This is a genomic window from Micromonospora sp. LZ34, from assembly GCF_052981855.1.
The window spans coordinates 1-43,099 of the sequence record NZ_JBRIQN010000050.1; the positions used below are offsets into that span (position 1 = coordinate 1).

The window sequence follows — 43,099 nt, forward strand, 5'->3', positions numbered from 1 at the left end:
GTCACCGACGTCGGCGGGCGACCATCCCGGATTTTCCCGCATCCGCGGCGCCCCGAAGGGACCCAGGAACAGCTTGGAAGATGCCTTGAACTCCGTCCTCGGCACCGCTGCGAGGCCGGAGGACCTGGTCTCTTCATGACGTCCTGCGGGTGGGCGACCGGTCGGTGCATGCCGTTGTTGACCCCTCTTGACCAACCGAACGGGCACGCGTCGGGCACGCAGCCCAATTCAACCGCATCCCGGCCTGGGCCGGCCTGGCCGATGCCGGCGCCAGCGCCGCCAGCAGGCCAGGGCCGGCCGCATCAGCATGGGCCCGGCCCTCGCCCGACTGCCTTACCCGAAAGAAGGATTGTGGCTCGACGGGCTGCCACGATGCCCGCGTGAGCTATGGAGTAGTCCACCGGCGTCGCCCCAAAACTCGGGATGGCGCGGCCGTCGTCACTCAGTTCGTCACCCATCCTCGGCTGCGGAGTTTCAACGGCCTTTGGGCCCGGTTCCGGCGCGCGCAGGACCCGGCTATGGTTGTGGCATGGGTTGGTTCGGGGTGCTCTGGCATCTGGCCGGTGTGCTGACCGATGCCGGCCCGGCCGGCTTGCTCGTCGGTACGGCTGCCGTGACCGGCGTACTGCTGACTGCCGTACTCGCCGCCTCGATCCTGCTCCGGCGTGTAGGTGCGGGTCCGGGCCTGCGGGTCACCCGCCGGATCCTGCGAGAACGTACCCGGCGGGCGGGAATTCCCCGCCATCGCGATCCTGACGCTGCTGGCCAATCGCGTCCCAGAGCTCCCACTGCGGCCTTCGCGGTCGCCTGAGCGCTTTTCTTTTCCACCGCTCGACGGCGGCCGCTTGTGACTGCTTTCTGTTCAGATCAGTCGTAGGTCGTACCCCGAGGGGTTCCGCATGTCTGCTTCATTGTTGGACGGCGTAGCTGCCGTCGTGCATCCACTCGTCGCTGGTGGCGTGCAATGACCACGCCCTTCAGCCCTCTGATGGCAATCATTTACCGGGCAATTTCCGAAATCTTGCTGTTGTGGCAGGCTGCCTGGCACAAAATGCTTGGCGATGCTTCCTGGTTGAGTACCACCTGGTCATGGGTTCTCGGCATCGTCTTCCTCGTGCTTACCGTTCGGGTGATCCTGTTCCCGATCTTCGTTAAGCAGATTAAGTCCCAACGCGCCATGCAGGCACTCCAACCGAAGATCAAGGCACTTCAGGACAAACATAAGAGTGACCGAGAAACGATGCAGAAGGAGCTCGTGGAGCTCTACCGGTCGGAAAAGGCCAACCCGCTAATGGGCTGCCTGCCGATGTTCGTGCAGATCCCGGTGTTCCTGGGTCTGTTTCAGGTCCTGCGTCACCTCAAGCCAACGATGCCGGAACACATGAAGACGCTGTACGGCTGGACGGTCGTCCAGTTCGACAGCGCATCGTCCGCAACGTTGTTCGGTGCTCCCATCGCTGCCAGCTTCAACAGCTCCACACCGCACGGCAGCGACACCACAATTAAAGTCGTCGCCGCCGTCCTGATCGCCATCATGATAGGTACGACGTACTTGACTAGCCGTCAAATGATCCTCAAGACCGGATGGGCCGAGGACCCGCAACAGAAGATGGTGCAACGACTGATGCTTTACGGCATCCCGTTCTCACTGCTCATTTCCGGCTTGATCTTCCCGATCGGGGTGATCATCTACTGGGTGACTACGAACCTCTTCACCTTCGGTCAGCAGATGTGGGTGCTTCGCAAGTACCCGCCGTTGCACGCGACTCATCAGGCAAGCGTGGGCAAGCAGGCAGGCATCAAGGTCAAGGCAGACGACAAAAGCGGCCAAGGGGCCGCACCGGTCGCGCGCAGGGCGGTCAGCCCCAAGGTGGGCGCGAAGCCGATCAACCGCAAGAAGGGTGGCACGTATAAGCATTAGTCGGTCTAATATGACGGGCTCGCCCTCGTTTCAGATCCGGCTGATGTTCGTGCTTTAGCACGGGCGACAAGCCAGCGCCTGCCCGCCTACCATCCCGTTCGCCGTCGACCCGCCCCCAGGGGAGCGGGCCGCCGCCCGATCCGCCACGTCAAACGGACCTTGCCGGCTCGTACGAGCGCTGGCGGGTCGGGCGGTGGTCTGCTCGGCTTGCCCGGGTCGACGGCGGGCGGGATGGCCTACCGCAACCACCCCCACAGACCCGGCGGCGGCCGACGATCTTCGACCATCCTGGAGCCGGAGCGCCCCCGCCGGAGGCGCACTGACCGCAACCCCGCGATGGCCGCCAGGTCGCCGACGCGGCCGGCGTCCCCTCCCCTACGCCGGGCGGGCTCTTGGCCGCGCGCCCCGGCCGGCTGCCGGCCATCACCTCACCGCTCAGCGGCCTGTCGTTGTTCGGCGGCCCTCCGGGCTTCCCCGCGTTCCGCGCCAGCCGCCGGGCATCCGGCGTGACGGCCGCAGAGCGCCAGCGGCAGCGGCCGGCGCGCGCCCAGGCGGCGGCGCGTGCGGCCCGTCAAGGGCCGCCTTGAGACTGTGTAGAAAGTCCTCACCACTTCGCCGGCAGCCGGCCGGCTGACACGGCAAAACGGCTGCTCAGGCTGCGTAGACGGCAGTCGCGTCGTCGCTGCGCTTGTTGCGTGCCCACCTCATGCAGGAGGGGTCGGCAGCCTCGATGGCGCGTACTCGGCGGATCAGCTCCGTCGGGCCGCTCTGCTCTAGGACGTCGAGCACGTCCGGCCAGTCGAGCAGGCCGAACAGCGCCACCAGGCGGGCAGCACCGTCGGTCAGCACGGCGACCCGCCGGACACTGTCGAGCGGGACTTCCCCGGTGATCGCGTGTTGTGCGGCGAACGGATCCGCGGCTGCCACCCAGTAGCCGCCGGGCTGGTTGCGGGCGGCCAACTCGGCGTGCTTCATCCGCAGCAACGCTGCCTGCTTCTCCGCCGATCCGAACGGGTGCCGGTCGGCCTCTTCGCGTTCAGCGCGGGCGGTCTTGTCCACCCGGTCATCGGTGATGACCTGGATGCCATCGATGGTGTCGATGAGCACCGTGACGTCACCGAGCACCAGGTACTCCAACGCGGTGTCCTTGAGCCTCACCATGGCTGCCCCTGCCGAGGGTGTGCCAGGGTGGCTGAGGTCGCAGGTGTCCCGGTGCTGGTCGGCGGTGAATCGGATGCCGTACATCAGCGCGTTGGCCAACGCAGAGTCGCGGTCGGCGGCCAGTCCGGCGAGGGCTGAGCCGAGCTTTGCGGCGTACCAGGCAATGCCGTGAACGCAGCCGGTGCCAGTGCGGGCGGTGGCACCGTCGAGAACCACGATCAGGTTCTCGCTGGCCATGGCCCAGTCCTCGTTGGGTGACTTCGGGTTGCCGGCCTCGGATGCGGTTGCCACGCGCATCAGGCCACGCCCTCGCTGCGGTAGATCGGCGTGAGGGCGTCGACCGTTTTCACGGTGCGCTTCTTCGGGTCGTAGGTACAGGCCACCAGGAGCGAGAAACGGCGGTTCTTGACCTCGCGGTACATCTCGTCCAGGTGGTCTTCGAGGTATTGGGCGACGCCGAGGGTGCCCATGGCGTGGATGCCGGCGAGGTACAGGAAGCTGCCGCGTCCGTCGGGGCGGGGCAGGCGGCCGATGTAGCCGTAGTCGACCGGTTCGCCCTTGTCCGATGGTGAGTGGAACTCCTCGCCAGTCTGGTGGTTGACCAGATACAGGCCGCCGTCGTCCTTGCCGAAGCCCAGCTTGGGATCGGAGGCGAGCACCTGCCCGACGAAGGGCAGGATGCGCGGGCTGCCGACGACGATCAGGTTCGTGCGGTTCAGGTCCACCATGCCCGGTGGTGGCACCACCTCGTACTCGGTCTTCAAGCCGAGCCCTCGCGCAAGGTTGGACAGCTTCTCGTACGCGGCCAACATCTCGGCGGAGACAACCGCGTACGGATCCTTCTTGTCCGCCTCGAACTTGCCGCCAACGGCGACGGTGAGTGGTCCGGTGCCGAGCAACGCTCGCTCAGGCCGGGGTCCGGACGACAGGAGCTGACCGACGCGAGCACGGGTCATGCCGACCACCTGAGCAATCTGCGCGTGAGTCATGCCCTGCGACACCATCTCGTCGAGGGCTTCGCGGCGCAGCCGGGACAGCTCGTTGACCGCCGCCTGATGCTCGTCAATCAGGTCGCTGGCCTTCCGCGCCCGCTCCCCCGGGTCCCGGATATCGGCGAAGACCTGCGCGTTCATCTCCACGGTCCCTCCCGGCTGGCTGCGTTGAACGCTCAACGCACCCTAACTCACGACGGGGGTTGACCCAAGCAAGGGGGCTTGCGTACTCTCGGCAGACATCGATGTGCAACCCCCCTTTACAAGGGATACGGGGAGCGCAAAGAGAAGGCCCCGACGGGATTGCGGCCCGTCGAGGCCCGGTGCATCGGCCCTCAGCGAAAGGAACAACGATGCATGTCCAGCGTACCGTTCACCCTGCTCTGTGCGCCTCGGGCCACTCCTCGGCGCTGTCTGATGCTCGCCTGTTGTCTGCTCTGGCGACGCTTCGGGACGCGCTGGCTCCTGGGAAGGCGCTGAACCTGCCTGCGGTGCTCGACCGCACCGCGCTGCTGGATGTCCTGTCCGTGCTCACCACGGATGCCACCACCCCTGCACCGGTCCGCGAATCGTTCGTGTGGCCCTGGAAGAAGCTGCGTCAGTCTCGTGGCTGGTCGCAGTTGGAGGTGTTCCGCCGGCTCTCCACCGTCGCCGCCAGCGAGGGCGTGCGGCTGCCGGAGTGGTCCACCTTCAAGCGGAACCTGTGCCGCTGGGAGAGCGGCACTGTCACCGTGTCCCCGTTCTACGAGGGGCTGTTGGGCCGGCTGTTCGGCCTGCCCGGCTTCACCGCTGACGACACGATCGAGCTGTGCTACTGGTGCGGCCGTCCGGGCTGCCAGTGGTGCGCAGCGAACCGCTGCCAGGATCCGCGCGACCCGCAGTGCACCTGCCCTGCTTGCGCTGCTGAGCCCACCGAGGCTCCCCTGGTGGTGACGGCATGACCACCCGAACCAGCGCCCTGCCGCTCAAGGAGCTGCGCGCCGCGCGTGGCTGGACTCAAGCCAAGGTGCTTGTCCTCCTAGAGGCCACCGCTGCTCGGCGGAAGGTGAGCCTGCCGGCTCGTGCGTCGCTGAAGGCGATGTTGTCGCGGTGGGAGAACGGCGCTCCGACCTCCGCCTTTTACACCGACCTGTTCTGTCAGGTGTTCGACCTGCCGGCACCGCCGCCGGCAACCCCGGCCACCGACATCGCGGTCTACCGCTCGACTCGCTGCCGTAACTCGCGCATCTACGGCCGGGTCTTCGCCGACAACCACGGCTGGTGGAAGACCACCCGAACGGCGGTGGCCCGATGACCACTGCCACCCTCACCCGACGAGCAACCGTCACCCCTGCTGCGACCTTCGGGCAGACCGTTGCCCGGCTGCGCCGTCGTCGCGGCTTGTCGCAGGTCGTCTGCGCTCAGTTGGTCGGCCGGTCGGAAACCTGGCTGGCCAAGGTCGAACACGACCGCATCCCCGTCGACCGGCTGTCGGTCCTGCGGGACCTCGCCCGCGTCCTGGGCGTCGACCTGACGGCGCTGATCGAGGTGGCCCCATGACCACCACCACCGCACCCGCCTACCGCTGGCGTCAACCCCGGCTGGCCCGGGGCTGGGAACCCGTCCAGCTCATCGGCCGCATGAAGATCCTCGCCGCCCGCGACGGGATCGAGCTGCCGAAGACCTACCAACTCATCCGCGACATCTACCTGTGGGAACACCACCGGGCCGACCTGCCCGCCCACGTGGCGTCCCTGCTCGGCCGGATCTTCGAGCACCCGAACCCGTTCGGCACCGGCCCCATCACCCACCTACCCACCAAGGCGGTCCGCACCCGTGGCCGCTGACTACACGACCGTTGCCCCGGGCCAGGCTTACCCGTCTGGTCCGGGCCACCGGCCCACCCGCACCCCCGCCGGCTCGCCGGGCGCGTTCGTCGGCCGCGACGAATCCGCCTTCCACCGCGCCACCACGGGCGACTACTTCGGCTGGCTGGAGCACGTGAGATCGGCCGCGGGCTGCTCCCACCCGATCCGCCTCGCCGGCGAGGTCGCCACGATCGACCGGGCCACCGGCCGCCTCCTCGCCTCCGTCGCCACCGCTGACCTGCCGGACGGGGAGATCTACAAGCCCTGCGGCAACCGCCGCCACACGGTCTGCCCCTCCTGCGCGCGCACCTACCAGCGCGACGCCTACCAGCTGCTGCGCGCCGGCCTCGCCGGCGGCAAAGGCATCCCCGCCACGGTCGCGCAGCACCCGGCCGTGTTCCCCACTTTCACCGCCCCGTCGTTCGGCACCGTGCACACGCGGGTGGTGAAGCGGCACACCTGCGGCAACCGCCGCCGCTGCGACTGCCGCGCCGAACCCTGCCACCCCCGCCGCTCCACCGACCCCACCGCCCGACCCTGCGAGCACGGACAGGCCACGGTGTGTTGGGCGCGGCACGAAGACAACGATCCCCGGCTGGGCCAGCCGCTGTGCCTGGACTGCTACGACTACGACGCCCAGGTCGTGTGGAACCACGCCGCGCCGGAGTTGTGGCGCCGCACCACCATCGCCATCACCCGCCACCTCAACGCCCGCGCCCGACAGCTCGGCCTGCCCAGGGTGGAGCAGGTCACCGCGAGCGGGAAGCTGCGTCGGGTGTCGCCGGTCAAGCCGTCGTTCGGCAAGGTCGCCGAGATGCAACGCCGCGCCGTCGTGCACTACCACGCCGTCATCCGCCTCGACGGCATCCACCCGCACGACCCGGACGCCATCGTGCCGCCGCCGGCCGCCCTGGGCGTTGACGACCTGATCGCCGCCGTCCGGCACGCCGCCGCCACCGTCGCCTTCACCACCCGCCCCCACCCCACCAACCCGGCCGGCTGGCACATCACCTGGGGCGACCCCGACAAGGGCCTCGACGTCCGGCCGATCAACGCCGACGGTGAGGTCACCGACAGCCGCGTCGCCGGCTACCTCGCCAAGTACGCCACCAAGTCCACGGAAGCCACCGGGCATGTCTCCCGCCGCCTCGACGGCGAGGTCATCGACCTCTACGCCAACGAGCACGGCACCCACCCCGAGAGGCTTGTCGACGCCTGCTGGACCCTCGGCGGCCACCGCGACTGGCAACAGCTCCGACGCTGGGCGCACATGCTCGGCTTCGGCGGCCACTTCCTCACCAAAAGCCGCCGCTACTCCACCACCTTCCGCATCCTCCGCGACGCCCGCATCATCTGGCGACGCACCGAGACCGGCCACGAGTACGCCGACCAGCCCGACGACGGCACCACCCTGATCGTCGGCCTGCTGTCCTACGTCGGCTCGGGCTGGCGCACCACCGGAGACGCCCTCCTGGCCAACACCGCCGCCGCGATGGCCCGCGAGAGGCACGAGATCGCACGAGAGGAGATGACTGCTGCCGCCTGACCCGCACGACTCATCCACCGTCAAGACAGCCTTGACGGTCAACCTATCCCCGCACGGAAGGAGCACCGTTTGACCGCACCCGCCCTCGACGCCCCGCCCAGGGCGCTCTACCGCATCCCGGAGGCGATGCGGCTGCTCAGCCTGTCCCGGTCCGTGATCTACGAACAGATCCGCGCCGGCCGGCTGCGAACTGTCCGGCAGGGCCGCACCCGCCTCGTCCCCGCCGCCGCCATCGCCGCCTACGTCGACCTGCTTAAAGAGGAAGCCGAGGAAGGAGGAACCGCATGACGAAACGCCGCGCCCGAGGAGAAGGCGGCCTGCACTGGGACGAGTCCCGGCAACGCTGGATCGCCACCGTCACCGTCGGCTACACCCCGGCCGGCAAGCGCATCGTGCGCAAAGGCAGCGGCAAGACCAAGACCGAAGCCCGCGCCAAACTGCGGGAGAAGATCCGCGATTACGAGGACGGCCTCGCCCTGGTCCAAGATGGGCACACTGTGGCCGACGCTCTTACCGACTGGCTCACCTACGGCCTGAGCAACCAGTCCGAGAGCACCAAGTCGAACTACGCCATCCTCGTGCGCTCGCACATCATCGGCGAGCTGGGCGCGAGGAAGCTGCGGGACCTGACCGCCAGCGACGTTGACCGGTGGTTGCTGAGCAAATCTCGGCACCTGAGCACTCGCACCCTGCGACTCCTGCACTCCTTGCTGAACCGCGCGGTCAATCGGGCCATGGCGCGGGACAAGGTCAAGCGCAACGTCGTGGCACTCTGCGCCGTGCCCACCGGTCGCGGCGGCCGTCCTTCCAAGTCACTCAGGCTCGACGACGCCAAGGCGCTCCTGACAGCCGCCGAGGGCAGCTCCCTGCGCGCCTACATCGTGCTCTCGCTGTTGACCGGCGCGCGCACCGAGGAGCTGCGCGCGCTCACCTGGGCACACGTTGACCTCACCGGCAAGCCCAACGATGATCCGCCGGCGCCACCGTCCATCCAGGTCTGGCGCTCGGTACGCGCCGACGGGGACACCAAGACCAAGAAGTCGCGTCGCACCCTGGCCCTGCCCACCCGGTGCGTCACCGCGCTCACCACCCATCGCGAGGGTCAGGGCGAGCCTCCCGCCGACCGCCTCGTCTTCACCTCCGCCGCCGGCACGGCCCTGGACCGGCACAACGTGCTTCGGGCCTTCCGCCTGGTCGTCGCGAAAGCGGGCCTTGACCCGCGCGACTGGACTCCCCGCGAGCTGCGGCACAGCTTCGTGTCCCTGCTGTCGGACAGCGGCGTGAGCATCGAGCAGATCGCCGACCTCTGCGGCCACTCCGGCACGACCGTCACAGAGAGCGTCTACCGGCACCAACTGCGGCCGGTGCTCCTGAGCGGTGCTGTCGCCATGGACCGGCTCTTCGACGCTGAGGCATAGTCACTCAGTTAGTCACCCAGCTACGACGAGAGGGCACATCCAATCAATGGATGTGCCCTCTGAGCTGCGTCGGGACGGCCGGATTTGAACCGACGACCCCTTGACCCCCAGTCAAGTGCGCTACCAAGCTGCGCCACGTCCCGATGCCCCCGCGCGGTTTCCCCCGCGACAGCCGGTACAGCTTAGCGCAGATCTTCCCGGAGCCCGCACAGGCCCCTCCCGGCCCACGCGTGCGTCGCCCACCTCACCACCTCTAAAGCATCCTAGGAGGATAGGTGGCGGGGGCGGGGTGGTCACCCCGCCCCCGCGGCGTAGATCGTCAGCCGTGCGCTTTGCCGCGGCCGCCGGGGCCGAGCTTCTTGCGTGGGCGTACCGAAATCTCGATCGGGCTGCCCTCGAAGCCGAACTCCTCGCGCAGCTTGCGCTCGACGAAGCGCTGGTAGCCGGCGTCCAGCGGGCCGGTGGTGAAGAGCACGAAGCGTGGCGGGGCCACTCCGGCCTGGGTGGCGAAGAGGATCTTCGGCGCCCGCCCGCCGCGCACCGGGTGCGGGGTGGCCTGCACCAGGGCGGTCAGCCACGAGTTGAGCTGCGCGGTCGGGATCCGGGTCTCCCAGCTGGCCAGGGCCGTGCGCAGCGCCGGGGCGAGCTTGTCGACCGCCCGGCCGGTCTTCGCCGACAGGTTGAGCCGGATCGCCCACGGGATCCGACGCAGCTCGCGCTCGATCTCCTTGTCCAGGTAGTACCGGCGGTCGGCGTCGACCATGTCCCACTTGTTGAAGGCGATGACCAGCGCCCGGCCGGCCTCGGTGACCATGGTCAGGATCCGCTGGTCCTGCTCGCTGATGACCTCGCTGGCGTCGAGCAGCACCACCGCCACCTCGGCGGCCTCGATCGCCGACGCGGTGCGCAGGCTGGCGTAGTACTCGGTGCCGCTGGCCTTGCCGACCCGCTTGCGCAGCCCGGCGGTGTCCACCAACTGCCAGGTCTCCCCGCCGATCTCGACCAGGCTGTCCACCGGGTCCACCGTCGTCCCGGCGACCGCGTCGACCACCGCCCGCTCCTCACCGGAGAAGCGGTTGAGCAGGCTGGACTTGCCCACGTTCGGCCGGCCGACCAGCGCCACCCGGCGCGGGCCGCGGGGCCGGTACTCCACGATCTTCGGGGCCTCGGGCAGCGCGTCCATGATCGCGTCCAGCAGCTCGCCGGAGCCGCGGCCGTGCAGGGCCGACACCGCGTACGGCTCGCCCAGGCCGAGCGACCACAGCGAGGTAGCCTCCATCTCGATGGCGGTGTTGTCGGCCTTGTTCGCCACCAGGATCACCGGCTTGGCGCTGCGCCGCAGCATCCGCACCGCCGCCTCGTCGACGTCGGTGGAGCCCACCACGGCGTCGACCACGAAGAGCACCACGTCGGCGGTGGCCACGGCGGCCTCGGCCTGCGCCGCGATGGCGGCGGCCCGATCCCGGGCGTCCGGCTCCCAGCCGCCGGTGTCCACCACGGTGAACTGCCGGCCGGCCCACTGCGCGTCGTACGGGACCCGGTCACGGGTCACCCCGGGCACGTCCTCGACGACCGCCTGCCGGCGGCCGATGATCCGGTTCACCAGGGTCGACTTGCCCACGTTGGGGCGACCGACCACCGCCACCACCGGCTGCGGGCCGGGCTGTTCCTCGGCGTCGAGATCCGGTTCCCGCAGCTCGACCCAACCTTCGCTCTCGGTCATGCCACTCCCCGCTCGGTGAGCAGGTCGCGCAGGCGCGCCACGACCTCGTCGATGCCCAGTTCGGTGGTGTCCAGCACGACCGCGTCCGGGGCCTGCTGCAACGGGTTCACCTTCCGGGTGGAGTCGAGCCGGTCCCGGCGGGCCAGGTCGGCGGCCGTCGCGGCCACGTCGGCGGCGTCCTCGGCGCTGCGCCGGGCCGCCCGGGCCAACTCGGAGGCGGTCAGGTAGACCTTCAGGTCGGCGTCCGGCGCCACCACCGAGCCGATGTCCCGGCCCTCGACCACGATCCGGCCGTGGTTAACGATCATCTCCCGCTGCCGGGCGACGAGCAGCGCCCGCACCGCCGGCACGGCGGCGACGGCGGAGACCGCGGCGGTCACCTCGGGGCCGCGGATCTCGGCGTCCACGTTCACTCCGTCGGCGGTCACGCCGTACCCCTCGGGGTCGGTGCCGATGCGCAGGTCCACCTCGCCGGCGACCTTGGCCACCGACTCGGCGTCGGTCAGGTCGACCCCGGAGCGCAGCACTGCCCAGGTGATCGCCCGGTACATCGCCCCGGTGTCGAGGTAGCGGGCACCGAGGCCGGCGGCGAGGCGCCGGGAGACGGTGGACTTACCCGAACCGGACGGCCCGTCCACAGCGACCACGCAGCGCCCGGTCCGTACGTTTTCCGCCACCGTTGTCCTCCTCAGCCCGTACCCCACGGGTCGCCGGTTCGGCGCCGTGAGCGGTCGTCCATCATCAATCATGCCCGCGGCCCGGCACCGGGCCGCGCGCCCCGCCGCCGGAGCGCGACCCGCGCCTCCGCGCCGGGCGCGCCGGCGGCCGTCACGGAGCCTACCGGCTGCGGTACCCCGAACGACGGGGTCAGTCACCCACCGCCTTGAACAGCGCGGCCACCTCGGCGTTGGTGAGCCGGCGGGTCCGCCCGGCGCGCAGGTCGCCCAGCCGGATCGGCCCGATCGAGGTACGCACCAGCCGGGACACCGGGTGGCCGACCTCGGCCAGCAGCCGCCGGACGATGTGCTTGCGCCCTTCGTGCAGGGTGAGCTCCACCTGGGCGGTGCGTCCCAAAGTGTCCACCACCCGGAACGAGTCGACCCGGACCGGACCGTCCTCCAGCTCCACCCCGGCCATCAGCCGCTTGCCCAGGTTGCGCGGGATCGGCCCGGCCACCTCGCAGAGGTAGGTCTTGGGCACCCCGTAGGAGGGGTGCATCAGCCGGTGCGCGAGCGTGCCGTCGTTGGTGAGCAGCAGCAGGCCCTCGCTGTCCGCGTCCAGCCGCCCGACGTGGTAGACCCGCTGCTCGACCCGGTTGCCGAGGAAGTCCGCCAGCGCGGTCCGGCCCTTCTCGTCGGCCATGGTGGAAACCACCCCGCGCGGCTTGTTCATCGCCAGGTAGACCAGCCGGGTGTCGGCGACCAGCCGCTGGCCGTCGACGTGGATCACCGCGGTCGCCGGGTCGACCTTGTCGCCGAGCTGCGCGACCTTGCCGTCCACCGTCACCCGGCCCCGGAAGATCAGGTCCTCGCAGGCGCGGCGGGACCCCACACCGGCGGCGGCGAGCACCTTCTGCAGGCGCTCGGCGCCGGTGAACGCCGGCGCGTCGGGTCGGGGGGCATGGTCATCACGTGGCATCGGCAAGCTCTTCTACGTCGTCGGGAAGGAACGGGGCCAGCGGCGGCAGCTCGTCGAGGCTGTTCAACCCGAGCTTCTCCAGGAACATCGTGGTCGTCCGGTAGAGGAAGGCCCCGCTGTCCGGTTCGGTGCCACACTCCTCGACCAGCCCGCGGGATACCAGCGTACGGATCACGCCGTCGCAGTTCACACCGCGGATGGCGGAGATCCGCGACCGGGTGACCGGCTGCTTGTAGGCGACCACGGCCAGGGTCTCCAGCGCGGCCTGGGTCAGCCGGACCGACTGCCCGTCCAGCACGAACCGCTCGACGTAGCCGGCGTATTCCGGGCGGGTGTAGAGCCGCCAGCCGCCGGCAGCCCGGCGCAGCTCGAAGCCGTACCCGGCCGCGGTGTAGCCGGCGGCGATCTCCGCCAGCATCGGGCCGACCCGCTCGGCGGGCTGCTCCAGCACGTCGGCCAGGATCAGCTCGCTGACCGGCTCGTCGACCACCAGCAGGATCGCCTCCAGCGCCCCGCGCAGCTCGGCGTCGGAGAGCTCCACCGGCGCCGGCTCGAGCGTCGCCCGCCGCCGCCCACCCGCGCCCTTCTTCGGTACGCCCCCAGCGCCGCTCTCCCCTGCCGATGCCGCCTCAGCCGGGGCCTGCCCCGCCGCCACCTCCTCGGCCGTCCCCGGCTCCGGCACCGGGACTGCCTCCGCCCCCGACACTGCCTCCCGATCCCGCGAGATCTTGGATGATTCCGGCCCCTCCAGGGGCCGTCTTTCTCCAAGATCTACAGGCGGAGTCGGGTCGAGCTGCTCGGGGACGGGTGGGGTCGGGTCGGCTTGCTCGGGGGCGGGCGGAATCGGGTCGAGCTGCTCGGCGGCGGGCGGGGTGGGGCGCTGCCAGGGCGGGACCCAGGCGGCGGCCTGGTCGGCCAGGGAGTCGCGGCGCTCCTCGTTGCTCATCGCGGTCCCTCCTCGGTACGTGCCGGCTCGTCGGCACCGGCGGCGGCCGCGTCCTCGGCCGGGGTGCCGGCATACTCGTCGATGTGCAGGTCCGGGCTACCCTCGGCGGGACCGGTCCAGCGTACGGTCAGCTCCTCCAGGGCCTGCTCCTGGACGAACGCGACCAGGCCCTCCCGGTAGAGCTCCAGCAGCGCCAGGAACCGGGCGACCACCTCCAGGGTGGCGTCGCAGTCGGCGCAGAGCACGGCGAAGCTGGCGGTGCCGGCGCGGCGCAGCCGGTCGGTGAGGATCGCCGCGTGCTCCCGGACGCTGACCCGCACCATGTGCACGTGGGCGATGGAGACCTCGGGCGCCGGCTTCGGGGTCATCGCCCTGACCGCCAGCTTGAGCAGTCGCTGCGGGCCGATGCCGAGCACCAGGTCGGGCAGCGCCTCGGCGTAGCGGGGCTCCAGGGTGACCGCCCGCGGGTAGCGCCGGCCGCCGACCTCCTCCAGCGCGGCGATGTGCGCCGCCGCCTCCTTGTACGCCTTGTACTGCAGCAGCCGGGCGAAGAGCAGGTCCCGGGCCTCCAGCAGGGCCAGGTCCTCCTCGTCCTCGACCTCGGCGGCGGGCAGCAGCCGGGCCGCCTTCAGGTCGAGCAGGGTGGCCGCGACGAGCAGGAACTCGCTGGCCTCATCCAGGTCCCACTGGTCACCCATGGCCCGGATGTACGCGATGAACTCGTCGGTGACCCGGTGCAGCGCCACCTCGGTGACGTCGAGCTTGTGCTTGCCGATCAGTTGCAGCAGCAGGTCGAATGGGCCGGTGAAGTTCGCCAGCCGGACGGTGAACCCGCCGCCCTCGGCCGGGCCCTCCGACGCCACGCCCTCCGAGGCCGCGCCCTCCGACGTCGCGCCCGACTCGCCACCGGCGGCCACCGGGTCGGCGCCGACAGTGCCTGCCGGGTCGTCGGCGGTGGGGCTGGTGGGGGCACCGGCCACGGCGGCGCCGGGGCCGGGCGGGGCCGCGGCTGGCGGCTGCTCCGGCGCGGCGGGCGGGTCGAGGGGCGGCGCGGTCACCGGACGACCGTAGTCCACGGCCGGGGCGACCCGGCGCTCTGGTGCCGCACTCCGGGCTACCGCTCCGCCTGGGCGGCGATCACCTCACGGGCCAGCTGCCGGTAGTTGCGGGCGCCGGACGAGGCCGGGTCGAGCGTGGTGATCGGGGCGCCGGCGACGGTCGACTCGGGGAACTTGACCGTCTTGGTGATGACCGTCTGGTAGACCTTGTCGCCGAACGCCTCCACCACCCGCTGGAGCACCTGCCGGCAGTGGGTGGTGCGGCTGTCGTACATGGTGGCTAGGATGCCCTCGAGCTCCAGATCGAAGTTGAGCCGCTCGCGGACCTTGTCGATGGTGTCCAGCAACAGCGCGACACCGCGCAGGCTGAAGAACTCGCACTCCAGCGGGATGAGCACGCCGTGCGCGACGGTCAGCGCGTTGATCGCCAGCAGGCCCAGCGAGGGCTGGCAGTCGATCAGGATGAAGTCGTACTCCTTGCGGACCGACCGCAGCACCCGGGCCAGGGCCATCTCCCGGGCGACCTCGTTGACCAGCTGGATCTCGGCCGCGGAGAGGTCGATGTTGGCCGGCAGCAGGTGCAGCCCGGCCACGTCCGTCTTGATCAGGACGTCCTCGGCGGTGACGTCGTCCTGCATGAGGAGGTTGTAGACGGACAGGTCGAGGTTGTGCGGGTTGACCCCCAGCCCGACCGAGAGCGCGCCCTGCGGGTCGAAGTCGACCAGCAGCACCTTGCGGCCGTACTCGGCCAGCGCGGCGCCAAGGTTGATGGTCGTGGTGGTCTTGCCGACCCCGCCCTTCTGGTTGGCCATCGCGATGATCCGGGCCGGCCCGTGCCGGTCGGTCGGCATCGGCTCGGGGATCGGCTTGCGCATCGTGTAGGCGGCCGGGTCCGCCGGGCCCAGGTCGTTGCCGAGCGCGGCCTGCTGCTCGCGGAGCTCCGACGTCCACGTCTCGGCACGGTCACCGTTGCCAGCCATGTCCTCGTTGCCCCCTCCCGACGACCACCCGGCGTCGGAGCCGACCGACGTCCTTCGCGGCGCCGCTGCGCACCCGGTCGCATCTCCCCGCCAGGTCCGCGCCGATGCCGACTGTACGCCACCGGCCAGCAGGGCGTTCGGCACCCGCTCGGCGTGTCGGCCGGCGCCCTTTGCGGCCGGCCCGGGCGGCCCGCGGCCGCCGGTCAGCCGCGGGCGCGCGGATGCGCGGTGGCGTACACCTCGCGCAGCCGCTCCACGGTCACCAGCGTGTAGACCTGGGTGGTGGTGACCGAGGCGTGGCCGAGCAGTTCCTGCACCACCCGCACGTCCGCGCCGCCGTCGAGCAGGTGGGTGGCGTACGAGTGGCGCAGCGTGTGCGGGGAGACCGCCTGCGGCCCGTCGACCGGCAGGCCGGCCCGCTGCGCCGCCCGGCGCAGGATGGTCCAGGCGCCCTGCCGGGACAGCGCGCCGCCGCGGGCGTTGAGGAAGACCGCCGGGGTGCCCCGGCCGGCGGCGGCCAGGGCGGGCCGGGCGCGCACCAGGTAGGCGCGCAGCGCCTCGACCGCGTACCCGCCGATCGGGACCAGCCGGGTGCGCCCGCCCTTGCCGCGAAGCAGGGCGGTCCCCTCGGCCGGGTCGAGGTCGTCCACCGCGGCGCCGACCGCCTCGGAGATCCGCGCCCCGGTGCCGTACAGGAATTCCAGCAGCGCCCGGTCGCGCAGCGCGAGCGGCGCGCCGTCGCCGGCGGCGGCCACCGGGCCGGCGGTCTCCAGCAGCCGCACCACGTCGGCGACCGGCAGCGCGCGGGGCAGCCGGCGCGGCGGGGTGGGCGGGCGCACGTCGCGGCTCGGGTCGGCCCCGGCCAGCCCCTCGCGCACGGCGAACCGGTGCAGGCCGCGCACCGCGCTGGCGGCCCGGGCCGCGGAGGAGGCGGCCAGCGGCGGGTGCCCGTCGTCGCCGGCGCGCAGCCGGGCCAGGTGCGACTCCACCGTCGCGGGATCGACGGCGGCGAGGTCGGCGACGCCCGCCGCGGCCAGCGTCGCGACGTAGCGGTCGAGGTCCCGGCGGTACGACGCCAGGGTGTTCGCGGACAGTCCACGCTCGACGGTGAGGTGGTCGAGGTAGCCGCGCACGGCACGGAGCAGGGCCGGCGCGGGCTGTGTGCCCGCGCCGGCCCCGTCCGGTGCCCCGGTCAGCCCGCCGCCGCTCAGGCCAGCACGTCCGCCAGCGGCAGGACGCGCATGCCGTGCGCCTCGGCGACCGGGCCGTAGGTGACCTGGCCGTCGTGGGTGTTCAGGCCCAGCGCCAGCGCCGGGTCGCGGCGCAGCGCCTCGCGCCAGCCGTGGTTGGCCAGCTCCAGGGCGTACGGCAGGGTGACGTTGGTGAGCGCGTAGGTGCTGGTGTTGGGGACCGCACCGGGCATGTTCGCCACGCAGTAGAAGATCGAGTCGTGCACCTTGTAGACCGGGTCGGCGTGTGTGGTGGGGCGCGAGTCCTCGAAGCAGCCGCCCTGGTCGATCGCGATGTCGACCAGCACGCTGCCCGGCTTCATCCGGGACACCAGCTCGTTGGAGACCAGCGTCGGGGCCTTCGCGCCGGGCACCAGCACCGCGCCGATGACCAGGTCCGCGTCGAGCACGGCCCGCTCGATCTCGTACGCGTTGGAGGCGACCGTCTGCAGGTGGCCCCGGTAGATCGCGTCGGCCTGACGCAGCCGGGCGACGTTCTTGTCGAGCAGCAGCACCTCGGACTGCAGGCCCAGGGCGATCGCCGCGGCGTTCATGCCGGAGACACCGGCGCCGATGACCACGGTCTTCGCCGCGTACACGCCGGAGACGCCACCGGGCAGCACGCCGCGGCCCCCGCCGGTGCGCATCAGGTAGAAGGCGCCCACCTGCGGGGCGAGCCGGCCGGCCACCTCGGACATCGGGGCGAGCAGCGGCAGCGACCGGTCGGGCAGCTCGACCGTCTCGTACGCGATGCCGGTGACCTTGCGGTCGATGAGCGCGTCGGTGCACTCCTTCGAGGCGGCCAGGTGCAGGTAGGTGAAGAGCACCTGCCCCTCGCGCATCCGGTGGTACTCCTCGGCGATCGGCTCCTTGACCTTGAGCACCAGCTCCGCGGTGTCCCACACCTCGTCGGCGGTGGCCAGGATCTTGGCGCCGGCCGCGGCGAACTCGTCGTCGCTGATGCTGGACCCGGCCCCGGCGCCGGACTCGACGAAGACCTGGTGACCGCTGCGGGTGAACTCGTTGACGCCCGCCGGCGTGATCGCCACGCGGTACTCGTGGTTCTTGACCTCGCGTGGGATTCCGACCTTCACGATGCAGACACCTCTCTTCGGGGCCGCTCTTCCCCGACTGCTCGGTGCCACGGCGGCCCCTTTGCCACCGCGGTCCACCGGTCCCGCCGGCGGCAGTCTAGGCGCGCCGGCGCCCGCGAGGAGCCAGCACAGTGACATCCGGTGGCCGCCGACGCTGACGAAGTGTCAGGCATCTACCCGGCCGGCGGTGGACGCCACCTCAGCCGTCAGGACAGTTTTCATCATTATCGTCCCACTCGTCGGGTGGCGCTGCGGACAGGACGAGAGTCGATCACTAAGGTGTCGCCTCATGACCACTCCTCCTTACCAGCCCGGGTATCCCCAGGGCGTTTCCGACAAGAGCAAGGTCGTCGCCGGCGTCCTGCAGATCCTGCTGGGCTTCTTCGGCGCCGGCCGGTTCTACATGGGCGACACCAAGACCGGCGTCATCCAGCTCGTGGTGAGCATCGTGACCTGCGGCCTCGGCAGCATCTGGGGCCTCGTCGACGGCATCCTGATCCTGGTCAACGGTGGCGTCGACGGGCAGGGCCGGCCGCTGCGCGACTGACCCGACCCGGAACGACGAAAGGGGCCGTGCGGTACGCCGCACGGCCCCTTTCCACGTTCCCCGCCGAATCCCCGGCCCGACTCAGCCGGACGCGCCCGGGCTCAACCCGGCACCGGCGCGTCCGCCCGGCGCAGCACCGACCAGCCGGCGTCCCGGGCCCGGGCGGCGGCGAGCAGCCCGGCCACGCAGGACGCGTTGGTGATCTCACCCGCCAGGACCATGCCGACCGCCTCGTCCAGGTCCAGCCGGACCACCTGGAGGTCGGCCTCCTCGTCGCGGCGCTCGTGCCGCCGCTCGGCCGGCACGTCGGTCAGCTCCCGGGCCAGGAAGACCCGGACCAGCTCGTTGGTGAAGCCCGGCGAGCTGTGCAGGTCGACCAGCACGTCCAGCCGACCGGCCACCAGGTCGACCTCCTCGGCCAGCTCCCGGGCCGCCGCGGCGGCCAGGTCCTCCCCGGTGACGTCGGTCAACCCGGCGGGCAGCTCCCACAGGTGCCGCCCGACCGGGTGCCGGTACTGGCGGATCAGCACCACCTGGCCGGCGGCGTCGAGCGCCACCACGGCCACCGCCCCGACGTGCCGGACGTAGTCGCGCACCGCGGTGCCGCCGCCCGGCATGGTCACCTCCTCGCTGACCACGTCGAAGATCCGGCCGCGGTAACGCTCCTCCCGGGAGCGCACCTCGTAGCGGTGCTCGACCGCGCTCACGGCGCCACCTCGGTTCGCGACTGCGGGGCTCGCAAAACCCGGCTCACTCCTCGCGCTCACGAGGCGGACGCCGCCTTCGCGGCGGCGGAGCCGCCGTTGCGGGCCGCCGCGCCCGCCGCGGCCTCCAGGTCGACCGGGAGCTGGTCGGCCTCGGAGTACGTCACCGCCGCCTTCACGAACGCGGCGAAGAGCGGGTGCGGCCGGGTGGGCCGGCTCTTCAGCTCGGGGTGCGCCTGGGTGGCCACGAAGAACGGGTGCAGGCTCCGGTCCAGCTCGACGAACTCCACCAGCCGACCGTCCGGGGAGGTGCCCGAGATCTGCAGGCCGGCCTTGGTCAGCGCGTCGCGGTAGGCGTTGTTCACCTCGTACCGGTGCCGGTGCCGCTCGCTGACCTCGGCGTTGCCGTACGCCTCGGCGACCAGCGACCCCTCGGCGAGCTTCGCCGGGTACGCCCCGAGCCGCATCGTGCCGCCCAGGTCGCCCTTGCCGGCGACGATGTCCTCCTGGTCGGCCATGGTGGCGATGACCGGGTGCTTGGCCTCCTCGTCGAACTCCAGCGAGTTGGCGCCGTCCAGCCCGGCCAGGTGCCGGGCCACCTCGATGGTCATGCACTGCAGGCCGAGGCAGAGCCCGAGCAGCGGCACGCCGTTCTCCCGGGCGAAGCGGGCCGCGCCGATCTTGCCCTCGATGCCGCGCACGCCGAATCCGCCGGGGATGACGATCCCGTCGACGCCGGCCAGGGCGGCCGCCGCGCCGGACGGGGTGACGCACTCGTCGCTGGGCACCCAGCGCAGCTGCACCCGGGCCCGGTGGCCGAAGCCGGCGGCCCGGATCGCCTCGCTGACCGACAGGTACGCGTCGGGCAGGTCGACGTACTTGCCGACCAGGGCGACGGTGATCGTGTGGCGCGGCTGGTGCACCCGGTCCAGCAGGTCGTCCCAGCTGCTCCAGTCCACGTCGCGGAAGGAGAGGCCGAGCCGGCGCACCACGTACGCGTCGAGCCCCTCCCGGTGCAGCACCTTCGGGATGTCGTAGATGCTCGGCGCGTCCGGCGCGGCGGTGACCGCCTCCCGGTCGACGTCGCAGTAGAGCGCGAGCTTCTGCTTGACCTTGTCCGGGATGTCCCGGTCGCAGCGCAGCACCAGCGCGTCCGGCTGGATGCCGATGCTGCGCAGCTGGGCCACCGAGTGCTGGGTCGGCTTGGTCTTCAGCTCGCCCGACGGCGCCAGGTAGGGCACCAGCGAGACGTGCAGGTAGAAGCAGTTGTCGCGGCCCAGGTCGTGGCGGACCTGCCGGATCGCCTCCAGGAACGGCAGCGACTCGATGTCGCCGACCGTGCCGCCGACCTCGGTGATCACCACGTCCGGCACCTGGCCGTCGTCGTCCGGGTCGGCCATCGCCAGGATCCGCGACTTGATCTCGTTGGTGATGTGCGGGATGACCTGGACGGTGTCGCCCAGGTACTCGCCGCGCCGCTCCTTGGCGATCACCGCGGAGTAGATCTGGCCGGTGGTGACGTTCGCCTTGCCGGAGAGCGCCCGGTCCAGGAACCGCTCGTAGTGGCCGACGTCGAGGTCGGTCTCGGCGCCGTCCTCGGTGACGAAGACCTCGCCGTGCTGGAACGGGTTCATGGTGCCCGGGTCGACGTTGAGGTAGGGGTCGAGCTTCTGCATCACCACGCGCAGCCCGCGCGCGGTGAGCAGGTTGCCGAGGCTGGAGGCGGTGAGGCCCTTACCCAGCGAGGAGGCGACGCCCCCGGTGACGAAAATGTGCCTGGTCGTCCGTGCTGAAGGGGCCAAGGCCTGCTCCCGTGTCGTCCGTCGCGGTCGTGCAGACCGCCGTGCCGATCAGCCAAGTGATCACGCGATCCACGGGATTCCACGGTAACACCTCACCGGCGGTGTGCCGGTGGCGCACCCGAGGTATGCGCCGGTCGGCGCCGGGTCGGCGCCCGCCCGTCAGGAGGTCGCGACCTCGGTGGACGACCGGGCGGCGCGGCCCGGCTCCCCCGCCGGCGGCCCGTCCGGCGCCGGATCGGCCGGCTTCCGGCCCTCCGCGGGCGCCGGGTCGGTCGGGTCCGAGGCGTCGGCCGGCAGGCCTTCCGAGGCGTCCGGGGCGTCCGGGGACGCGGCCCCCGGGCGCTCGTCGCGCTGCTCACCCGTCTCCGGCCGGGTCCGGTCGGTGGAGTGGTCCAGCACCCGCAGCGAGGCCAGCGCCGCCATCGGCACCACCAGCGCGCCGGCCGCCCCGGCCACGTCCAGCGCCGACCCGCCCAGCACGCCGCCCACCACCGCCGCGACGGCGGTGCCCGCCATCGCCGCCCGGATCGCCGGATAGATGCCGAACAACCGCATCAGCCCACCCCACGGCTGGAGCAGGGCGAACCACACCAGCAGCGCGCCGGCCAGGGCCAGCACGGTCAGCGGGCTGTCGACCAGGGTCTCCACGTTGGCCGTGCTGGACCGGTGCACGGTCAGCCCGCCGGTGCCGTCGCCCAGCGCGGCCAGGAAGCGGCCCAGGCTGCCCCGCTCCGGGGCGGGCCGGCGCACGTCGAGCACCGCCAGACCGACGGTCACCGCCAGGCCGGCCATCGTCGCCCAGGCCAGCCGGCTCAGCGTCAGCCAGCCGCCGGCGCTGATCACCGCGGCCACGCTCACCCCGGCGGTCAGCGCGATGGCGCCGACCGGGTCCGCGCCGAGGTAGGGGCTGCCGACGACCACCACGGCGGTGCCGCCGACCGTCGCCACCACCGCCGGCCGCCAGGAGCGGCCTACCCGCTGGGCGAGCCAGCCCGCGCTGAGCAGGGCGCCGGCGACGAACGCGCCGAGCCCGACCGTGCCCAGCCCGGCGTACCGGCCGCCCTCCAGGGCCGAGTAGCCGACCACCCCGTTGAGCTGCAACCGGGCGCCGGTGACCACGTCCAGCCCGACGGTCAGCGTGGTCAGGCCGGCCACCGCGCCGAGCGGGCCGAGCGTGTTCGGGTAGCCGGGGGTGAGCCGGACGACGGCGGTCGCCCCGACCACCAGCAGGGCGGTCACCCCGGCGAACCAGGCGCCCGCGTGCTCGCCGCGCCACCAGGGCACCACGTCGGCGAGCAGGGCCGCCGGCACGGCCAGCGCGGCGGCGATCAGCAGCACCTCCACCGCCGCCACCACCCGCCGGGACACCGGCTCCGGCCCGTACGGGCCGGCGTGCCGGCGGGCCCGGCGCAGCAGCGGCAGCACCGCGACGCCGAGCAGCACCTGGACGGCGGCGAGCAGGGTGAAGAACCAGCCGGCGACCCGCCGCTGGGCGGCGGCCTCCCGATCGGCGTCGGCCGGCTGGGCGATCGCGGTCGCCAGATCGGCCGGTCGGCCGCCCACCGACTCCGCGGGCCGGCCCAGAAACGGCCGCTCGGGCAGCGGCCGGCCCAGCGCCGCGAGCGCGGTCGGCGCGAGGTCGACCAGTTGCAGGTAGCCCTCCCGGCCGGTGCTCGCCGAGGTGAGCCAGCCGCCCTCCCAGCCCGGCCCGTCGGCGACGGCCACGTGCAGCCGGGACGGCTGTTCGGTATCGGACACCCCGGCCACCAGCACCAGGGAGCGCGGCGGGCGGGCGGCGAGCACCCGGGCCAGTTGGGCGTCGGCCGCACGGGCCGCCGCGGCCCGCGCCGCCGGGTCCTCGCCGGCCACGGTGCCGAGGTCGACGATGCTCAGCACGCAGGAGCCGAGCAGGCCGGCCGGGTCCGGCGGCAGCGCCGGGGCGTACCGGTCGACCCGGCCGAACGGCCGGGCGGCGGCCACCGCCGCGCCCGGCCCGACCGCCACCGAGCAGCGCACCGACTCGGACAGCGAGCCCGGCACGGTGCCCCACGGCAGCCGCTCCTGGTTGTGCAGGACGACGCTCTCCTGGTCGGGCAGGTTCGCGCCGATGCCGTCCGGCTGTTCCACGGTGACCGCCGCCGCCGGGCAGCCGCCGGTCGGCCGGCTGCCGTTCCAGGCGGCGTAGCTGCCGGCGCCGAGGGTCAGCCAGCCGTCCACCGGGCAGGTCGGCCGGTGCGCGGAGCGCACCGAGAGCGAGCCGATCGAGCCCCGCTGGGCCATCCGCCACAGCGTCGGGGTGGTCTGCGGGTCGACGTCCTCCCAGCGCAGCCCGGCCACCCCGGCCACCACCACGTAGTCGGCGGTGCGGCCCGGGATGTCCGCGGCCGGTCGGGCGGCCAGCGCGGTGATGCCGAGCGCCACCACGACCAGGGTGAGCAGGGCGGGTGCGAGTCTGCGCAGCATCACCGGAGTCCCGTCGAGGGGGCACCGGCGTCCGGGGCCGCCGGACCGGCGGCGTCCAGGGCCAGTTCGGCGTAGAGGACGGTGAGCTGGGCCAGGGTGTCCGCCTCGGTGGGCCAGGTCGCGGCCCGGGCGGCGCCCCGGCGGGCCAGGTCGGCGCGGCGGTCCGGATCGTCGAGCAGCGCGCGCACAGCCGCGTCGACCGCGTCCACGTCACCCGGCGGCACCAGCACCGCGGCGTCGCCGACCAGCTCGGGCAGGCCGCCGACCGCGGTGGCCACCAGTGGTACGCCGGCCCGCAGCGCCTCCTGCGCGAAGAGCTGGCGGGCCTCCCAGTCGCTGGTCACCACCGCCAGGTCGGCGCCGCCGAGCAGGTCGGCCACGTCGGTGCGGTGGCCCAGCAGGGTGACCGGGGCGCGGGCGGCGGAGATCCGGGCGGCCAGCGGCAGGTAGGCCGGGCCGCTGCCGGCGATCACCACGACCGGCGGCGGCGTCCGGGTGCGCCACCGGGCGGCGGCGTCGACGAGTACGTCGTACCGCTTCTGCGGGTGCAGCCGGCCCACCGAGACGACCAGCGGCTGGTCCGCGCCCACGCCGAACTCGGCCCGCACGGCGGCCCGGCGGCGGCGCGGGGCGGGCAGTGCCGGCGCGGCGACCGGGGCGAGGCGGGCGTCCGTGGCGCCCAGCGCGGCGGCCCGGTCCACCAGGTCGGCGGAGGCGCCGAGGGCGACCCGGGCGCCCCGGGCGACGATCCGCTCGACCAGCCGGGACAGGCTGCCGCGCAACCCGCCGGCGAGCACCGCGTTGTGCCAGGTGACCACCACCGGGGCGGCCGGCCGGGCGAGCACCGCGACCAGCCCGGCCCGCAGTCCGTGCGCGTGCAGCACATCGACCGGCTCGGCGGCGAGCGCCCGGCGCAGCGCGGTCACCGCCCGCGCGTCGGCCGGGGTGGGGCTGGCCGGAATCTCCACCGGATGGAAGCGGGCGCCGACGCCGGTGAAGTCGAACTGTTCCTGGGTCGCGGCCGGGCCGCAGACCAGTACCCCGGCCCCGGCGGCGGCCAGCCCGGCGGCCAGCGAGCGGACGTGCTGCCCGACCCCGCCGGTGCTGGAGGCGAGCAGCAGGCCGACCGTGCCGTGCCAGCCGGGCGCCCCTGCCGGTTGCGTCACCACGACCACCTCCGCTCGGCGACCGCCGCCCGCCGGTCACCCGTCCCGCGCCGCATCACCGGGCACGACTCCCGTCGCCGGCCGTGGGGCCCGCGGCCGCACGCCACGCGCTCACCGGGACACCGTCTCCTTCCCGTCTCCCCGCGCCGGGGGTACGTCGTCCTGCCGCCCCCCGCCGGCCCGACGCCCCCGGCCGAGCCGGCGCAGCACCCCCGCGAGCAGCGGCTGCACGTCCCGCCGGTCCGCCAGCCGGGCCACGGCGAGGAACACCACGCCGACCAGGACTCCGGACAGCATGCCCTGCACGAGTGCCGCGAATGTCGTCGGGGTCCCGTCCTGGGCGGCCGTCAGCCAGTGTGCCGCCGCCGCCCCGGCCACCGCGGCCAGCACACCGGCGAGCAACCCGGCCGCTCCGGCCCGGGCGGCCCCGGCCAGCGCGGGGCGCCCGGCCGAGCGGCGCACCGCGACGAGCAGCAGCCCGCCCAGGGCAAGCATCCCGACCGAGTTCGCCAGGGCGACGGCCGGCACCCGGTCCCGCAGCGGCAGCAGCGCGCCGAAAGCCAGCGCCGCCGCCGGCACCACCAGGAAGCCGACCGCGATCGCGCTCGTCGCCGCCCGGGTCTCGCCCCGGGCGTACAGCGCGCGGCTCAGCAGGGCGAAGAGCCCGTAGCCGAGCAGTCCGGGAGCGAAGCCCGCGATCGCCCCGGCGGCCGTGGACGCCGCTGGGGGGTCGAAGAAGAAATGGCCGACCGGGACGGCCGTGCCGATCAGCGCCGCGGCGCCGAGGAAACTGAACAGCAGCACCCCGCGGACCGCCGGGGCCAACGTGGAGCGGTAGCCCTCCTCGTCGCCGGCGGCCCGGGCCGCCACCAGGGTGGGGTACGCGGCGACCGCCAGCGGCACCGCGAGCACCGCCCACGGCAGCAGGTAGACGGCCTGAGCCAGGTTGTAGACACCCGGGTTCGCGGCAGCGCCGTACGTGACCTGGTTGAGGCTGACGATCAGCGCGACCTGCTGGGCGGTGACCGTCACCGCCCCGGCCACCGCCAACCCGCCCACCCGGGCACGGGCCTCGGCGGGAAAGCCGAACCCGAATCGCGGTGCGAGTCGCAGCCGGCGGACGGGGATCAGCAGTGACAGGGAGAGCACCACGACGCCCAGCGTGGTGCCCGCCGACAGCAACAGTTCCCCGCCGCGGCTCACGTCGGTGACCGTGCTCAGCCGTCCCTCGGCCGCGGTGAACCCGAGGTAGACCACGATCACGGTGATGCTGGACAGCAGCGGCGCGATCACCGGCCAGGCGAACCGGCGGTGCGCCTGGAGCACGCCGGTGAGCACGATGCCCACCCCGTAGAGCGGGAGTTGCGGAGCGAAGACCCGCAGCATCCGCTCGCCGCTGTGCTGCTGGGCGGCGGTCAGGCCCTCGCCGAGCGCCCCGACCAGCGGCCCGGCGAGCAGCACCACCAGCAGCGACAGCGGCACGAGCAGGGCCAGCGTCCAGCTGAGCAGGGCGCCGGTGGTCCGGGCCACGGTCGCGCGGTCTCCCGCCGCCACCGGCCCGGCCAGCAGCGGCACGACCAGACTGGCCAGGGCCCCGCCGGCGACGATCTCGAAGATGAAGTTCGGCACCTGGTTGGCGACGACGTACGTGCCGCCGAGATCGGTGGGGGCCAGCGTCCAGGTGAAGACGGCGGTACGGCCGAAGCCGGCCAGCCGGCTGAGCACGGTGAGGACGGCGATGAGCGCGGCTGCTCCGGCCAACCGGCCGGCGCCGGCGAGGGGTGCCGGTGTGGTCACGTCAGTCGGCGCGACGGCCCAGTGCGTCGAGTTCACGCAGCCCGGGGGTGCGCTGGATGACCTGGGTGAAGCTGACCTTCTCGCTGGCGGCGGTGAGACCGGCGAGCACGGCGAGCACGCCGGCGCGGCCGACCGGGCCGGTCCGGGCGGCCAGCGCGACGCCGAGCAGCGCGCCGAGCCCGTTCGCGCCACTGTCGCCGAGCATCACCCGTTCGCCGAGGTCGTCGGGGAGCAGCCCGGCGGCCGCGCCGACCGCGCCGGCGGCGATCCCGCCGTGCGGGCCGCGCGCCAGCGGTGCGCCGAGCAGCAGGCCGGACTTCAGCGCCCGCCCGGGGCGCAGGTCGAGCAGGTTGAGCAGGTTGGCGGTGCCGGCCACCACGCCCGCGCCGAGCAGCACGTCCACGCCGCGGCCCAGCGCGCGGTGGCGCTGCCGGCGGGGATGGGCGGCGACCCGGGGGTCGGTGGCGAGCAGGGCGGCGGCGCCGAGGCCGGCCGCGCCCACTCCGACGATCTTGATCAGCCCGGCGGTGACCCGCCCCTCGCGCAGCGCGGCGAGATGCCCGGCGAAACCCTTGGCGGTCTTCTGCTCCGGCCGCGCGCCGACCACGTCGTCGTAGAGCCCGACCGCCCCGGCACCCACCCCCGCGACCAGTGCCGCGGCGCCGGAGGAGGCGCTGGTGGCGCCGAACGCGCCCGCCCCGGCCGCGCCGAGGGCCAGCGCCGGGCCGGCGGCCAGGCTGACCGTGCGGCCGCGGAAGTTCGTCCGGTCCAGCGCCGGCCCGACCGGCGCGGTACGCACCTCGCGCAGCGCGTACCGGGCGGCGGCCGCACCGGCCCCGGCGATCAGCAGTCGACCCAGCAGGCTCACGCCGCTCCCCCGCTCCACTCGGCGGCGGGCGTCGCGCCGCCGCGCTCCCGCCCGAGCCGGAGCGCGGCCGGCAGGCCGGACACCCGGGCACGTCCTTCGTTCACTGGGGCAGTCTAGGCAGCAGCGAGGCGGCATTGTCGCCGACGCCGTACTGCCCGGCCTTCTTCTCGTTGAGCTGCTGCACCAGCGCCAGGCTGGTGACCAGTTGGCCCTGGATCGTGTTGGCGTTGTCGATGGTGGAGATGGTCTGGGTCAGCACCGGGTCGCCGCGGACGATGGCCACCAGGTTGCCGCCGGCCGAGCCGTTGCCGCCGACCACGATCGCGCCGGTGCGGTCGAACTGCTCGGCGACCTTGACCACCGACTCGTCCTTCTTGGCGGAGTCCTTGTCGACGTACGGCTGCCCGCTGACCACCACCACGGCCTCCGCCGCCCCGGTCACCCGTTCCTCCGTGGTGAGGTAGCCGGCGTTGCTGTACGCGGCGAGCACCGCCCGCCGGTCGGCCTCGCTGACCGGGGTCGCGCCGGGCGACCGGTCGAGCAGCACGCTGGCCAGCAGCGCGCTGGAGGTCTCCACGCCGTGCCCGTTGCCGGGCAGGCCGGAGGTCGGCGCGCTGGTGGGGCGGGCCGCGGTGACGGCCAGTTCCAGCAGGTTGTTGTTGTTGTCCGGGTTGATGAACTTGTCCTGCAGGTCGACCCGGCCGGTGATGTCCGCCCCGGTGAGCTGGAGCATCTTCAGCACGCCCTCGGTGTGGTCGCGCCCGGTGGGCAGGCTGAGCACCAGCACCCGCTTGCCGGTGAGCCGGCCCGGCAGGACGACCTGGGCGATCTCGGCCGCGAAGTCCTCCTCCATCTCCAGCTCCCGCTCCAGGTTGTTGTACGCCTGGCGCATCTGCTGGTTGTCCTTGCGCAGCGCGTTGACGTTCTCCTTGAGCGAGTCGGCGACCGGGCCGTTGAGGGCGGCCGTGCCGACGACCAGGCCGATCGCCAACGCCAGGAACACCGCGGTCAGGGACACCACGTGGTAGCGGAAATTGATCACGCTTGCAGCCTCTTGATCGGTCGGGGAGCTAGAAGAGCTGGCCGAGCTGGAACACGAAATTGTCCCACCACTCGGAGACCACACCCAAATACGCCTTGCCGACGGTGGAGACCGCCACGGCGGAGGCCATCGCGGCGACCGCCGAGAGGACCAGCAGCAGCAGCGAGGAGCCGGAGATGCTCTGCCGGTAGAGCCGGCTGACACCTTTGGCGTCGACCAGCTTGCCACCGACCTTGAGCCGGGTGAGGAACGTCGAGGCCATCCCACCGCGACCCTTGTCGAGGAACTCCACCAGGGTGGCGTGGGTGCCGACCGCGACCAGCAGGGAGGCGCCCTTCTCGTCGGCGAGCAGCATGGCGAGGTCCTCGCTGGTCGCGGCGGCCGGGAAGGTCACCGCCGGTACGCCCAGCCCGGTGACCCGGGCCAGCCCGGGCGCCCGACCGTCCGGGTAGGCGTGCACGATCACCTCGGCGCCGCAGCGCAGCACGTCGTCGGTGACCGAGTCCATGTCACCGATGATCATGTCGGGGGTGTAGCCGGCCTCGACGAGGGCGTCCGCCCCACCGTCGACGCCGATGAGGACCGGCTTGAACTCCCGGATGTAGGGGCGCAGCACGTCCAGGTCGGCCTTGTAGTCGTAGCCGCGGACCACGATCAGGCAGTGCCGGCCCTGGATCTGGGTCTGGATCTCCGGTACGCCGACACCGTCGAGGAGCAGGTCGCGCTCCTGCCTGAGGTAGTCCATGGTGTTGGCGGCGAACGCCTCCAACTGCACCGAGAGGCCCTCCCGGGCGTCGGCCATCGCCTTGGCGACCGTCTCGGCGTCCTGCAGGCTGCCGTGCGCCACCGGTTCGTCGCCGACGAACACCGTGTTGCCCTCGATCCGGACGGTGTCGCCCTCGCGGATCTGCTCGAAGATGCTCTCGCCCAGGTCGTCGAGGAGCGGGATGCCCGCGCCGATCAGCACCTCCGGGCCGAGGTTGGGATAGCGGCCGGAGACGGACGGCTTGGCGTTGAGCACCGCGGCGACGCCGACCGCGACCAGCGAGTCGGCGGCGACCCGGTCCAGGTCGACGTGGTCGATGACCGCGATGTCGCCGGGGCGCAGCCGCCCGACCAGCCGCTTCGTGCGGCGATCGAGGCGGGCGGTGCCGACGATCCGGCCCGGTTCCGGGTGCCGGGTCCGGCGCAACGTGGGTAGACGCATCGTGACCATCCTGGCATGTGAGGCAGGGTTTGCTGTCGCGACATGCCTGAGCAGGGCCGCCTACCCAGGGAAGCACACCGGGGCGCAACCCGGTGTGCCTGTGGTCACAATCGGCGGTGTCACGGCCGCCTTTCCCGGGCCGCCACCGCGAGCAACTCCTCGGCGTGGGCGATACCCAGATCCGAATCCGGCAAACCGGCCAGCATCCGGGCCAGCTCACGGGCGCGTTCGGTGTCCTCCACCACCCGCACGCCACTGGTGGTGACCGCGCCCCCGGTGTCCTTCGCCACCACCAGGTGCCGGTCGGCGAACGCGGCCACCTGCGGCAGATGGGTGACCACCAGCACCTGGTGGCTACGGGCCAACCGGGCCAACCGCCGGCCGATCTCCACCGCGGCCTGGCCGCCGACCCCGGCGTCGACCTCGTCGAAGACCAGCGTGGGCGGGCCGCCGGAGCCGGCGAAGACCACCTCGATGGCGAGCATCACCCGGGACAGCTCACCGCCGGAGGCGCCGCGCTGCAGCGGCAGCGCCGGCGCGCCCGGGTGGGCCAGCAGGCGCAGCTCGACCTCGTCGCCGCCGTCCGGGCCGAGGCCGACCTCGACCCCGTTGACCGGCAACGTCGGCTCGGCCCGCCCGGCCGGCCGGGGCAGCACCGCCACGTCGATCCGGGCGTGCGGCATGGCCAGCCCGGCCAGCTCGACGGTGACCTGCTCGGCGAACCGGGTGGCCGCCTCCCGGCGCGAGGTCGACACCCGGGCGGCCAGGTCGGCCACCTCGCCGGCCAGCCGCTGCGCCTCGCGGTCCAGCTCGTCGAGGAGCTCGTCGGAGGTGTCCAGATCGGACAGCCGGGTACGGGCCCGCTCGGCCCAGGCGATCACCCCGTCCACGTCGTCGGCGTACTTGCGGGTCAGCGCCCGCAGCGCCGCCCGGCGCTCGTAGACGGCCTGCAACCGGGCCGGGTCGGCATCCAGCGTGGCGAGGTAGGCGGAGAGCTCGGCGGAGACGTCGGCGACCAGGGTGGCCGCCTCCTCCAGCCGCGCCGCCAGCTCGCCCAGCGCCGGGTCGGTGCCGGCCTGCGCCTCGAGAGTGCGCCGCGCGGTGCCGAGCAGCGCGGTGGCGTCCGGCGTGTCGTCGGCGGCCTCCACGCCACCGGCGACGCACTGCTGGGCCAGCTGCGCCGCGGTGCGCAGCCCCTCGGCGTGCTCCAGCCGCTGCGCCTCGGCCTTCAGCTCGTCGTCCTCGCCGGGCTGCGGGTCGACTCGGGTGATCTCGTCGAGCCCGAGCCGGAGCAGGTCGGCCTCCTGGTTGCGCTCGCGGGCGTTGCGCCGCCGGTCGGCCAGGTCGTCGACCACCCGCCGCCAGCCGGTGTACGCCTCACGCAGCGCCTCGAGCAGCTTCTCGTGCTCCGGGCCGGCGAACCGGTCGAGCGCGGCCCGCTGCTCGGCCGGGCGCAGCAGCCGCAGCTGGTCGGACTGGCCGTGCACGGCCACCACCTGCTCGCCGACCTCGCCGAGCATGGACACCGGCATGCTGCGGCCGCCCAGGTGGGCCCGGGACCGCCCCTCCACCGTCACCGTGCGGCTGAGCAGCAGCGAGCCGTCCTCGTCCGGCTCGCCGCCGGCGTCGGTGATCCGGGCGTGCACCGTCGCGGCGACCCGGCCGGTCAGCCGCAGCCGCCCCTCCACTGCGGCGCGGCCGGGCTCGGCCCGCACCCGCCCGGCGTCGGCCCGGCCGCCGAAGAGCAGGCCGAGGCCGGTCACCACCATGGTCTTGCCCGCACCGGTCTCGCCGGTGATGACGTTCATCCCGCCGGTCAACGGCAGCGTGGTGTCCTCGATGACGCCCAGTCCGGTGATGCGCAGCTCTTCCAGCACAGCATCCGACAGTAGACGCGGCCCCCGCCAGTTGACCAGCCGGCGACGCCGGGGTGGGTCGTGCTGTGCCCGGCGGGGTCGTACAGTTCAGCCCCGTGTTGGACGTGATCGGCCTGACCCCGGGCGAGGAGGAGCTGTACCGCTGCCTCGTCCAGCTCACTGTGGCGCGGGTCGACGAGCTGGCCCGGCGGCTGCGCCGCCCGCGCGCCGAGGTCGTCGCCCAGCTCGAGACCCTGCGCGTCAAGGGGCTGGTCCTGCCGACCGGTCCCGACCCGGACGGGCCGCTGCGGCCGCTGGCACCCGACGTCGCGCTCGGCGAGGCGCTGCTGCGCCGCCAGGAGGCGCTGGAGGCCGCCCGGGTGGCGGTCACCCGGCTGACCGAGGAGTACCGGGCCGGCCTGCGCCGGCACGACGCCGACCACCTGGTCGAGGTGATCACCGGCCCCGGGGCGCTCCGGGAACGGCTGCGCGACGCGCAGAACTCGGCGCGCACCGAGGTGCTCTGGTTCTGCCGGGCCAACCCGCTGACGATGCCCGGCTCGGAGAACGTCGAGGAGTTCGACGCGCTGGCTCGCGGGGTGCGCTACCGGGCCATCTACGAGCGGGAGATGCTCCTCGAACCGGGCGCGTTGGCGGACGTGGAGCAGGGCGTACGCGCCGGCGAGCAGGCCCGGGTGCTGGACCGGCTGCCGGTCCGGCTGGCCATCGTGGACGCCCGGACGGCGATCTGCCCGCTGGTGCCGGACCGGGACATCGGCGAGCCGAGCGCCGCGGTCATCGGCCGCAGCCAACTGCTCGACGCGCTGCTCGCCCTCTTCGAGAGTTACTGGCGGATGGCGACCCCGCTGCGGTCGGCCGCCGCGCCGGCTGGCGTGGCCGACGGCTATCTGCCGGACGCCGACGAGGTCCGGCTGCTCTCGCTCTTCGTGGCCGGGGTGCCGGACAAGTCCATCGCCTCCCAGCTCGGGGTGAGCCGGCGTACCGTGCAACGCCGGCTCGCCGACCTGATGACGGCCGCCGGGGTGGACACCCGACCAGGGCTGGCCTACCAGGCCGCCCGGCGCGGCTGGCTCTGAGGGTAGCCGCCACCGGGCCCGCTGTCGCCGCCACCGGAGTCCTCCGGCGTCGCCGGCACGGGGCGGGACGGCCGAGTCGGCCGTCCCGCCCCGCCCGCCTCAGCGCAGGCCGTACGCGTCGATCACGGTCTGGTCGACGACGTTGCCGGCGCGGTCGGTGGCGTGCACCCGCAGCGACACCGGACCCCGGCCGGCCGGCACCAGCGCGGTGTACCGGGTGCCGGACCCCTCCACCGGCGCGGACCGCCAGGTCGCGCCGGAGTCGAACGACACCTCCACCCGCAGGCTGGTGCCGGTCGGAGCCGGTACGCCGGCCGGCTGGCGCAGCGTCAGGCCGAGCCGGTGTCCCCGGTTGCCGGACACCTCGCCCCGCAGGTCGGCCGGCACCCGGTAGTCCACCTGGAGCAGCGGCAGCGGCTGCGCGCCGTCACCGGCCGGACGGGCCGAGCTGAACTGCCATGCCGTCTCGGTCCGGGTGGCCCACCGCCACTCGTCCGACGACCGCTGCGTGGTCAGGTCCAGCCGGTAGCGCGCCGCGCCGGGGGTGGTGGGCACGGGCGCCCAGCCGCCGGAGAGGTCGGCGATCTGCTGGCCGTCGCGGCTGAGCCGGGCCTCGACCGTGTCCGGCTCTTCGCTGCCGCCGGCCGCGCTGTGGTGGCCGTCGGCGTCGACGAACTCGGCCACCCGCAGGTCCAGCGTGTCACCGGTGCGGCTCGGCACGGGTGCCCCGCCGGCGGCCGGCACGGCCGGCCGGACCACCGGAGCGTGCCAGGTCTCGGTCTCCCGGTCGTCGGCCGCGTACCGTCGGGACTGCTGGATGAGCCCGCCGAGCAGTCGCCCCCAGGACCAGGTGAGTCGGTGCAGCACCCGCTGCTGCCACCACGAGTCCCCGGCGCTGACGAACTCCTGCCGGGTGGTGCCGGTACGCACCAACCGCTGGTCGTCGTTCCAGGAGTACTCCTGCCAGGGACGCCAGCCGAACCGCTGCTCGGTGGCCCACTCGAAACCGCCGGTGTCGCCGTAGCGCGCGGTCACCTCGGCGGTGTTGTCGGCGGTCACCGTGTGCACGATCCGCTCCGGCACCCGCCCCTTGGACACCTGGAACACGTCGTACAGGTAGGGGCTGTCCACGGTCAGCGTCAGGTCCAGCGTCGCGCGCCCGGTCTTCGCCGCGGCGATCATGCGCTGGCCGTCGTCGTGCGCCACGACCATGGCCGGGATGGGCAGCCGGTCGCCGGCCGGGTTCCAGACCGTCCACGCGCTCCAGTCGGCCGGACGGACGATGAGCGCCACCGCCACGCCGGCCGCGGCGGCCGCGGCGACCTGCTCCTCCTCCGAGCGCTCCGGGTCGGTGACGAGCAGCGCCGCGGCGCCCCGGGCCCGGGCCAGTTCGGCGGCGGTCCCGGTGCCGGCCCAGACCAGCGGCAGCTTGCGCCGGCCGGTTGGCGCCGGGGACTGGTGCAGCAGGTTGATGTCCAGCGGGCCGGCGACCTTGCTGACCGTGGCGTCCACCATCGGCTTGACCAACTGCCAGCGGGAGGAGAACTCGAACTCGCCCCGGGTGACCGGGCGGGTCGGGGTGACGTTCACCTGCTGGATGGTGCTGAACGTCATCACGCCGTGGTCGACCTGCCGGCCGTTGCCGAAGATCCGGTGCTCGTAGAAGCTGATCGACGACCGCTGCTCCGCCGGCTTCGGCGTCTCGATCCGGACCGGGGTCCCCTTGCGCGGGTCGAGCACCACGGTGAGGTCCCGATCCACCATCAGCTCGGGGTCGGTGACCAGGGTGATCTGCTCGTCCAGCGGGGCGCCGTGCTCGATCAGCCCCTGGAGCAGGTACGGGCCCTCCTCGACCTGCACCTGCCAGTCGCCTCCGCCCAGCCAGCCGAGCGCGTCGGACTCCGGGTGCTCGCCGAAGAGGGTGACGACGGGCGCCAGGCCGGGCTGCCCGGCCAGGTCCAGCGCGCGCAGGGTGACGGTGTGCAGCGGGCCGCTGAGGGTGAGCCCGACCGCGGTGCGCACGGCGACGCCGTCCGCGCCGGTGGCCACCAGCCAGCCGCCGTGCGGGCCCCGGTCCAGCTTCGCCGGGTCGGCGCGCAGCGGCACGGCGACGCTGCCGCCGGCCGGCACGGTCACCTCGGTGGAGCCGACGGACACGCCGTCGGTCTCGGCCGCGCCGCTGTCCAGGTTGCGCAGCTCCAGGGCCAGCCGCAGGGTCTGCGCGGCCGCGGTGCCGTTGGTGTACGTGACGGTCCGCTCCGCCGCGGCACCGGCGGTCAGCCGGCCGAAGTCGGCGGTGGCCGAGCCGTACACCCGCTGGCCCAGCGCCCGGGTCACGTCGACCCGGCCGCCGCCCTGCTCGAAGACGGTCAGCTTCGGGTTGCCCTTCGCGGTGCTGACCAGCGCGTCCTTGAGCTGCCCGGCGGTCCAGTCCGGGTGCTCCTGGGCGAGGATGGCGGCCGCGCCGGCCACGTGCGGGGTGGCCATCGAGGTGCCGGACACGGTCGTGTACGCCTCCCCCACCGGTGTGCCCATGGTGGTGCCGGCGGCGCGGGCGGCGACGATGCCGACGCCCGGCGCGGTGATCTCCGGCTTCAGGCCGTTGTCGCCGAGCCGGGGGCCACGGCTGGAGAAGTCGGCCAGTTCGTCGGCGCGGTCCACCGCGCCGACGGTGAGCGCCGCGGTCGCCGCGCCCGGGTTGCCGACGGTGCGGGCCGCCCCCTCGTTGCCGGCGGCGACCACGAAGAGCGCGCCGGTCTCCGCGGTCAGGTCGTTGAGGGCCTGGCTCATCGGGTCGGTGCCGTCGGTCGGGCCGCCGCCGAGGCTCATGTTGACCACCTTGGCGCCGGAGTGGGCGGCCCACTCCATGCCCGCGATGATCGCCGATTCGTAGCCGCTGCCGCCGTCGTCGAGCACCTTGCCCACCAGCAGCTTCGCGCCGGGCGCGACGCCCTTGCGCAGCCCGTCGGAGGCGGCGCCGCCGCCGGCGATGGTGGCCGCCACGTGGGTGCCGTGGCCGTGTCCGTCGCGGGCGCTCCCGCTGCCGGAGAAGTCCTGGCTGCCGGCGATCCGGCCGGCCAGGTCGGGGTGGGTGTCGTCGGCGCCGGTGTCGAGCACCGCCACCTGCACGCCGGCGCCGTCCCGGCCGGCCGCCCAGGCCGTCGGTGCGCCGATCTGCGGCACGCTGTGCTCCAGGTCCGCGTGGACCCGGCCGTCCAGCCAGATCTGGGCGATGCCGGCGCCGAGCCGGGCCGGGCCCGCGGTGGCGGTACGACCGGCCGGGGTGTCCCGCAGCGCGGTCCACAGACCGCCGAGGTCGCCCTTGCCGACGCGCAGCGCCGCGCCGTTGATGCTCTCCAACGGGCGGGCCTCGGTGGCCCCGGCGAGCGGACGCACCCGCCCGGCGGCCGGCTCCTGGTAACGCACGATCAGCGGCAGCGCGCCCTGGTCGGCGTCGCCGTACCCGTCGGCGGCCAGTTCCTGCACGTCGAACAGGTCCGGGTCGAGCACCCCGGCGGAGAGGTACGGCACGACGTCGCTGGGCAGCACCCGCAGCCCGCCGTCGACCGCGATGCTCTGGAAGATGATCCGCTCCCGGCCGGGGCCGGGGCGAACGGTGGCGGCGACCCGGCCGGGTGCCGCCTGCGTCAGGTCGACCTGGTCACCGGTGATCAGCGTGATGCGGACCGGCGCGGAGCCCGGGGCGGGGGTGGTACCCGGGGTGGGACCGGCGGGTCGGGCGGGCGGGGCGGCGGACGCCGGGGCGGCGAGTCCGACCACCAGCGCGCCGACCGCGCCGGCGGCGAGCCAGCGTGGGGGCCAGTGCATACGATGCGCTCCTCTACTCCAGGGCCGGCGCCCGAGGGGGCCGACCGATCGGAGTCTGCGACGGAGATCGTCGTGTGGTCACTAGCCGCGGTGCGCCGCACCGGCGACATGTCGCCAGGTGGACACGCGCGAGGAGGCGGTTGTCGACCCGGTGTTCACCCGGGAGCGCCCGCCGGCCACAACCGGGCCGCGGGGAACGGATGGTCGCGGGTCAGCGGCGGGAGCCCCGCCAGCCGTGCACGGGCAGCCCGAACTTGGCCACCAGCCGGTCGGTGAAGGGGCGGGCCCGCAGCCGGACGATGCGCACCGGCAACGCCCCGCGCCGCACCGTCACCCGCGCCCCGGGCGGCAGGTCGTAGACCCGCCGGCCGTCGCAGCTGAGCACCGCGAGGGTGGTGAACGGGTCGACGGTGATCGCGAAGGTGGAGGTGGGCGCCGTGACCAGCGGGCGGCTGAACAGCGCGTGCGCGCTGATCGGCACCAGCAGCAGCGCCTCCACCTCCGGCCACACCACCGGTCCGCCGCCGGAGAACGCATACGCGGTGGAGCCGGTGGGGGTGGCACAGACCACCCCGTCGCAGCCGTAGCGGGACAGCGGCCGGCCGTCCACGTCGACGAGGAGTTCGAGCATCTGGGCCCGCTCTCCCTTCTCGACGCTGATCTCGTTGAGCGCCCAGGACTCGATCGTCGGGCCACCGTCGAACTCGGCGGTGACGTCCAGGGTGAGCCGCTCGTCCACGGTGTAGTTGCGCGCGACCACGTCGCGTACCGCGCTGTCCAGGTCGTCGATCTCGGCCTCGGCGAGGAAGCCGACCTTGCCGAGGTTGATGCCGAGCAGCGGCACCTTCGCCGGGCGGGCCAGTTCGGCCGCGCGCAGGAAGGTGCCGTCCCCGCCGAGGGCGAAGACGATCTCGGCGCCCTCGGCGGCCTTCGGGCCGGTCACCGGGATCACCCCGGGCAGGTCGAGGTCGTCGGCCTCCTCGGCCACCACCCGCACCTCGAAGCCGGCCGCGATCAGGTCGGCCGCCACCGCGCGGGCGTGCTCGGTGCTGCGCCGGCGGCCGGTGTGCGTCACCAGCAGGGCGGTCCGGCTCACCGGACCGTCCGTTCCGCCCGCACCGCGGACCGGCCCCGCGCGTCCACGCCGCTCGCGACCGCGTTCACCCGGCCACCTCCTCCGTCGCCGCGTCCGGCACGTCGCCGGACGCCGCCGGGCCGCCCGGCCCGGCCGTCACCACGGCCCGCACCCGCTCCGGGTCGGCCGGCGGTGCGTCCCGGCGTAACCATACGAAGAACTCGACGTTGCCGCTCGGCCCCGGCAGCGGGCTGGCGGCGACGTCGGCGAGACCCAGGCCCAGCTGCGCCGCGGCGGCCGCCACTTCCAGCACCGCCTCGGCGCGCAGCGCCGGGTCGCGGACCACCCCACCCGGGCCGACCCGCTCCTTGCCCACCTCGAACTGCGGCTTCACCATCAGCGCCAGGTCGCCGTCGGGGCGGGTGCAGCCGGCCAGCGCCGGCAGCACCAGCCGCAGCGAGATGAACGACAGGTCGGCCACGGTCAGCTCGACCGGCCCGCCGACGGCCTCCGGGGTGAGCGTACGGACGTTGGTGCGTTCGAAGACCCGCACCCGGGCGTCGTTGCGCAGCGGCCAGGCGAGCTGGCCGTATCCGACGTCGACGGCGACCACCTCGGCCGCGCCGGCGCGCAGCAGCACGTCGGTGAAGCCGCCGGTGGACGCGCCGGCGTCGAGGCAGCGCCGGCCGGCGACCCGCAGCCCGGGGCCGAACGCGGCCAGCGCGCCGGCCAGCTTGTGGCCGCCTCGGGAGACGTACTCCGAGGTGGGATCCTCCCCGGTGACCAGCAGCGGGTCGGCCGGGTCGACCATCGCGGCCGCCTTGCGGGCCGGCACCCCGCGCAGCTGCACCCGGCCGGCCTCGACCAGCGCGGCGGCCTGCTCCCGGGATCGGGCCAGGCCGCGGCGGACGAGCTCGGCGTCCAGCCGGTTACGACGTGCCATGGGTGGTTCTCCGGTCTTCCTCAGGCCTGGTCGATGGTGGCGAGGGTCTCCCGCAGCGTCTCGTAGGCCGCCTCGTACTGCGCGATCTGGTCCGCCGGGGGCAGCCCCGCCGCGTTGATCATCGCCTGTACGGCGGCGTCCACGGCGGGATGGCGTACCTCGTCGAGGTCGTCGGTCACCGGCGGGCGCGGCGGCGGTCCGGGGCGCGGGCCGGGCGGCGGCCCGGGTCGGACGCCCGGCGGGGGGCCGGGCCGGACGCCCGGCGGGGGGCCGGGCCGGACGCCGGGCGGGGGGCCGGGGCGCACCGGGCCGGTCACCGGGGACCCCGGCGGGTCGGCGCGGGCCTCACTCGGCGCCGCCCGGCTGCTGCTTGCGCGGCGGCGCCTTCTTCACCGGCCCGGCCGGCTCTGCCTGGCCGGCCTCGTCCTGGATCGGGGTGACGGTGGCCGGCGGCTTCTTGACCACGGCCTTCTTGGCGACGGCCTTCTTGACCACCGCCTTTTTCGCCACCGCCTTCTTGGCCACCGCCTTGGTCGGCGCGGCCGGTTCCGCGGCACCCGGTTGCGCGGCGCCGGGAGTCGCCGCGGCCGGTCCGGCCGGGGCGGGCGGCTGCGGCGCGGGGCCGGCCGGGGCGGCGCCCTTGGCCTCGCGGAGCTGGCGCTCCAGCTCGTGCACCCGGCGGGTCAGCTCGGCGACCTCGTCGGCGGTGGCCAGACCCACCGCGCCGAGGGTGCGGTCGACCTCGAACCGGACCAGCTTGGTCAGCGCCTCCCGGTTGGCGGCGCCGGTGGAGAGGAGTTCCTCGGCGAGTCCCTGGAGCTGGGCGGCGGTCGCCCCGCCGGAGCCGACGAGCCGGCGGACGGCGTCCTGGGCCTTCTTCCGGGGCGCCTCCGTCAGGCCCATGGCCAGCTCGAGGTAGGCGCGCCACGCGTCCTGCATGCCTGAGTCCTTCCGCGGGGTGGAGGTGTGCAGGTGTCACGCTACCGGGCCCGGCGGAGCACCCTGTGCGGTACGGTGCCGGGGACGGCGTGGCGAGCGGTGAGGGGGCGACGTGGCCAGCGTGGACGAGTGCCGACAGGCGTTGCAGGACCTGGCCGACCGGCTGGACCGCAACGCGGAGACGGTGCGGGAACGGGTCGACCTGGACCGCACGCTGGCCTGTCGGATCACCGACCTGGACACGGCGTTCCACGGCCGCATCACCGACGGTCGCCTGGTCGGGCTGACCGACGGCGACGACCCGAAAGCCAAGATCGCCTTGAGCACCAGCAGCGACGACCTGGTCGCCCTGGTCCGCGGCGAGCTGGACGTGACCCGGGCGGTGGCGTCCCGCCGGGTGTCGATCAAGGCGAGCCCGTTCGACCTGATGAAGCTGCGCAAGCTGCTCTGACCGCCGGCGCTCCGGCCACCCTGCGCGCCCTCCGGGTACGCCCGGCGGGCCCTCAGCCGGCCAGGCCGAGCGCGGTCAGCGCCCGGCTCGCCTCCGCCGAAGCGGCCCGCACCGGCGCCGGCCGCGGCGCGGACCAGGCGGCCGCGCAGAGCGCCGCCAGCGCGTCCAGCGGACGGCCCGCGCCGGACAGCTCCAGCGCCCCATCGCGGTCCGCCACCGACCAGCCGGCGGCGTCCGCCGGACCGGGCACCCGCACCACGGCCGCCGGGTCGAAGAGCCCGGTCAAATCCATCGAGACGTACGTGGGGCGGCGCCGCGCCGGGGCTGCAAGCAGCTCGGGCACGTCGCTGACCCCGGTGAGCACCAGCAGGCTGTCCAGGCCGGCCCGCTGGGCACCCTCGATGTCGGTGTCCAGCCGGTCGCCCACCACCAGCGTCCGCCCCTCGCCGGCGCGGCGGGCGGCGGTGGCGAACAGCGCCGGTTCCGGCTTGCCGACCACCACGTCCGGGTCCCGGTCGAGCGCGGTGCGCAGCGCGGCGACCAGAGCCCCGTTGCCCGGCAGCGGACCCCGCCCGCTGGGCAGGGTCCGGTCGGTGTTGGTGGCGATCCAGGTCGCCCCGCCGCGTACGGCAACCGCCGCCTCGGCCAGGTCCGCCCAGCCGACCTGCGGCCCGTACCCCTGCACGATCGCGACCGGGTTCTCCTCCGCCGTGGCGACCGGAGTCAGGCCGACCGCGCGCAGTTCCGCCCGCAGCGCCTCGGCGCCGACGACCAGCACCGCGGCGCCGGCCGGGAACCGGTCGCGCAGCAGCTCGGCGGCGGCCGCTGAGGAGGTCAGCACCTCCTCGGGCCGGGCCGGCACGCCCATGCCGGTGAGCAGGTCGGCGACCTCGCTGGAGCGGCGCGAGGCGTTGTTGGTGGCGTACGCCACCAGCCGCCCCTCGCCGTGCAGCCGGGTCACCGCGTCGACCGCGCCGGGGATCGGCCGGTCGATCAGGTAGATCACCCCGTCCAGGTCGAAGACGACGAGGGCGTACCCGTCGACCAGCCGCTCCCCTGCGGTCACCGGCGGTCCGACTCCGCCTCGCCCGTCCCGGTCCCGCCGGTGGCCGGGTCCACGCTCAGTCCGGCGCCCTCGTCGGCCGCCCGGAACAGCGCGGTGGCGTCCCCGGCCCGGAACTCCGCGTCGCCGGCGGTGGCCACCGACTGCGCCTCGGCCTCGGTCAGCTCGTCCTCGGCCAGGTCGTCCGTCGGCACCTCGGCGGCCAGCGGTTCGTCCCGCCACACCTCGGCGTCGACGTCCGACCGCTCGGCGGTGTCGCCGTCGGGCCGCTCGCTGCCGCGCTCGTCCGGGCGAGTGTCGATATCGGTGGCGGTGTCGCGCCGCTCGGCGGCGTCGGCGAGGTCGGTGGCGTCGCCGGTGAGGTCCGCGTCCGGCGTGGCTGGAACCGCGCCCGGGGCGCCCGGGCCGGCGGCGATCTCCTCCGCCGACTCCTCGTCCTCCTCGTCGCCCTCGATCACCACGCCGTCGAGTTCGAGCAGCCGCTCCGCGGCGTCGGTCTCGCCCTCGGTGTCCACGTCGGCGGCCCGGGAGAACCACTCACGGGCCTCCTCGCGCCGCCCGACCGCCAGCAGCGCGTCGGCGTACGCGTACCGCAGCCGGGCCGTCCACGGCTCGGTCTCGTCGGCGGTCAGCTCGCGGACCTGGAGCATCGCCACCGCGGCGTCCTGCTGCCCCAGGTCGCCCCGGGCGCCGGCCGCCACGATCAGCAGCTCGATGGCGGTGCCCTGGTCCAGCTTCTCCCGGTCCGCGCCGCGGAACAGGTCGATCGCCCGCTCCGGCCGGCCCAGCGCCCGCTCGCAGTCCGCGAGCACGGCCAGATGGCTCTGCAGCCCGGACATCCGGTGGTACGTGCGCAGCTCGGCGATCGCCGTCTGCCACTCGCCCGCGTGGTACGCGGCCAGACCGACGGCTTCCCGGACCGCGGCGATGCGGGACGCGAGCCGCCGGGCGGCCAGCGCGTGCGCGAGCGCCTCGGCCGGGTCCTCGTCGATCAGCTGACCGGTGGCGACCAGGTGCCGGGCGACGGTCTCCGCGACCGGCTTCGCCAGCGAGAGCAGCTCGGCACGGACGTCCTTGTCGAGGTCGGCCGCGACGATCTCGTCGGGCAGCGCGGGGGCGCGCTCGCCCGCCCCGACCTCGGGACGCTCCCGCTGCTCGTCACGACGGTCCCCGCCCCGGTATCCGCCCTCGCGGTCACCACGGAACCCGCCCTCACGGCGCTCGCCGCCCCGGAAGCCACCTTCACGACGCTCGCCGCCACGGAAACCACCCTCACGGCGCTCCCCGCCGCGGAAACCCTCGCGCGGGGCGCCACCCTCACGGCGCTCGCCACCACGGAAACCTTCGCGCGGCGCACCGCCCTCGCGACGGTCACCGCCCCGGAAGCCACCCTCGCGACGCTCCCCGCTCCGGAAGCCCTCACGCGGCGCACCGCCCTCGCGACGCTCGCCACCACGGAAGCCACCCTCGCGGCGCTCGCCGCCCCGGAAACCTTCGCGCGGCGCACCACCCTCACGGCGCTCGCCACCACGGAAGCCCTCACGCGGCGCACCGCCCTCGCGGCGCTCGCCGCCCCGGAAGCCACCCTCACGGCGCTCCCCGCTCCGGAAGCCCTCACGCGGCGCACCGCCCTCACGACGCTCGCCGCCCCGGAAGCCACCCTCGCGGCGCTCGCCACCGCGGAAACCCTCACGCTCGCCACCACGGAAGCCGCCTTCACGGCGGTCACCGCCGCGGAAGCCCTCACGCGGCGCGCCACCCTCGCGGCGGTCGCCACCACGGAAGCCGCCTTCACGACGCTCGCCGCCGCGGAAGCCCTCACGGTCCCCACCTTCACGGCGCTCGCCACCGCGGAACGGGGCGCCACCCTCACGGCGGTCGCCACCACGGAAGCCACCCTCACGGTCGCCACCACGGAAGCCGCCTTCACGGCGGTCGCCACCACGGAAGCCGCCTTCACGGCGGTCGCCACCACGGAAGCCACCCTCACGGTCGCCACCACGGAACCCGCCCTCACGGCGGTCACCGCCGCGGAAACCCTCACGCGGCGCGCCACCCTCGCGGCGGTCGCCACCACGGAAGCCCTCACGGTCCCCGCCACGGAAGCCACCCTCACGGCGCTCGCCGCCGCGGAAGCCCTCACGCGGCGCCCCACCCTCGCGGCGGTCACCGCCGCGGAAACCCTCACGGTCGCCACCACGGAACCCGCCCTCACGGCGGTCACCGCCGCGGAAACCCTCACGCGGCGCGCCACCCTCGCGGCGGTCACCGCCGCGGAAGCCACCGTCGCGGTCGCCGGCGTCCCGCCGGTAGCCGCCCGGACGGAAGTCACCGTCACGCCGGCCGCGGAAGCCACCCTCACGACGGTCGCCGCCGCCCTGGCCGCCCCGGTCGTCACGGGCGCGGTCGTCGCGCCCACCCGGGCGGTCGTCGTAGCGACGCGGACGATCTCCGCCCTGCGGTCCTGAACTCACAGGTACATCCTTCCTCATTGCGCCACCTGAGGCGCTACGCAGTCGAGGGCCGACCCGGATGGGGCGGCCCTCGACTGGAAGATTGTCCGGCGGTGTCCTACTCTCCCACACCCTCCCGAGTGCAGTACCATCGGCGCTGGAGGGCTTAGCTTCCGGGTTCGGAATGTTACCGGGCGTTTCCCCTCCGCCATGACCGCCGTAACTCTATCGACTTATCAAACACC

At 73.8% G+C, this 43,099-nt stretch carries 38 protein-coding genes, 1 tRNA gene and 1 rRNA gene; 12 read left to right on the forward strand and 28 right to left on the reverse strand.

All coding sequences use genetic code 11. The annotated features are described in order from the left end of the window. Positions 1 to 529: 529 nt before the first annotated feature. The gene (locus tag ACVCAH_RS31655; RefSeq protein WP_447139911.1) at positions 530 to 811 is read left to right on the forward strand and encodes a DUF6412 domain-containing protein; all 282 of its coding nucleotides are present in this window, start codon (positions 530 to 532) and stop codon (positions 809 to 811) included. 153 nt (positions 812 to 964) lie between these two features. Beyond that, positions 965 to 1,921 (forward strand): membrane protein insertase YidC, encoded by a 957-nt coding sequence (gene yidC / locus ACVCAH_RS31660; protein ID WP_447139912.1) that lies wholly within the window; start codon positions 965 to 967, stop codon positions 1,919 to 1,921. Positions 1,922 to 2,572: 651 nt separating this feature from the next. Here yidC and ACVCAH_RS31665 read toward each other — a convergent pair. Both ACVCAH_RS31665 and ACVCAH_RS31670 read right to left on the reverse strand, forming a co-directional pair. Then, positions 2,573 to 3,379: a hypothetical protein gene (locus ACVCAH_RS31665; protein ID WP_447139913.1), complete on the reverse strand. Its 807-nt coding sequence runs from the start codon at positions 3,377 to 3,379 to the stop codon at positions 2,573 to 2,575. Continuing rightward, a complete protein-coding gene (locus tag ACVCAH_RS31670) occupies positions 3,379 to 4,215 on the reverse strand; it encodes a sigma-70 family RNA polymerase sigma factor (RefSeq protein WP_447139943.1) in 837 nt (278 codons plus the stop codon). The genes ACVCAH_RS31665 and ACVCAH_RS31670 overlap by 1 nt, the downstream gene beginning before the upstream one ends. A gap of 212 nt (positions 4,216 to 4,427) precedes the next feature. Here ACVCAH_RS31670 and ACVCAH_RS31675 point away from each other — a divergent pair, with 212 nt between their 5' ends. The 7 genes from ACVCAH_RS31675 to ACVCAH_RS31705 all read left to right on the forward strand — a co-directional run bounded on the left by ACVCAH_RS31675 (position 4,428) and on the right by ACVCAH_RS31705 (position 8,885). Further along, entirely contained in the window at positions 4,428 to 5,015 is a 588-nt protein-coding gene (locus tag ACVCAH_RS31675; protein WP_447139914.1) for a hypothetical protein, read from the forward strand. Further along, positions 5,012 to 5,368: a hypothetical protein gene (locus ACVCAH_RS31680; RefSeq protein WP_447139915.1), complete on the forward strand. Its 357-nt coding sequence runs from the start codon at positions 5,012 to 5,014 to the stop codon at positions 5,366 to 5,368. The genes ACVCAH_RS31675 and ACVCAH_RS31680 overlap by 4 nt, the downstream gene beginning before the upstream one ends. Continuing rightward, a complete protein-coding gene (locus ACVCAH_RS31685) occupies positions 5,365 to 5,613 on the forward strand; it encodes a helix-turn-helix domain-containing protein (protein ID WP_447139916.1) in 249 nt (82 codons plus the stop codon). Before ACVCAH_RS31680 ends, ACVCAH_RS31685 begins: the two co-directional genes overlap by 4 nt. Next, the gene (locus ACVCAH_RS31690) at positions 5,610 to 5,900 is read left to right on the forward strand and encodes a hypothetical protein (RefSeq protein WP_447139917.1); all 291 of its coding nucleotides are present in this window, start codon (positions 5,610 to 5,612) and stop codon (positions 5,898 to 5,900) included. The genes ACVCAH_RS31685 and ACVCAH_RS31690 overlap by 4 nt, the downstream gene beginning before the upstream one ends. After that, positions 5,890 to 7,467, forward strand: coding sequence for a replication initiator (locus ACVCAH_RS31695; protein WP_447139918.1), 1,578 nt, complete (start codon positions 5,890 to 5,892; stop codon positions 7,465 to 7,467). The genes ACVCAH_RS31690 and ACVCAH_RS31695 overlap by 11 nt, the downstream gene beginning before the upstream one ends. Before the next feature lie 69 nt (positions 7,468 to 7,536). After that, positions 7,537 to 7,755, forward strand: coding sequence for a helix-turn-helix domain-containing protein (locus tag ACVCAH_RS31700; RefSeq protein WP_447139919.1), 219 nt, complete (start codon positions 7,537 to 7,539; stop codon positions 7,753 to 7,755). Further along, a complete protein-coding gene (locus ACVCAH_RS31705) occupies positions 7,752 to 8,885 on the forward strand; it encodes a site-specific integrase (protein WP_447139920.1) in 1,134 nt (377 codons plus the stop codon). The genes ACVCAH_RS31700 and ACVCAH_RS31705 overlap by 4 nt, the downstream gene beginning before the upstream one ends. A 69-nt stretch (positions 8,886 to 8,954) precedes the next feature. On the opposite strand, the gene ACVCAH_RS31710 is transcribed toward ACVCAH_RS31705, so the two are convergent. The 9 genes from ACVCAH_RS31710 to ald all read right to left on the reverse strand — a co-directional run bounded on the left by ACVCAH_RS31710 (position 8,955) and on the right by ald (position 17,553). Further along, positions 8,955 to 9,028, reverse strand: a tRNA-Pro gene (locus ACVCAH_RS31710). A gap of 176 nt (positions 9,029 to 9,204) precedes the next feature. Continuing rightward, the gene (der, locus tag ACVCAH_RS31715; RefSeq protein WP_447139921.1) at positions 9,205 to 10,608 is read right to left on the reverse strand and encodes a ribosome biogenesis GTPase Der; all 1,404 of its coding nucleotides are present in this window, start codon (positions 10,606 to 10,608) and stop codon (positions 9,205 to 9,207) included. After that, positions 10,605 to 11,285, reverse strand: coding sequence for a (d)CMP kinase (gene cmk, locus ACVCAH_RS31720; protein ID WP_447139922.1), 681 nt, complete (start codon positions 11,283 to 11,285; stop codon positions 10,605 to 10,607). The genes der and cmk overlap by 4 nt, the downstream gene beginning before the upstream one ends. A 190-nt stretch (positions 11,286 to 11,475) precedes the next feature. Next, complete coding sequence (locus tag ACVCAH_RS31725) at positions 11,476 to 12,246, reverse strand: pseudouridine synthase (RefSeq protein WP_447139923.1); 771 nt, start codon at positions 12,244 to 12,246, stop codon at positions 11,476 to 11,478. Further along, positions 12,236 to 13,192 (reverse strand): SMC-Scp complex subunit ScpB, encoded by a 957-nt coding sequence (scpB, locus tag ACVCAH_RS31730; RefSeq protein WP_447139924.1) that lies wholly within the window; start codon positions 13,190 to 13,192, stop codon positions 12,236 to 12,238. Before scpB ends, ACVCAH_RS31725 begins: the two co-directional genes overlap by 11 nt. Continuing rightward, a complete protein-coding gene (locus tag ACVCAH_RS31735) occupies positions 13,189 to 14,250 on the reverse strand; it encodes a segregation and condensation protein A (protein WP_447139925.1) in 1,062 nt (353 codons plus the stop codon). The genes scpB and ACVCAH_RS31735 overlap by 4 nt, the downstream gene beginning before the upstream one ends. Positions 14,251 to 14,306: 56 nt before the next feature. Further along, positions 14,307 to 15,230, reverse strand: coding sequence for a ParA family protein (locus ACVCAH_RS31740; protein WP_447139926.1), 924 nt, complete (start codon positions 15,228 to 15,230; stop codon positions 14,307 to 14,309). 203 nt (positions 15,231 to 15,433) lie between these two features. Then, complete coding sequence (locus ACVCAH_RS31745) at positions 15,434 to 16,426, reverse strand: site-specific tyrosine recombinase XerD (protein WP_447139944.1); 993 nt, start codon at positions 16,424 to 16,426, stop codon at positions 15,434 to 15,436. A gap of 11 nt (positions 16,427 to 16,437) precedes the next feature. Next, complete coding sequence (gene ald / locus ACVCAH_RS31750; protein ID WP_447139927.1) at positions 16,438 to 17,553, reverse strand: alanine dehydrogenase; 1,116 nt, start codon at positions 17,551 to 17,553, stop codon at positions 16,438 to 16,440. Between the two features lie 220 nt (positions 17,554 to 17,773). Here ald and ACVCAH_RS31755 point away from each other — a divergent pair, with 220 nt between their 5' ends. Beyond that, positions 17,774 to 18,100, forward strand: a complete 327-nt coding sequence (locus ACVCAH_RS31755; RefSeq protein ID WP_447139945.1) for a TM2 domain-containing protein — start codon at positions 17,774 to 17,776, stop codon at positions 18,098 to 18,100. A 101-nt stretch (positions 18,101 to 18,201) separates the two neighbouring features. On the opposite strand, the gene ACVCAH_RS31760 is transcribed toward ACVCAH_RS31755, so the two are convergent. The 9 genes from ACVCAH_RS31760 to recN form a co-directional block, all read right to left on the reverse strand. Then, a complete protein-coding gene (locus ACVCAH_RS31760) occupies positions 18,202 to 18,807 on the reverse strand; it encodes an NUDIX domain-containing protein (protein WP_447139928.1) in 606 nt (201 codons plus the stop codon). A 56-nt stretch (positions 18,808 to 18,863) separates the two neighbouring features. Next, complete coding sequence (locus tag ACVCAH_RS31765) at positions 18,864 to 20,606, reverse strand: CTP synthase (protein ID WP_447139929.1); 1,743 nt, start codon at positions 20,604 to 20,606, stop codon at positions 18,864 to 18,866. A 159-nt stretch (positions 20,607 to 20,765) separates the two neighbouring features. Further along, positions 20,766 to 23,069, reverse strand: a complete 2,304-nt coding sequence (locus ACVCAH_RS31770) for a hypothetical protein (RefSeq protein WP_447139930.1) — start codon at positions 23,067 to 23,069, stop codon at positions 20,766 to 20,768. Further along, positions 23,069 to 24,235, reverse strand: coding sequence for a glycosyltransferase family 4 protein (locus ACVCAH_RS31775; RefSeq protein WP_447139931.1), 1,167 nt, complete (start codon positions 24,233 to 24,235; stop codon positions 23,069 to 23,071). Before ACVCAH_RS31775 ends, ACVCAH_RS31770 begins: the two co-directional genes overlap by 1 nt. A 111-nt stretch (positions 24,236 to 24,346) precedes the next feature. Beyond that, a complete protein-coding gene (gene murJ, locus ACVCAH_RS31780) occupies positions 24,347 to 26,032 on the reverse strand; it encodes a murein biosynthesis integral membrane protein MurJ (RefSeq protein ID WP_447139946.1) in 1,686 nt (561 codons plus the stop codon). Between the two features lies 1 nt (position 26,033). Further along, positions 26,034 to 26,900: a hypothetical protein gene (locus ACVCAH_RS31785; protein WP_447139932.1), complete on the reverse strand. Its 867-nt coding sequence runs from the start codon at positions 26,898 to 26,900 to the stop codon at positions 26,034 to 26,036. Between the two features lie 100 nt (positions 26,901 to 27,000). Then, complete coding sequence (locus tag ACVCAH_RS31790) at positions 27,001 to 27,942, reverse strand: copper transporter (protein ID WP_447139933.1); 942 nt, start codon at positions 27,940 to 27,942, stop codon at positions 27,001 to 27,003. 28 nt (positions 27,943 to 27,970) lie between these two features. Next, positions 27,971 to 29,149: a putative cytokinetic ring protein SteA gene (steA, locus tag ACVCAH_RS31795; RefSeq protein WP_447139934.1), complete on the reverse strand. Its 1,179-nt coding sequence runs from the start codon at positions 29,147 to 29,149 to the stop codon at positions 27,971 to 27,973. A gap of 119 nt (positions 29,150 to 29,268) precedes the next feature. After that, the gene (gene recN / locus ACVCAH_RS31800) at positions 29,269 to 31,026 is read right to left on the reverse strand and encodes a DNA repair protein RecN (protein ID WP_447139935.1); all 1,758 of its coding nucleotides are present in this window, start codon (positions 31,024 to 31,026) and stop codon (positions 29,269 to 29,271) included. Positions 31,027 to 31,121: 95 nt separating this feature from the next. Here recN and ACVCAH_RS31805 point away from each other — a divergent pair, with 95 nt between their 5' ends. Next, positions 31,122 to 32,102, forward strand: a complete 981-nt coding sequence (locus tag ACVCAH_RS31805) for a helix-turn-helix domain-containing protein (RefSeq protein ID WP_447139936.1) — start codon at positions 31,122 to 31,124, stop codon at positions 32,100 to 32,102. A gap of 99 nt (positions 32,103 to 32,201) precedes the next feature. Here the strand turns inward: ACVCAH_RS31805 and ACVCAH_RS31810 are convergent, their stop codons facing one another. The 5 genes from ACVCAH_RS31810 to ACVCAH_RS31830 all read right to left on the reverse strand — a co-directional run bounded on the left by ACVCAH_RS31810 (position 32,202) and on the right by ACVCAH_RS31830 (position 38,887). Continuing rightward, complete coding sequence (locus tag ACVCAH_RS31810) at positions 32,202 to 35,930, reverse strand: S8 family serine peptidase (RefSeq protein ID WP_447139937.1); 3,729 nt, start codon at positions 35,928 to 35,930, stop codon at positions 32,202 to 32,204. Between the two features lie 211 nt (positions 35,931 to 36,141). Then, complete coding sequence (locus tag ACVCAH_RS31815; protein ID WP_447139938.1) at positions 36,142 to 37,026, reverse strand: NAD kinase; 885 nt, start codon at positions 37,024 to 37,026, stop codon at positions 36,142 to 36,144. A 64-nt stretch (positions 37,027 to 37,090) separates the two neighbouring features. Then, a complete protein-coding gene (locus tag ACVCAH_RS31820; protein WP_447139939.1) occupies positions 37,091 to 37,948 on the reverse strand; it encodes a TlyA family RNA methyltransferase in 858 nt (285 codons plus the stop codon). 20 nt (positions 37,949 to 37,968) lie between these two features. Continuing rightward, the gene (locus ACVCAH_RS31825; protein ID WP_447139947.1) at positions 37,969 to 38,253 is read right to left on the reverse strand and encodes a hypothetical protein; all 285 of its coding nucleotides are present in this window, start codon (positions 38,251 to 38,253) and stop codon (positions 37,969 to 37,971) included. A gap of 40 nt (positions 38,254 to 38,293) precedes the next feature. Beyond that, a complete protein-coding gene (locus ACVCAH_RS31830) occupies positions 38,294 to 38,887 on the reverse strand; it encodes a phasin family protein (RefSeq protein ID WP_447139940.1) in 594 nt (197 codons plus the stop codon). 112 nt (positions 38,888 to 38,999) lie between these two features. Here ACVCAH_RS31830 and ACVCAH_RS31835 point away from each other — a divergent pair, with 112 nt between their 5' ends. Further along, positions 39,000 to 39,338 carry an SCP2 sterol-binding domain-containing protein gene (locus tag ACVCAH_RS31835; protein WP_447139941.1) on the forward strand — a complete coding sequence of 113 codons (339 nt, stop codon included), beginning with the start codon at positions 39,000 to 39,002 and terminating at the stop codon, positions 39,336 to 39,338. Positions 39,339 to 39,390: 52 nt separating this feature from the next. Here ACVCAH_RS31835 and ACVCAH_RS31840 read toward each other — a convergent pair whose 3' ends face one another. The 3 genes from ACVCAH_RS31840 to rrf form a co-directional block, all read right to left on the reverse strand. Further along, complete coding sequence (locus tag ACVCAH_RS31840; RefSeq protein WP_447139942.1) at positions 39,391 to 40,404, reverse strand: HAD-IIA family hydrolase; 1,014 nt, start codon at positions 40,402 to 40,404, stop codon at positions 39,391 to 39,393. Continuing rightward, complete coding sequence (locus ACVCAH_RS31845; RefSeq protein WP_447139948.1) at positions 40,401 to 41,510, reverse strand: Replicase polyprotein 1ab; 1,110 nt, start codon at positions 41,508 to 41,510, stop codon at positions 40,401 to 40,403. Before ACVCAH_RS31845 ends, ACVCAH_RS31840 begins: the two co-directional genes overlap by 4 nt. A gap of 1,449 nt (positions 41,511 to 42,959) precedes the next feature. Then, positions 42,960 to 43,076: ribosomal RNA gene (gene rrf / locus ACVCAH_RS31850) — 5S ribosomal RNA — on the reverse strand. Positions 43,077 to 43,099: the final 23 nt, after the last annotated feature.

Bases quoted from the DNA above. Each gene is read 5' to 3' on its own strand.
- ACVCAH_RS31680 (WP_447139915.1), top strand. From the start codon at position 5,012: ATGACCACCCGAACCAGCGCCCTGCCGCTCAAGGAGCTGCGCGCCGCG.
- ACVCAH_RS31740 (WP_447139926.1), bottom strand. From the start codon at position 15,230: ATGGCTGGCAACGGTGACCGTGCCGAGACGTGGACGTCGGAGCTCCGC.
- ACVCAH_RS31770 (WP_447139930.1), bottom strand. From the start codon at position 23,069: ATGCTGCGCAGACTCGCACCCGCCCTGCTCACCCTGGTCGTGGTGGCG.
- ACVCAH_RS31820 (WP_447139939.1), bottom strand. From the start codon at position 37,948: ATGGCACGTCGTAACCGGCTGGACGCCGAGCTCGTCCGCCGCGGCCTG.
- ACVCAH_RS31705 (WP_447139920.1), top strand. From the start codon at position 7,752: ATGACGAAACGCCGCGCCCGAGGAGAAGGCGGCCTGCACTGGGACGAG.
- ACVCAH_RS31655 (WP_447139911.1), top strand. From the start codon at position 530: ATGGGTTGGTTCGGGGTGCTCTGGCATCTGGCCGGTGTGCTGACCGAT.
- ACVCAH_RS31810 (WP_447139937.1), bottom strand. From the start codon at position 35,930: ATGCACTGGCCCCCACGCTGGCTCGCCGCCGGCGCGGTCGGCGCGCTG.
- scpB (WP_447139924.1), bottom strand. From the start codon at position 13,192: ATGAGCAACGAGGAGCGCCGCGACTCCCTGGCCGACCAGGCCGCCGCC.
- ACVCAH_RS31725 (WP_447139923.1), bottom strand. From the start codon at position 12,246: ATGCCACGTGATGACCATGCCCCCCGACCCGACGCGCCGGCGTTCACC.
- ACVCAH_RS31685 (WP_447139916.1), top strand. From the start codon at position 5,365: ATGACCACTGCCACCCTCACCCGACGAGCAACCGTCACCCCTGCTGCG.
- yidC (WP_447139912.1), top strand. From the start codon at position 965: ATGACCACGCCCTTCAGCCCTCTGATGGCAATCATTTACCGGGCAATT.
- ACVCAH_RS31665 (WP_447139913.1), bottom strand. From the start codon at position 3,379: ATGCGCGTGGCAACCGCATCCGAGGCCGGCAACCCGAAGTCACCCAAC.
- ACVCAH_RS31690 (WP_447139917.1), top strand. From the start codon at position 5,610: ATGACCACCACCACCGCACCCGCCTACCGCTGGCGTCAACCCCGGCTG.
- ACVCAH_RS31670 (WP_447139943.1), bottom strand. From the start codon at position 4,215: ATGAACGCGCAGGTCTTCGCCGATATCCGGGACCCGGGGGAGCGGGCG.
- ACVCAH_RS31675 (WP_447139914.1), top strand. From the start codon at position 4,428: ATGCATGTCCAGCGTACCGTTCACCCTGCTCTGTGCGCCTCGGGCCAC.
- der (WP_447139921.1), bottom strand. From the start codon at position 10,608: ATGACCGAGAGCGAAGGTTGGGTCGAGCTGCGGGAACCGGATCTCGAC.
- steA (WP_447139934.1), bottom strand. From the start codon at position 29,149: ATGCGTCTACCCACGTTGCGCCGGACCCGGCACCCGGAACCGGGCCGG.
- ACVCAH_RS31830 (WP_447139940.1), bottom strand. From the start codon at position 38,887: ATGCAGGACGCGTGGCGCGCCTACCTCGAGCTGGCCATGGGCCTGACG.